The sequence below is a fragment of the Bradyrhizobium sp. Kon37 genome (genome assembly GCF_055807535.1).
Map to the genome: position 1 here is coordinate 1 of NZ_JBVVOY010000025.1, position 54,909 is coordinate 54,909.

At 63.9% G+C, this 54,909-nt stretch carries 59 protein-coding genes (1 of these 59 only partly in view); 35 read left to right on the plus strand and 24 right to left on the minus strand.

Features of this window, described 5'->3' with window-relative positions; all coding sequences use genetic code 11:
• Window positions 1-256 precede the first annotated feature (256 nt).
• Window positions 257-646, minus strand: a complete 390-nt coding sequence (locus AC0L3J_RS31105; RefSeq protein ID WP_473349571.1) for a hypothetical protein — start codon at window positions 644-646, stop codon at window positions 257-259.
• Window positions 647-934: 288 nt separating this feature from the next.
• Here AC0L3J_RS31105 and AC0L3J_RS31110 point away from each other — a divergent pair, with 288 nt between their 5' ends.
• The gene (locus tag AC0L3J_RS31110; RefSeq protein ID WP_456768835.1) at window positions 935-1,192 is read left to right on the plus strand and encodes a DUF2798 domain-containing protein; all 258 of its coding nucleotides are present in this window, start codon (window positions 935-937) and stop codon (window positions 1,190-1,192) included.
• 50 nt (window positions 1,193-1,242) lie between these two features.
• On the opposite strand, the gene AC0L3J_RS31115 is transcribed toward AC0L3J_RS31110, so the two are convergent.
• From AC0L3J_RS31115 to AC0L3J_RS31125, 3 genes are all read right to left on the minus strand, one after another.
• On the minus strand, window positions 1,243-3,030 hold the full coding sequence (locus AC0L3J_RS31115; protein ID WP_473349572.1) for a chloride channel protein: 1,788 nt from the start codon (window positions 3,028-3,030) through the stop codon (window positions 1,243-1,245).
• Between the two features lie 12 nt (window positions 3,031-3,042).
• The gene (locus tag AC0L3J_RS31120) at window positions 3,043-3,696 is read right to left on the minus strand and encodes an L-fuculose-phosphate aldolase (protein WP_473349573.1); all 654 of its coding nucleotides are present in this window, start codon (window positions 3,694-3,696) and stop codon (window positions 3,043-3,045) included.
• A gap of 158 nt (window positions 3,697-3,854) precedes the next feature.
• Entirely contained in the window at window positions 3,855-4,481 is a 627-nt protein-coding gene (locus AC0L3J_RS31125) for a MarC family protein (protein WP_473349574.1), read from the minus strand.
• A 157-nt stretch (window positions 4,482-4,638) separates the two neighbouring features.
• Between AC0L3J_RS31125 and AC0L3J_RS31130 the strand changes: the two genes are divergently transcribed.
• From AC0L3J_RS31130 to AC0L3J_RS31160, 7 genes are all read left to right on the plus strand, one after another.
• Window positions 4,639-5,586 (plus strand): gamma-glutamyl-gamma-aminobutyrate hydrolase family protein, encoded by a 948-nt coding sequence (locus AC0L3J_RS31130; protein ID WP_473349575.1) that lies wholly within the window; start codon window positions 4,639-4,641, stop codon window positions 5,584-5,586.
• 3 nt (window positions 5,587-5,589) lie between these two features.
• A complete protein-coding gene (locus tag AC0L3J_RS31135; RefSeq protein ID WP_473349576.1) occupies window positions 5,590-6,777 on the plus strand; it encodes a carboxylate-amine ligase in 1,188 nt (395 codons plus the stop codon).
• Window positions 6,778-6,869: 92 nt separating this feature from the next.
• A complete protein-coding gene (locus AC0L3J_RS31140) occupies window positions 6,870-7,076 on the plus strand; it encodes a hypothetical protein (RefSeq protein ID WP_456768828.1) in 207 nt (68 codons plus the stop codon).
• 103 nt (window positions 7,077-7,179) lie between these two features.
• A complete protein-coding gene (locus AC0L3J_RS31145; RefSeq protein WP_007601433.1) occupies window positions 7,180-7,746 on the plus strand; it encodes a YciE/YciF ferroxidase family protein in 567 nt (188 codons plus the stop codon).
• A gap of 154 nt (window positions 7,747-7,900) precedes the next feature.
• Window positions 7,901-8,284, plus strand: coding sequence for an Hsp20/alpha crystallin family protein (locus AC0L3J_RS31150; protein WP_007601432.1), 384 nt, complete (start codon window positions 7,901-7,903; stop codon window positions 8,282-8,284).
• Between the two features lie 8 nt (window positions 8,285-8,292).
• Window positions 8,293-10,710 carry an endopeptidase La gene (gene lon / locus AC0L3J_RS31155; protein ID WP_473349577.1) on the plus strand — a complete coding sequence of 806 codons (2,418 nt, stop codon included), beginning with the start codon at window positions 8,293-8,295 and terminating at the stop codon, window positions 10,708-10,710.
• 5 nt (window positions 10,711-10,715) lie between these two features.
• Complete coding sequence (locus tag AC0L3J_RS31160; RefSeq protein ID WP_199198739.1) at window positions 10,716-10,871, plus strand: hypothetical protein; 156 nt, start codon at window positions 10,716-10,718, stop codon at window positions 10,869-10,871.
• Between the two features lie 72 nt (window positions 10,872-10,943).
• Here AC0L3J_RS31160 and AC0L3J_RS31165 read toward each other — a convergent pair whose 3' ends face one another.
• From AC0L3J_RS31165 to AC0L3J_RS31205, 9 genes are all read right to left on the minus strand, one after another.
• Window positions 10,944-11,246 (minus strand): HU family DNA-binding protein, encoded by a 303-nt coding sequence (locus AC0L3J_RS31165; protein ID WP_007601427.1) that lies wholly within the window; start codon window positions 11,244-11,246, stop codon window positions 10,944-10,946.
• A 357-nt stretch (window positions 11,247-11,603) separates the two neighbouring features.
• Window positions 11,604-12,836, minus strand: coding sequence for an acetyl-CoA C-acetyltransferase (locus AC0L3J_RS31170; protein WP_473349578.1), 1,233 nt, complete (start codon window positions 12,834-12,836; stop codon window positions 11,604-11,606).
• A gap of 236 nt (window positions 12,837-13,072) precedes the next feature.
• Window positions 13,073-14,536 carry a GH1 family beta-glucosidase gene (locus AC0L3J_RS31175; protein ID WP_473349579.1) on the minus strand — a complete coding sequence of 488 codons (1,464 nt, stop codon included), beginning with the start codon at window positions 14,534-14,536 and terminating at the stop codon, window positions 13,073-13,075.
• Window positions 14,537-15,236: 700 nt separating this feature from the next.
• Window positions 15,237-15,644 carry a hypothetical protein gene (locus AC0L3J_RS31180; protein WP_473349580.1) on the minus strand — a complete coding sequence of 136 codons (408 nt, stop codon included), beginning with the start codon at window positions 15,642-15,644 and terminating at the stop codon, window positions 15,237-15,239.
• A 59-nt stretch (window positions 15,645-15,703) separates the two neighbouring features.
• Window positions 15,704-15,871, minus strand: coding sequence for a hypothetical protein (locus AC0L3J_RS31185; RefSeq protein WP_007612915.1), 168 nt, complete (start codon window positions 15,869-15,871; stop codon window positions 15,704-15,706).
• 168 nt (window positions 15,872-16,039) lie between these two features.
• Window positions 16,040-16,273 (minus strand): hypothetical protein, encoded by a 234-nt coding sequence (locus AC0L3J_RS31190; RefSeq protein ID WP_063995436.1) that lies wholly within the window; start codon window positions 16,271-16,273, stop codon window positions 16,040-16,042.
• The gene (locus AC0L3J_RS31195) at window positions 16,270-16,569 is read right to left on the minus strand and encodes a hypothetical protein (protein ID WP_007601417.1); all 300 of its coding nucleotides are present in this window, start codon (window positions 16,567-16,569) and stop codon (window positions 16,270-16,272) included. The genes AC0L3J_RS31190 and AC0L3J_RS31195 overlap by 4 nt, the downstream gene beginning before the upstream one ends.
• Window positions 16,570-16,719: 150 nt before the next feature.
• Window positions 16,720-19,227, minus strand: a complete 2,508-nt coding sequence (locus tag AC0L3J_RS31200) for a TonB-dependent receptor (protein WP_473349581.1) — start codon at window positions 19,225-19,227, stop codon at window positions 16,720-16,722.
• Window positions 19,228-19,380: 153 nt separating this feature from the next.
• Complete coding sequence (locus AC0L3J_RS31205) at window positions 19,381-20,739, minus strand: histidine kinase (RefSeq protein ID WP_473349582.1); 1,359 nt, start codon at window positions 20,737-20,739, stop codon at window positions 19,381-19,383.
• A 144-nt stretch (window positions 20,740-20,883) separates the two neighbouring features.
• Between AC0L3J_RS31205 and AC0L3J_RS31210 the strand changes: the two genes are divergently transcribed.
• Both AC0L3J_RS31210 and fghA read left to right on the plus strand, forming a co-directional pair.
• Window positions 20,884-21,504 carry a response regulator gene (locus AC0L3J_RS31210; protein ID WP_018460280.1) on the plus strand — a complete coding sequence of 207 codons (621 nt, stop codon included), beginning with the start codon at window positions 20,884-20,886 and terminating at the stop codon, window positions 21,502-21,504.
• Window positions 21,505-21,574: 70 nt separating this feature from the next.
• Complete coding sequence (gene fghA / locus AC0L3J_RS31215) at window positions 21,575-22,420, plus strand: S-formylglutathione hydrolase (RefSeq protein WP_473349583.1); 846 nt, start codon at window positions 21,575-21,577, stop codon at window positions 22,418-22,420.
• Between the two features lie 184 nt (window positions 22,421-22,604).
• Here the strand turns inward: fghA and AC0L3J_RS31220 are convergent, their stop codons facing one another.
• Entirely contained in the window at window positions 22,605-23,108 is a 504-nt protein-coding gene (locus AC0L3J_RS31220) for a DUF3280 domain-containing protein (RefSeq protein WP_456768819.1), read from the minus strand.
• A gap of 126 nt (window positions 23,109-23,234) precedes the next feature.
• On the opposite strand from AC0L3J_RS31220, the gene AC0L3J_RS31225 reads away from it, so the two are divergent.
• The 6 genes from AC0L3J_RS31225 to AC0L3J_RS31250 all read left to right on the plus strand — a co-directional run bounded on the left by AC0L3J_RS31225 (window position 23,235) and on the right by AC0L3J_RS31250 (window position 28,083).
• On the plus strand, window positions 23,235-24,416 hold the full coding sequence (locus tag AC0L3J_RS31225) for an ABC transporter substrate-binding protein (protein WP_473349584.1): 1,182 nt from the start codon (window positions 23,235-23,237) through the stop codon (window positions 24,414-24,416).
• A complete protein-coding gene (locus tag AC0L3J_RS31230) occupies window positions 24,401-25,393 on the plus strand; it encodes a YVTN family beta-propeller repeat protein (RefSeq protein ID WP_473349585.1) in 993 nt (330 codons plus the stop codon). Before AC0L3J_RS31225 ends, AC0L3J_RS31230 begins: the two co-directional genes overlap by 16 nt.
• Window positions 25,390-26,196 (plus strand): ABC transporter ATP-binding protein, encoded by an 807-nt coding sequence (locus AC0L3J_RS31235; RefSeq protein ID WP_473349586.1) that lies wholly within the window; start codon window positions 25,390-25,392, stop codon window positions 26,194-26,196. Before AC0L3J_RS31230 ends, AC0L3J_RS31235 begins: the two co-directional genes overlap by 4 nt.
• Complete coding sequence (locus tag AC0L3J_RS31240) at window positions 26,193-27,041, plus strand: ABC transporter permease (protein WP_456768815.1); 849 nt, start codon at window positions 26,193-26,195, stop codon at window positions 27,039-27,041. Before AC0L3J_RS31235 ends, AC0L3J_RS31240 begins: the two co-directional genes overlap by 4 nt.
• On the plus strand, window positions 27,038-27,652 hold the full coding sequence (locus tag AC0L3J_RS31245; RefSeq protein ID WP_473349587.1) for a hypothetical protein: 615 nt from the start codon (window positions 27,038-27,040) through the stop codon (window positions 27,650-27,652). Before AC0L3J_RS31240 ends, AC0L3J_RS31245 begins: the two co-directional genes overlap by 4 nt.
• 131 nt (window positions 27,653-27,783) lie before the next feature.
• Window positions 27,784-28,083: a copper-binding protein gene (locus AC0L3J_RS31250; RefSeq protein WP_473349588.1), complete on the plus strand. Its 300-nt coding sequence runs from the start codon at window positions 27,784-27,786 to the stop codon at window positions 28,081-28,083.
• Between the two features lie 126 nt (window positions 28,084-28,209).
• Here AC0L3J_RS31250 and AC0L3J_RS31255 read toward each other — a convergent pair whose 3' ends face one another.
• Window positions 28,210-28,767, minus strand: a complete 558-nt coding sequence (locus AC0L3J_RS31255) for a PQQ-dependent catabolism-associated CXXCW motif protein (protein WP_473349589.1) — start codon at window positions 28,765-28,767, stop codon at window positions 28,210-28,212.
• 1 nt (window position 28,768) lies between these two features.
• The gene (locus AC0L3J_RS31260) at window positions 28,769-29,650 is read right to left on the minus strand and encodes a substrate-binding domain-containing protein (RefSeq protein WP_473349590.1); all 882 of its coding nucleotides are present in this window, start codon (window positions 29,648-29,650) and stop codon (window positions 28,769-28,771) included.
• Window positions 29,651-29,777: 127 nt separating this feature from the next.
• Between AC0L3J_RS31260 and AC0L3J_RS31265 the strand changes: the two genes are divergently transcribed.
• A complete protein-coding gene (locus AC0L3J_RS31265; protein WP_473349591.1) occupies window positions 29,778-30,704 on the plus strand; it encodes a quinoprotein relay system zinc metallohydrolase 2 in 927 nt (308 codons plus the stop codon).
• Window positions 30,705-30,754: 50 nt separating this feature from the next.
• Window positions 30,755-31,573 (plus strand): quinoprotein dehydrogenase-associated SoxYZ-like carrier, encoded by an 819-nt coding sequence (locus AC0L3J_RS31270; protein WP_473349592.1) that lies wholly within the window; start codon window positions 30,755-30,757, stop codon window positions 31,571-31,573.
• A 216-nt stretch (window positions 31,574-31,789) separates the two neighbouring features.
• Here the strand turns inward: AC0L3J_RS31270 and AC0L3J_RS31275 are convergent, their stop codons facing one another.
• Window positions 31,790-32,149, minus strand: a complete 360-nt coding sequence (locus tag AC0L3J_RS31275) for a hypothetical protein (RefSeq protein WP_027566550.1) — start codon at window positions 32,147-32,149, stop codon at window positions 31,790-31,792.
• 87 nt (window positions 32,150-32,236) lie between these two features.
• Here AC0L3J_RS31275 and AC0L3J_RS31280 point away from each other — a divergent pair, with 87 nt between their 5' ends.
• The 4 genes from AC0L3J_RS31280 to AC0L3J_RS31295 are packed head-to-tail and all read left to right on the plus strand — an operon-like array spanning window position 32,237 to window position 35,057.
• Window positions 32,237-33,217 (plus strand): ABC transporter substrate-binding protein, encoded by a 981-nt coding sequence (locus AC0L3J_RS31280; RefSeq protein ID WP_473349631.1) that lies wholly within the window; start codon window positions 32,237-32,239, stop codon window positions 33,215-33,217.
• Between the two features lies 1 nt (window position 33,218).
• Entirely contained in the window at window positions 33,219-33,956 is a 738-nt protein-coding gene (locus tag AC0L3J_RS31285; protein WP_456768809.1) for an ABC transporter permease, read from the plus strand.
• A complete protein-coding gene (locus tag AC0L3J_RS31290) occupies window positions 33,946-34,656 on the plus strand; it encodes an ABC transporter ATP-binding protein (RefSeq protein ID WP_473349593.1) in 711 nt (236 codons plus the stop codon). Before AC0L3J_RS31285 ends, AC0L3J_RS31290 begins: the two co-directional genes overlap by 11 nt.
• A gap of 47 nt (window positions 34,657-34,703) precedes the next feature.
• Window positions 34,704-35,057 carry a hypothetical protein gene (locus AC0L3J_RS31295; RefSeq protein WP_085350566.1) on the plus strand — a complete coding sequence of 118 codons (354 nt, stop codon included), beginning with the start codon at window positions 34,704-34,706 and terminating at the stop codon, window positions 35,055-35,057.
• Window positions 35,058-35,067: 10 nt separating this feature from the next.
• Here AC0L3J_RS31295 and AC0L3J_RS31300 read toward each other — a convergent pair whose 3' ends face one another.
• From AC0L3J_RS31300 to AC0L3J_RS31315, 4 genes are all read right to left on the minus strand, one after another.
• Window positions 35,068-35,277 carry a hypothetical protein gene (locus AC0L3J_RS31300; protein ID WP_027566545.1) on the minus strand — a complete coding sequence of 70 codons (210 nt, stop codon included), beginning with the start codon at window positions 35,275-35,277 and terminating at the stop codon, window positions 35,068-35,070.
• A 132-nt stretch (window positions 35,278-35,409) separates the two neighbouring features.
• Window positions 35,410-36,315 (minus strand): hypothetical protein, encoded by a 906-nt coding sequence (locus AC0L3J_RS31305; RefSeq protein WP_473349594.1) that lies wholly within the window; start codon window positions 36,313-36,315, stop codon window positions 35,410-35,412.
• Between the two features lie 36 nt (window positions 36,316-36,351).
• Complete coding sequence (gene pqqA, locus AC0L3J_RS31310; protein WP_018460299.1) at window positions 36,352-36,432, minus strand: pyrroloquinoline quinone precursor peptide PqqA; 81 nt, start codon at window positions 36,430-36,432, stop codon at window positions 36,352-36,354.
• A 171-nt stretch (window positions 36,433-36,603) separates the two neighbouring features.
• Entirely contained in the window at window positions 36,604-36,996 is a 393-nt protein-coding gene (locus AC0L3J_RS31315; protein WP_473349595.1) for a penta-EF hand family protein, read from the minus strand.
• A 342-nt stretch (window positions 36,997-37,338) separates the two neighbouring features.
• Between AC0L3J_RS31315 and AC0L3J_RS31320 the strand changes: the two genes are divergently transcribed.
• The 6 genes from AC0L3J_RS31320 to AC0L3J_RS31345 all read left to right on the plus strand — a co-directional run bounded on the left by AC0L3J_RS31320 (window position 37,339) and on the right by AC0L3J_RS31345 (window position 43,090).
• Window positions 37,339-39,003: a methanol/ethanol family PQQ-dependent dehydrogenase gene (locus tag AC0L3J_RS31320; RefSeq protein ID WP_247436601.1), complete on the plus strand. Its 1,665-nt coding sequence runs from the start codon at window positions 37,339-37,341 to the stop codon at window positions 39,001-39,003.
• A 10-nt stretch (window positions 39,004-39,013) separates the two neighbouring features.
• Window positions 39,014-39,370, plus strand: coding sequence for a c-type cytochrome (locus AC0L3J_RS31325; protein WP_473349596.1), 357 nt, complete (start codon window positions 39,014-39,016; stop codon window positions 39,368-39,370).
• Entirely contained in the window at window positions 39,367-40,296 is a 930-nt protein-coding gene (locus AC0L3J_RS31330; RefSeq protein ID WP_473349597.1) for a substrate-binding periplasmic protein, read from the plus strand. The genes AC0L3J_RS31325 and AC0L3J_RS31330 overlap by 4 nt, the downstream gene beginning before the upstream one ends.
• A 127-nt stretch (window positions 40,297-40,423) precedes the next feature.
• On the plus strand, window positions 40,424-41,434 hold the full coding sequence (locus AC0L3J_RS31335; protein WP_473349598.1) for an FUSC family protein: 1,011 nt from the start codon (window positions 40,424-40,426) through the stop codon (window positions 41,432-41,434).
• Window positions 41,435-41,544: 110 nt separating this feature from the next.
• The gene (locus AC0L3J_RS31340) at window positions 41,545-42,534 is read left to right on the plus strand and encodes a Bug family tripartite tricarboxylate transporter substrate binding protein (protein ID WP_473349599.1); all 990 of its coding nucleotides are present in this window, start codon (window positions 41,545-41,547) and stop codon (window positions 42,532-42,534) included.
• Between the two features lie 130 nt (window positions 42,535-42,664).
• Entirely contained in the window at window positions 42,665-43,090 is a 426-nt protein-coding gene (locus tag AC0L3J_RS31345; RefSeq protein WP_473349600.1) for a hypothetical protein, read from the plus strand.
• 56 nt (window positions 43,091-43,146) lie between these two features.
• On the opposite strand, the gene AC0L3J_RS31350 is transcribed toward AC0L3J_RS31345, so the two are convergent.
• Window positions 43,147-44,115: a helix-turn-helix domain-containing protein gene (locus AC0L3J_RS31350; RefSeq protein WP_007601369.1), complete on the minus strand. Its 969-nt coding sequence runs from the start codon at window positions 44,113-44,115 to the stop codon at window positions 43,147-43,149.
• Between the two features lie 510 nt (window positions 44,116-44,625).
• Between AC0L3J_RS31350 and xoxF5 the strand changes: the two genes are divergently transcribed.
• The 7 genes from xoxF5 (at window position 44,626) to AC0L3J_RS31385 (ending at window position 52,533) form a co-directional block, all read left to right on the plus strand.
• Entirely contained in the window at window positions 44,626-46,431 is a 1,806-nt protein-coding gene (gene xoxF5, locus AC0L3J_RS31355; protein ID WP_456768798.1) for a lanthanide-dependent methanol dehydrogenase XoxF5, read from the plus strand.
• Between the two features lie 109 nt (window positions 46,432-46,540).
• Window positions 46,541-47,029, plus strand: coding sequence for a c-type cytochrome, methanol metabolism-related (locus tag AC0L3J_RS31360; protein WP_473294794.1), 489 nt, complete (start codon window positions 46,541-46,543; stop codon window positions 47,027-47,029).
• 61 nt (window positions 47,030-47,090) lie between these two features.
• The gene (locus AC0L3J_RS31365; RefSeq protein WP_027566533.1) at window positions 47,091-48,200 is read left to right on the plus strand and encodes an S-(hydroxymethyl)glutathione dehydrogenase/class III alcohol dehydrogenase; all 1,110 of its coding nucleotides are present in this window, start codon (window positions 47,091-47,093) and stop codon (window positions 48,198-48,200) included.
• A gap of 33 nt (window positions 48,201-48,233) precedes the next feature.
• On the plus strand, window positions 48,234-48,797 hold the full coding sequence (gene gfa, locus AC0L3J_RS31370; protein ID WP_027519384.1) for an S-(hydroxymethyl)glutathione synthase: 564 nt from the start codon (window positions 48,234-48,236) through the stop codon (window positions 48,795-48,797).
• A gap of 651 nt (window positions 48,798-49,448) precedes the next feature.
• Window positions 49,449-49,901, plus strand: coding sequence for a (2Fe-2S)-binding protein (locus tag AC0L3J_RS31375; RefSeq protein WP_007601363.1), 453 nt, complete (start codon window positions 49,449-49,451; stop codon window positions 49,899-49,901).
• A 1-nt stretch (window position 49,902) separates the two neighbouring features.
• On the plus strand, window positions 49,903-52,215 hold the full coding sequence (locus AC0L3J_RS31380; RefSeq protein ID WP_473349601.1) for a xanthine dehydrogenase family protein molybdopterin-binding subunit: 2,313 nt from the start codon (window positions 49,903-49,905) through the stop codon (window positions 52,213-52,215).
• A gap of 57 nt (window positions 52,216-52,272) precedes the next feature.
• A complete protein-coding gene (locus tag AC0L3J_RS31385; RefSeq protein WP_027566531.1) occupies window positions 52,273-52,533 on the plus strand; it encodes a hypothetical protein in 261 nt (86 codons plus the stop codon).
• 306 nt (window positions 52,534-52,839) lie between these two features.
• Here the strand turns inward: AC0L3J_RS31385 and AC0L3J_RS31390 are convergent, their stop codons facing one another.
• Window positions 52,840-54,579, minus strand: a complete 1,740-nt coding sequence (locus AC0L3J_RS31390; protein WP_473349602.1) for a methanol/ethanol family PQQ-dependent dehydrogenase — start codon at window positions 54,577-54,579, stop codon at window positions 52,840-52,842.
• A gap of 114 nt (window positions 54,580-54,693) precedes the next feature.
• Window positions 54,694-54,909: the 3' portion of a QcrA and Rieske domain-containing protein gene (locus AC0L3J_RS31395; RefSeq protein WP_473349603.1), read on the minus strand. 438 nt of this gene lie beyond the right edge of the window; only the last 216 of its 654 coding nucleotides appear in the window; its start codon lies beyond the right edge, outside the window; it ends in the stop codon at window positions 54,694-54,696.

The window sequence follows — 54,909 nt, forward strand, 5'->3', positions numbered from 1 at the left end:
CTGCCGCGTCCACCGCAAGCCCGGCTCGCGAACGTGACGACCACAAGATCGCCCCTCAAGGATGAGCCGGGATGGGCCACACATACGCCAAAACCGAATTTCGGTAAAGTGGAATATTTTTTCCGAAGGAGGTTGACGCACCGGCGACACAGGTCGCGCAACGAGACGCCTCGCGCAGAAGCAACAAGGGGCGGTGCAAAACACCGCCCCTTGTTGCTATCTTGGCGCGAAACGAGACTGCGGCGAGGACAGGCGCCTAATACGGCTGATAATAGCCACGCGGACCATAGTAGGGACCGCCGCCGTAATAGCCCTGGCCGCCGTAGTAAGGACCGGGGCCGTAATTATAGCGGTCCTCGTAGTACTCCTGGCGCCTGCTCTCTGCGATCGCACCGCCGATCAGACCTGCCGCCACGCCCATGAAGGCAAGGCCTGCAGCGTTCGGGCCTCGACGATAGTAGCGATGGCGGCGAGCCGCGCTGAAATCGGTGGCAGCCGGAGCGGCCGGGCCCGCGGCAGCGGCCTTGGCGGGCGCGGGCGAGTTGGCAGCCGAAGGGGTGATCGAAGCCGTAATCAGAACAAGACTTGCGAAAGCTGCCAACGCAACGTTGCGGCCGGCTGCAGAAATCATCGGTCCCTTATTCATCTTGACCTTCCCTGTTCTCGCTCAAAGCGACACAATCAAACAAGACTTAATGCGCAAACCACTGAAATGGTTTCAGGATCGCGGCAATCTGCCACGCTTCGAACGTTTGTAAACCGAACGTCCAGATCCAGCTTGAACCATCCAACATGAGCGGATAATGAACAGACGCACCGTTTTTCGGTCGCCGTAAGCGTTTTACGTGAACCAACGCATCAACCGACGCTGTCGGGATCGATGCCATTCTTGGGTTCACCGTGACTGACGCGTCCTATTCCAAAGAGAAACCAGATGATTGCGGTTCGCAAACTGCCGGCGCGCTATGCGCCGATCGTGATGCCATTCGTGCTGTCCATCCTCATGACGGCCGTGGTGTCGGTCATTTCCACGCTTCGAAGCCTCGGCGCAACGCCGGCATTTCTCGCGACCTGGCCGGGCGCCTGGGCGCTGTCATGGCTCGTCGCGTTTCCGACGCTGCTGATGGTGCTGCCACTGGTCCGCCGGATCGTGGCGAGCGTCGTTGCTGCTCCCTCCCAACCGGCCCGATAGCCGGCGCGGACGGCGGCGCATGACGCCCGCCGTCCCGCTTCCGCGTGACCTTACGACAACGCCCCGAGCACGCCACGCGTCGCCTTGTCGATCTCCTCGACATAGCGACGCCGGGCGAAGGTCTCGGTGAGGAAGCCGACCACCTTGCGGCTGTCGGTGGAATCGACCACCGCCAGCATCTCGGCCTCCGCCTCGTCGAACACCGCCATGGCCGACTTCACGTTCATCTCCGGGATCAGCACGATCTCGGTCAGGCGCGCGAGCTCGATCACCTGGATCTCGTCGGCGATGGTGTCGAGATCGCCGGAGAACAGGTCCGGCAGCAGGACGAGGCCGACATATTCGTCCGCATTGTTGACGATGACGATCCCGGGCCGCGATCCCAGCACGAATTCGCGACGGACCGCGGCGATCGTCGTGGTCGACGGCACCTTGCCGACATCGGAGCGCATCAGCCGCTCGACGGTGAGGTTGCGCAGCCAGCCGACGTCGTTGGCGCTGCGGATGGTCTCGCCGCGCAGATGCAGGCGCCAGGTCGAGAAGGAGTGGCCGAACATAAAGCGGACGCAGATCGAGGTGACGATGCAGCCGGCGAGCACCACGGCGGTGACATCGACGTTGCGGGTCATCTCGAGCACGAGGAACGACATCGTCAAGGGACCGCCGACGATGGCGACGCCGAGCGTCGCCATGCCCGTCAGCATCGCGACCAGCGGATCGATCACGAAGTTGGGGCTGATCAAGAGCAGCACCGCGGAAAAGAACTTTCCGATCAGGCTACCGACGAACAGCGAGGCAAAGAACAGCCCGCCGCGGAAGCCGGAGGCGAGCGAGATCAGGCAGGCCGTCACCTTCAAGGCGATGATCAGCGCGATCAGGCCGATCGTCATGTCGTGAAAGAGATCGAGCACCATCGCGCCGTGACCGGCCGCCAGCACCTGCGGCGTGACAATCGCAAAGCCGCCGACGATCAGGCCGCCGATCACCGGGCGCAGCCAGACCGGCAGCCATTTGAACAGGCGCTCGAACATCGAGGACGAGCGCATCACGGCGATGCCGACGCCGCTGGTGACGAGCGCAAGCCCGATCAGCGCCAGATATTGCTCGACGCCGACGGCGCTGACCTTGGGGATTTCGAGCGAGTATGGCGCGCCGCCGAGCCATTGCGCGGTCAGCGCACCGGCGAGCGAGGCGGCGAGGATCGGCGCGGCGCTGCCGACCGAATAGACGCCGACGATCAGCTCGCAGGCGTAGAAGGCGCCTGTGATCGGTGCACCGAAGGCCGCCGCGATCGCCGCGGCGGCGCCGCAGCCGACGATCAGACGCAGATCGTTGCGGCGCAGATTGAAAAACTTGCCGAGCAGCGAGGCAATGCCCGAGCCGATCTGGGTATAGCCGGCCTCGAGGCCGACGGAGGCGCCGCAACCGTTCGAGATCAAGGTCTGGCTGGACACCACCACGCTGTCGCGCATCGACAGATTGCCACCACGCAGCGCGTTCGCCTCGATCGGATCGACCGCGCTGGAGAGCTTCAGCCGTCGGCGCCACCACTCCATGATACCGAGCGCCAATCCGCCCAGCGCGGGCGCGATCAGCGCGGCCCAGGGACTGACGCTGGTATTGGCGGACAGGCGGACGTCGATGGGAATGCCGTAGATCACCATATGGGCAATCTGCGCAATCTCGGCCATCAGCGTCACGATGGCGCCGGCAAGCGTGCCGATCACCAGCGCCAGCGGGATCAGATAGAATTCGTTGCTGCGCAGCAGCGCCCGCAGCCGAACCATGACGCGGTTCGTCCCCTTGCGGTCGGCGAGATGTCTGATCCGCAGGAACACTTTCTGTCCGCCCTACCCTTCCGCCATGCCGTAGCCGGACATGCGCTGGCGGACCCGCTCGATCTCGGCGCTCGACAGCAGCGGCGGCTCTCCGATCTGGAGACAGCCGTGATATTGCCGCGCCAGCGTCTCGACCTCGACGGCGAGCCACATCGCCTTGTCCAGCGACTTCCCGATCGCGATCATGCCGTGATGGTCGAGCAGGCAGGCAAGCCTGCCCTCCAGCGCCCGCACTGCATGTTCGGACAGCTCCATCGTTCCGAAGGTGGCATAGGGCGCGCAGCGGATGCTGTCGCCGCCGGCGGCTGCGATCATGTAGTGCACGGGCGGGATCTCCAGGCCCATGATCGCCAGGATAGTGCAATAGGTCGGATGGGCGTGGACGACGGCGTTGACGTCTGGCCGGGCCTTCAGGATGTCGAGGTGGAAGCGCCACTCGCTGGACGGCTTCTGAGCGGGCGCGTGCGAGCCGTCCATCGTCATGAACACGATCTGGTCCGGCGTCATGGCGTCATAGGGCACACTGGTCGGGGTCACCAGAAGCCCGTCCACATGCCGGACGCTGATATTGCCCGAGGTGCCCTGGTTGATGCCGAGCGCGTTCATGCGGCGGCAGGCGTCGATGATGGCCTGTCTCTTGTCGAGCTCGTCCGCTGTCATCGACATCTCGATTTCCTGACGATGGGCGCCTGTCAGACGGGGAGTACGTCAAGCCATATGGCAGCGCAAGAGAAAGCGGACCGGATCACGCGCGATCCCGCCGGCCGCCTCATGGCATCATGAAATAAACATGAAAATCAACGCATTAACTGATTGCCGCAGCTCTACAGCAAGCTCGCCCGGACCGCCGCGATCCCGTTGATCACGAACTGCACCGAATAGGCCGCGAGCAGCATGCCGAGCACGCGCGAGAGGACGGCGTTGCCGGTGCGCCCAAGGCTCCGCGCGATCATGTTCGCGGAGACAAAGCAGAGCATGCAAAGCAGGCACACGGAGAGCACGACCGCGATGATGATCGCGAGCCTCGGCCCGTAGCCGGCATCGCCCGTCAGGAGCAGCGTGGTTGCGATCGCGCCGGGACCGGCCATCATCGGGATCGCCAGCGGGAATACCGCGACGTCGGAGGCATGCTCGGAGCTCGCCTTGTCGGCCTCGCGGGCCTCGCGATGCGGACGGTCGCCGAAGATCATCTGGTAGGACACGCCGAACAGCAGCAGTCCGCCGGCGATCTGGAAGGCGGGGATGCCGATCCCGAGCTGGCGCAGCAGCCAGTTTCCGATCAGGGCGATCACCACCAGGATCGACGCCGCAATCAGCGGCGCGCGCAGCGCGATGGTGCGTTTGGTCTTGTCTGGCATGCCTCCGGTCGCGGCGAGGAAGGCGGGAGCAAGGCCCACGGGATCGACCACGAGCAGCAGCGTCACGAACGCGGACAGGGTGAAATCGATCATGGCGCCTCTTCCGGTCTGACGGCCCAAGCACGTCGCAATAACAAAAGTTAGTTCAGTGTCGGGTCAAAAAGATCAACGAGCTCAATCGCGAAGCAACCATTCTGCAGGATTGCCGTTTCACTGATCATCAATATCCGAGCAGAAGCAGCACAGACAATTGCACGAGCCCCGTTCCAGAATTGATCCGCACGATCCCATTTCCTGCAGCCGCTGGGCGCTTCGATTAGGGACAAACGTCAGAGAACTCAAGGCCGCCATTCACCAATTCGGCAGCGCCGCGGACGCAGTCGCCTACGGCCTTCAGCAATGGCGGCTCACCACATCGCAAGGCCAGTGGCAAGCCCGCAGCGGGGCGCCGCAGGTCGGCATCCTCTCGGATTCCATCGTTGCGCGCGGCGAGCAGCTTGCCTCCGTCGCCTTGGTCTGCGTCAACGCCGTCGGCCTCGTCGCTGGCGCCGTGCCGCGGGTCTTGCCCGCGGCCCCCGAAGCAGATGTCGATGCGTATCTCGACGGCCTCGACGGCCTCTTCATCGGCGGTGGACAGACCAACGTCCATCCTTCCCGCTACGGACAAACAGCCGACGAAGCGCGTGATGGTCCGTTTGATGAATTCCGCGACGAGGTCGCGCTTCGCCTGATTCCGCGCGCGCTAGCGCGCGGCATTCCCGCCCTGTTCGTCTGCCGCGGAATCCAGGAGCTCAACGTCGCCTTTGGCGGCACGCTGGCGAAGGAGCCAGACGGTTTGCCGGAGGACAAACGCCACGGCACGCCCGAGGCGGACAATGAGGATGCCCGCTATCGGCTGCGGCAAAAAGTGACGCTGCGCAAGAGTGGCGTGTTGCAACAGATCTGCGGCTCAGATGCCATCACCGTCAATTCGCTGCACAGCTTCCTGATCGACGATCTCGCACCGGGTCTGGTGGCGGAGGCCGTCGCCGAAGACGGCTCGGTCGAGGCCGTCAGCGTCGAAGGCGCGGGCGCTTTTGCGCTCGGCACCCTCTTTCATCCCGATTATTGGGCGAGCTCCGACCATGCGTCGGCCCGCATTCTCTCTGCCTTCGGAGACGCGGTTCGTCAGCATGCGAAGGCGCAAGGGGCAGCGTAGGTCATGCACCGTTATCGCTTCGGCATCGAGGAGGAATATTTTCTGGTCAGCCGCCAATCGGCGGCACCGAAGTCCGAGCTGCCCAAATCCTATATGGCAGCGGCCCAGAAACGCCTCGGGGAGCGGCTGACCACCGAGATCCTGCAATCGCAGATCGAAGTGGCGACGCCGCCATTGGCGACTTCAGCCGATGCCATCGCCGAGCTCGCGCACTACCGCGCGGTTCTGGCCGAGGTCGGCAAGGAGCACGGGGTCGGTATCGTCGCGGCGGGGACGCATCCGTTGGCTCAACCCCAGCAGCAGCGCATGACGCGCAAGCGCCGCTACAGCAAGGTCATCAACGACCTCGGGATGGTCGGGCTCGGCAATCCGATCAGCGGGCTGCACGTCCACGTCGAGGTGCCCGAGCCGGACCACCGGGTCGAGATCATGCACCGCCTGGTCCCGTTCCTGCCGCTGCTGCTGGCGCTGTCGACCTCGTCGCCGTTCTGGTGCGGCTACCCCACCGGATTGCTCGGCTACCGCAATGCCGCAAATGACGCCCTGCCCCGGACCGGCTTTCCCGAGATGTTTCGCAACCTCGCGGAATACGAGACCTATGTGAGAACCCTGGTCGATGCAGGTATCGTCCCCAACGCCACTTATGTGTGGTGGGCGCTCCGGCCTTCGCTCCAACATCCGACCCTGGAGCTGCGCATCACCGACTGCTGCACGGCAATTGCCGATTCGGTGGCGATCGCGGCGCTGTTTCGCGCGCTGGTCAGGCACGCCGTGCACCATCCGGATCTGAACGCCACGTATTCGGCCGTGCACCGCGCGCTGATCGAGGAGAACCGCTGGCGTGCCCAGCGCTACGGAACCGACGGGACGTATATCGATCTGGTGTCGTTCGAGCCGGTCTCGTTCAGGACCTGGCTGGAAACGGTGATCGCCATGCTGGCGCCCGACATCGCGCATCTTCGCATCGAGGACGATATCCAGCATCTCAAGACCATCCCCAAGCGCGGCACGTCGGCCCATCTTCAGCTGGAATATTTCCGGGGCTTGAGGAAATTCGGCCGATCGCCCCGGGACGCGATCGGGGATGTGACGAAATGGCTGCGGACCTCAACCGAGGCCGGCGACTTCACCGCACGGGCGGGCGAGCCGAAAGGGACAGCGGTGCGGCAGCCTGTCGCCAATCCAGTGTGAGGCGTCGGATGCGAGGAGGGCTGGTTGAGGAACGACCTTCCGCCATCCGACTTAGCTGACCATGACCGCAAGGGACATGGTGGAGATCATCTATGAGCGACAGCGGAGTTAGCATGTTGCTGGGCCACGCCTCGAGCCAGATGCTTTGGCTCTGGTTCATCGGCGCGTTCGTGCTCGGCGGCGCCCTCGTCTACGGCGTCATGAAGGCCGGTCACCTCCGTCGCAGCGAGCGCGCACGCCTCGATCGCGCGACGGAAGCGCGACAGCGGCAGGACGATCCGTACAAACGGCCGGGTTAATCCACACTGCGTTGCATATTGGGAACCTTTGGCCGCGCAGAGTCTTGATCGCCCGAGGATAGAGGAAGGCGGGGCCTTCCCGTTCACCTCGACAGGAGGATGTATGGCCAAGAAAGCAAAGAAGCGCACAACCAAGAAATCGTCGACGGGCCGCGCCCGTCAGGCGCCGAAGATGTTGAGCGACCTATTCCTGGAGACGCTCAAGGACATCTATTTCGCCGAGAACAAGATCATCAAGACCTTGCCCAAGATGGCCAAGGCTGCCAACTCGAAGGAGCTCGCGGCGGCTTTCAACAAGCATCTGCGCGAGACCCAGGGCCAGGTCAAACGTCTGGACCAGATCTTCAAGATGCTGGGCAAGCCGGCTCGCGGCAAGCCTTGCGAGGCGATCAACGGCATCACCGATGAAGGCGCCGAGATCATGAAGGAGTTCAAGAACGCTCCTGCGCTCGACGCCGGCCTGCTCGCAGCCGCGCAGGCGGTCGAGCACTACGAAATCTCCCGCTACGGCACGCTGCGCACCTGGGCCGAGGAGCTCGGCATGCAGGACGCGGCAAAGCTGCTGCAGGCGACGCTGGACGAGGAAGAGGCGACCGATCACACCCTGACGGAGCTCGCGACGTCCGTGATCAACCTCGAGGCGGAAGAGGAATACCGCCAGGCGGCCTGAGCCCCACGTGGCGTGACGACGAAACGCCGCGGCCGGAAGGCCGCGGCGCTTGTGTTTTCGGATCGCACGATCCGCATGGCACCTGCGCGCCGCCGGGCTGGAATTCTCGGGAACCGGCCCCATATTCAGCGTTCCCCACCGCCGAGCCCGCATCATGCAACCCAAAAATCCCCTCGACTGGATGCTGTCCGAAGCCCTGGACTCGCTGACCCGCGCCGAACGGCTGCGCCAGCAGTTCGGCCGCCAGGAAGCCTGCTGGGAGCCGCCGATCGACGTGCTCGAAACCGAGCATGAGCTCCTGATCCTGGTCGCGCTTCCCGGCGTCAATCCCGACAATGTCGAGACTGTCATCCATGACGGCGTGCTTGTCATCTCCGGCCAGCGCACCCTTCCGCCGGAGCTTCGCAACGCCCGCATCCACCGGCTCGAACTGCCGCAGGGGCGTTTTGAGCGCCGCATTGCATTGCCCGTTGGCCGCTACGCCATCAGCCGCTTCGTGATGGACGGCTGCGTCGCGCTGCGCCTCGCCAAATCCTGAGGTCGATCATGGCCACCGAACGTATGAATACCGCACCGACCAATCCCCAGAGCAATTCCGACGTGAAGATTCCCGAAGACGCGCTGATCATCATTCCCGTGCGCGAAATGGTGCTGTTCCCCGGCGCCATCGCGCCGATCGCGATCGCGCGACCAAAGTCCGTCGCCGCCGCGCAACAGGCGCTGCGCGAGCAGCGGCCGGTCGGCATCGTCCTGCAACGCAGCCCCGAGACCGAGGAGCCCGGTCCGGACGACCTCTATCGGGTCGCGACCATCGCCAACATTGTGCGCTACATCACCGCGCCCGACGGCACCCATCACATCGTCTGCCAGGGCGTGCAGCGCGCGCGCATCCTCGACTTCCTGCCGGGGACGCCGTTCCCGGCTGCGCGGATCCAGCAGATTCCGGAGCCGACCACGAGCACGCCCGAGATCGAGGCCCGCGGGCTGAACCTGCAGCGTCAGGCCATCGAGGCGATCGAGCTGCTGCCGCAGGCGCCGCCGGAGCTGATCGCGATGTTCCAGGGCACCACTGCGCCCGGGGCGCTGGCGGACCTGGCGACCTCGTTCATGGACATCAAGCCGCAGGACAAGCAGGAGGTGCTGGAGACCATCGACCTCGCCTTGCGCGTCGAGAAGGTGTCGAAGCATCTGGCCGAACGGCTGGAGGTGCTGCGCATCAGCAACGAGATCGGCCAGCAGACCCGCGCCAGCTTCGACGAGCGGCAGCGCGAGGCGATCCTGCGCGAGCAGATGGCGACCATCCAGCGCCAGCTCGGCGAAGGCGACGGCAAGGCGGCCGAGGTCGCCGAGCTGACCGCTGCCATCGCCAAGGCCAACATGCCGCCCGAGGCCGACGCGCATGCGAAGAAGGAGCTGCGCCGCTACGAGCGCATGCCGGAGGCCGCCGGCGAGGCCGGCATGGTCCGCACTTACCTGGACTGGCTGATCGAGCTGCCATGGGCGCTGCCCGCGGAGAAGCCGATCGACATCAAGGAAGCGCGCCGCATCCTCGATGCCGACCACTTTGGCCTGGAGAAGATCAAGAGCCGGATCATCGAATATCTGGCGGTGCGCAAGCTGGCGCCGCAGGGCAAGGCGCCGATCCTGTGCTTCGTCGGACCGCCCGGCGTCGGCAAGACCTCGCTCGGCCAATCCATCGCACGCGCGATGGACCGTCCCTTCGTGCGCGTCAGTCTCGGCGGCGTGCATGACGAGGCTGAGATCCGCGGCCACCGGCGCACCTATATCGGCGCGCTGCCCGGCAACATCATCCAGGGCATCAAGAAGGCCGGCACCCGGAATTGCGTCATGATGCTGGACGAGATCGACAAGATGGGCCGCGGCGTGCAGGGCGATCCTTCCGCAGCAATGCTGGAGGTGCTTGACCCCGAGCAGAACGGGACGTTCCGGGATAATTACCTGGGCGTGCCCTTCGACCTGTCGCGCGTGGTGTTCATCGCGACCGCCAACATGCTGGACCAGATCCCGGGTCCGCTGCTGGATCGCATGGAGCTGATCAGCCTCGCCGGCTACACCCAGGAAGAGAAGCTGGAGATCGCGAAGCGCTACCTGGTGCGGCGGCAGCTCGAGGCCAATGGCTTGACGGCCGAGCAGGCCGAGATCGAGCCGGAGGCGCTGCAGCTGGTCGTCAAGGGCTACACCCGCGAAGCCGGCGTACGTAACCTCGAGCGCGAGATCGGCAAACTGTTCCGGCATGCCGCGGTGCAGGTCGCCGAGGGCACGGCTGTCAAGGTCGTCGTGACGCCGAAGGATATCGGCACCGTGCTCGGCCAGCCGCGCTTCGAAGGTGAGATCGCACAGCGCACCAGCATTCCAGGCGTGGCCACCGGCCTTGCCTGGACGCCGGTCGGCGGCGACATCCTGTTCATCGAGGCCTCGCGGGTATCCGGTCGCGGCGGGATGATCCTGACCGGCCAGCTCGGCGAGGTCATGCGCGAGAGCGTGCAGGCTGCGATGACGCTGGTGAAGAGCAAGGCCACGCAGCTCGGCATAGATCCGCAGCTGTTCGAAAAGAGCGACATCCACGTTCACGTGCCCGCAGGCGCGACCCCGAAGGACGGGCCGAGTGCGGGGGTCGCGATGTTCACGGCGCTGACGTCCCTGCTCACCAATCGCACGGTGCGCAGCGACACCGCCATGACCGGCGAGATCTCGCTGCGCGGCCTGGTGCTGCCGGTCGGTGGCATCAAGGAGAAGGTGGTGGCGGCTGCGGCCGCGGGCCTGAAGCGGGTGATGCTGCCGGCGCGCAACAAGCGGGACTACGACGACATCCCGAAGAGCGCGCGGGACAGCCTCGAATTCATCTGGCTGGAGCGCGTCGACGAAGCCATCGCCGCGGCGCTCGAGCCGGCCGAGGCCAAAGTCGAAGCCAAGATCGAGGCCAAGGTCGAAGCGGCGGAGTGAATGCGATGAAGAAACTGCTGGAAAGAGCGAAGCGATCGCGGACAACGCAACGGCTGCGCCAGTTGCTGGATCGCGCCATCGACGGGGTTCGCGATGCGCTGGCGGCATCAGGACCGCGGCTTCAGCCGGTCCCGGTTCGCGCGAAGCGCCGCAAGGGTTGAGCCCTCCGTCTCAAGTCCTCGCGACAGCCCCGAACAAAAGGCCCCCTCCTATGCGAGGGGGCCTTTGCGTTGTTAGCCCACGGCGTCCTTGGCGGCCTTGACCGGGCGGGCGCGGACGATCTTCCGGGCCGGCTTGGCCTTGAACATCATCTCTTCGCCCGTGAACGGGTTGGTGCCCTTGCGCGCCTTGGTCGCGGGCTTCTTGATGACCACGAACTTGGCGAAGCCCGGCACCAGGAACAGGCCGTTCTTCTTGAGCTCCTTGTGACCGACGTCGGTCAGCGTCTCCATGACGCTCTTGACGTCACGCTTGGAAAGCTCGGTGGTGGTCGCGATCTTTTCGATCAGCTGCGATTTCGACATTTGGGTGGCCATCGTGTCTCCTCTGATTCGTTGACGGCTGCATATTAGACCAACCGGTGAAGGCCTATAGCCTTCTGCACAGTTTTGTCGGGGTTTTACGAGCTTTTTTGGCCCTCTGTGGCAAAAAACCCTGCATTTTAGCCACTTCCGGAACGGAAGAAGCCTCAGGCAGCGGATTTTACCTTGTTTCAAAGGCCCGCACGCAGCCTTGCTAAAGCTGATTCGATGCTTTCGACAAGCGACGACCGGCCTCTTTGTGAAAGGCCGGTCGCGATTCACCCTGGAAAATAGGGCTAGATCGTCGTGATGCGGCGGTCGCGGGTACTTTCTCTCCCTTATTTTTATAGAGCGCGACGAGCTTCGCTCGCGCTAGATACGTTCGATGATGATGGCCGGGGCCATGCCACCAGCCGCGCACATGGTGACGAGACCGCGCTTCAAGTCGCGCCGTTCGAGCTCGTCGAGCAGGGTGCCGATCAGGATCGAGCCGGTGGCGCCGATGGGGTGGCCGAGTGCGATCGAGCCGCCGTTCACGTTGACCTTGGCGCGATCGAGCTTGAGGTCGCGGATGTATTTTTCCGCCACCACGGCAAAGGCCTCGTTGATCTCGAACAGGTCGATGTCGTCGATGGTCAGCCCCGCTTTCGCCAGCACCTTGCGCGTCGCCGGCACCGGCGCGTTCAGCATCAAGGTCGGCGAGTCCCCCATGTTGGCCATCGCAACGACGCGGGCGCGCGGCTTCAGGCCGTGCGCCCTGGCGTAAGCGGGCGAAGCCAGAAGGATCGCGGCGGCGCCGTCGACGACGCCGGACGAATTGCCGGCGTGGTGCATGAAGTCGATCTCGAGTTCGGGGTACTTCTGCAGGATCAGGCCGCGATAGGTCGTGCCCTTGTCGTCGAGCGCATGGTCGGCGACCGCGGGGAATGCGGGCTTCAAAGCGCTCAACCCTTCCATCGTGGTCTGCGGCCGCGGATATTCTTCATGGTCGAGCGCGAGGCTGCCGTCCTCGCGATGCACCGGCACGAGGCTGTTCTTGAAGTGGCCATTCGCGATCGCAAAGGCTGCGCGCTTCTGGCTTTCGAGGCCGAGCGCGTCGACGTCCCTTCGCGTGATGCCTTCCAGCGTTGCGATCGCGTCGGCGCAGACGCCCTGATGCGACTGCGGATGCCGCGCACGCAGGCGCAGATTGCCGTTGTCCATCATCATCGGACCGGCGCCGCGACGCCCTTCCATCGACATCATCTCGCAGCCGCCGGCGACGACGAGATCTTCCGCGCCCGCCATGATCGAGCTTGCGGCCATGTTGACGCTGGTGATGCCGGAGCCGCAGAAGCGGTCGAGCGTCACGGCACTGGCGCGTACGTCGTAGCCGGCATCCAGCGCCGACATGCGGCCGAGATCGCCGCCTTGCGTTGCGACCTGCGCGCTGCAGCCCCAGACGATGTCGTCGACATCGGCGGTGTCGATGCCGGTGCGCGTCGCGAGCGCGTGCAGCACGGTTGCTCCCAGCTGCTGCGGATGAATGCCCGAGAGTGCGCCCTTGCCGGCCTTGCCGACGCCCCGTGGGGTCCGGCAGGCATCGATGATGAGTGCATCGGTCATTGGCGTGTCCTCTTGTTATGAGTGGTTGAGGACGGTTTTGAATAAGGCAGAGAGTGGAGTCAATGCGCGGCGCTGCACTCCCTCTCCCCGTTCTTACGGGGAGAGGGTTGGGGTGAGGGGCTGCCTCAACAAAGACGGTGACAGACGGACTCGCGGAGACTCCCCCTCACCCGGATTTTCCGCTGCGCGTAAAATCCGGCCTCTCCCCGCAAGCGGGGAGAGGCGAAGAGACGCCGCTACGCCCCCGCCGCGTTCTTCGCGATCACGTTGCGATAGAAGCTGGCGCTGAGCTTCGGCGTACGCACCTGGGTGTCGAAATTGACGTGGTAGAGCCCAAAGCGCTTGTTGAGCCCGAACACCCATTCGAAATTGTCCATCAGGCTCCAGAGGAAGTAGCCGCGCACCGGCACGCCTTCGGCGGTGGCGCGCTGGAGCTGAGCGAGGTAGTTGCGCAGATACATGATGCGGTCGGTGTCGTAGATCTTGCCGTCGGGCGTCACGACGTCTTCGCCGGAGGTGCCGTTCTCGCTGATATAGATCGCATCCGTCTTCCAGATCTTCGCCGCCAGCTTCGGCACCCAGTAGATCGTCTCGGGGCCGACGCGCAGCCAGTCCGAATTCATGTGCGGGAACGATTTCGGGATCGGCAGCGGCATGAAGCCCGCGCCCTGGTCGGACGCCACCACGTAGTTCTGCGGCGCGTAGATGTTGAGGCCGAGGAAATCGACCGGCGAAGATATGATCTTCAGCTCGGCATCGGTGTATTTCGGCGCGTCGCGCCCCGCGAACTTCAGGAAGGCGTCGGTATACTGGCCCGTCATGATGACGTTGAGATAGCCGGCGTTCATCTCGCGCAGCGCGATCTCGGCGGCACGGACGTTCTCCGGCGTGTCGATCGCGGGCGCGCAGGCATCGATGTTCTCGGCCGGCCCCACCCTGGTGCCGCGGCGGCCATGGGCGCGTACCGCCTGCACCGCGAGCCCGTGCGCGAGTGCGCTATTGTGCCTGATCTGGTTGACCTCGGCTTGTGGCAGTGTCACGCCGGGCGCGTCGATGCCGATGCCGTAGCCGAAATGGACGAACCGACCGCTCTCGTTCAGTGTGAAGACGTTCTTGACGCGATCGGTCAGGTGCCCGGCGACATAGGCCGCGTAATCACCGAAGATCTTGCAGGTCTCCGTCGAGCGCCAGCCGCCAAACCGGTCCTGGAGCGATTGCGGCAGGTCCCAATGATAGAGCGTCAGCCACGGCTCGATGCCGTTCTTGAGGAGCTCGTCGACCAGGCGATTGTAGAAGTCGAGCCCCTTCGGGTTGGGTTTGCCGTCGCCGTCCGGAAACAGCCGCGGCCAGGCTACCGAGAAGCGATAGGCCTTGCAGCCGAGTTCCCTGATGAGCGCGATGTCTTCCTTGTAGCGGTGATAGTGCTCGTTGGCGCGATCGCCGGTCGAGCCGTCCTCGATCTTGCCGGGGATGCGGACGAACTTGTCCCAGATCGAGGCCCCTCGCCCGTCCTCGTTGACTGCGCCCTCGACCTGATAGGACGAGGTCGCCGTGCCCCAGACAAAGCCCGCCGGAAAGCCGTCCACGCTCCGCGGCGGCGATGCGGGCTTGGCGTCCGCGACCTCGAGAGGATTGGCGATTCCGGCTGCGGACAATCCTGCCAGCGTGGCGAACTGGCGACGCGAGACCTTGTCCGACATTGATAGTGCTCCGGTGATGCTCTTGCGGCGGCACCATGGCGAATCGCGGGTCGTTTGAGAAGCGGGCGAGCCGAGGGCCGAGGATGCAGGATTGCAGAATGCGACAAAGTTGTCCGAAAGGGGCCACGGCAATTGTCGGCAGAGCTACCCCAAAGCCGAAATACCAGCCCAATCCGGCGAGGAAGTTGTCAGTTCCTCTCGAAACGAGGGCCCGTAGGCTCACAGAATGCCATAAACGGCTCGGAAATTACGACCAAAGTCCGAAAATATGGCGTATGGTGCAACCATCGCCGCTCCGCTCTGGGCGATTGTCTGTCTGCACCGGTCAAGCAAGAGAACGACTGACTATGACGCGGTTTGACCGCGTGAGACTGTGGTCACCTCTTCCGCTTGACCAAGTGCCTGTCCTGCCAGGGATACAACGACTGACCCAGCGTCAGAGCCACTGTGAATTCGAGGTAGATATATGTCGTATGCCTACAAGCTGAATGAAGACGTTCGCCACCAGCCCCAAGGCCCACAAGGACGTGCCGCAACCGAGCCACCGATGATTTACACCATCGTCCAGCATATGCCTATCGAGGCCGATGGACGTCTCCGATACCGCATCAAGTGCAAGTCTGAGAAAATCGAGCGAGTCGTCACGGAAGATCAGCTTTCGTATTCGCAGTGAACTGCTCGATGACGGCGGCTCCCTCGCTCAGCGTGAGCGCTTCGGCAACTTTGGCAGCTTGTCGGGATTGAACGGCGGTATCTGCCGGGCTTGTTCGGGTGCGGGGGTCTGCTGTTCCGTCAGGATCAGCGTACCCTGGAGGATCATTCCCGGCACTTGCGCTGCTATCGCCGTGTAGGTCGCGACCTTGCCCGGGCAGTTTCCCTCGATATCCAGCGTGAGCTCATCGTCGACGCCGAACACCGTTGCGCGTCCGTCGGTATGGCGCTTCGTCGACACGGTGGCGGTGAAGCGATCGCCGTCGACCTTGCAAGAGCCGTGATAGGTCATCAGGCTGTCGCAGCCCCAGATCTGTCCGTCCGCGATATGGACGATCCCGGTCCCCTGATCGAGCGGCGTCTTGTACCAAGCGGCGTAGGTGCCGTCCTTCAACATGGGAGCAGTCTCCCGGTATTCCCTCGCGCATCATCGACACGATCAGCGCTAACAAAGCGTTAATCGCGCGGCCCATGCCAATCCGGGCTATCCCTGCGCAGCTCGGCTTCCAGGTCTTCAATGATGCTGTGAAGCAGACACGCGGCAAGTGGATCGGTCACTTCGCGCTCCAAACGCCTGTAACGCGCGATCTGGAATTCCTGCTCTCTCAACTGGTGCTCTGTCATCGGACGGGCCCTCCGACAGATCGACGCCGATACAGCCAAGTCGTTTCGTTACAATTTTAGGATCATTCGCTATGGTTTCCGATCGGTAAAAACACCGCGACCCCGAGCTTCGCCGGCGCGCGGGATCATCGGACCTTTCGAAGGTCGATACGCCGACATGCGCCGCTGTTACGGCACATCACCGCTTCTCCGGCTCTCGCCGATGCTGTGCGGCTTGTTGAGGAAGAACTCCCGGTTACCGAGAGCCGCTTCCGCGTACTGATCAATCGCAACCTGGATGGCCTCGATGTGCATGCGGCACCAACCCTCCAGACAGGACAGGCGCCGCGCATGATGAAGCGCCTTCAGAAATTCCGGCGGCTCCTGCATGTCGGAGAAGTAGGTCGGCCTCTCCCCCTTCATGCCCGTGCCATCTCTCGCGGCGGAACAAGACGGCGCTTCTCGACACCGACGCGCGATGGCATCGGCCGACGGCGGGGAACGAAGAGGCTGGCGACGACGATTGGGTCCGTGTCTCCCAGCGCGGCCCGCTCCTGAACGAGCCCGCTCATCACCGTGCGCATCTTCATGACTTCGCCTGCGACGAAGCTGCAGTCCTCGTCCCTGTTGATCTGCTCATGCATGATCGCCTCGGCCTCACGCATGCTGACGCGTAACGCCCTGATGATCCTGCGAATTTCGTTGATGCGGTTGTCCATGGCTCGCTCCCTTGGCTGGACGAGCAGCATAAGAACAAAACATGAACAATGAGTCAATCGGCTTGAGGTAGAACACACCCGTGGCGGCACGCCGCGCCGGCGCAAACCGGCCTCCTCGCCATCCCATATGGACCGGGCTTCAGAGCCAGATCAGAACGTCACCCGCATTCCCGCATAGAAGGCGCGCGGCCTTGCAGGGCTGAGCGAGCGCGGGTCGGTGAACTCGGCACCGCCATTGGTGAAGTTGGGCACGGCTTCGCGATCGAAGAACTGTCCATAGGTCGCGTAGCGCTTGTCGAAGATATTGTCGATCTTGCCGTAGAGCTGGAAGTTCTTGGTCACCTGGTAGGACGTGTGCAGGTTGAACACGGTGTAGGACGGCAGCTTCGCATATTGGTTGGACTCGTCGCCGACCAGATATTGGCTGGAGACGAACAGCGCGTTGCCGCCGACCTTCCAGACGTCGGTGACCGCATAGTCGACACCGACCTTGACGCGATGGCGCGGGATCGCGGGGAGCTGGTTGCCGGGCGAGACCTGGATGTTGCCGTCGCCATCGGCGAACGGGCTGTTGGAGCCGATGGACAACGCGTCGAGGAAGCGCGCGTCGACGAAAGCGTAGCTCGCCTGGAATTGAACCGTCGGCGATTTGATGTTGATTTCGGCCTCGAGGCCTTGCCGCCGGGTGCGGCCGACATTGGAGAAATAGCCAAAGCCGGTGCGGCCGGGCACGGGGATCGCGACGATGTCGTCGTAATTGGTGGCGCGGAAGCCGCCGATTTTCCAGCCGAGCGTGCCGATGTTCAGCTCCCTGCTGCCGCGCAGGCCCGCTTCCACGGTCTTGGACACGACCTGCTTCAATGGCGGATCGGAGACGAGAAACGCGGCGATGAGACAGGGACGGGCAGGATCGGAGCAGCCGAGCTCGAGCGGCGTCGGAACGCGGTTGGCCTCGGAATAGCCGGCATAGGCCGTCAACCCCGGCGTGAGCTTGTAGGTGCCGCCGATCACCGGATTGAAACGGGTGAAGGTGTGATCCCCGTTGAGATCGGCCCCGAGCTGATCCTCCAGTGAGATGCGCGCCACGTTGAACCGGCCGCCGCCGGTGACGGCAAAGGCGTCGGTGACATTGAACGTGTCCATCGCATAGAGACCGTTATATTGGTTGACGGTCCGCAGCGAGACAGGGCCGGCAACGGTATCAGGTACGCCGGTCGGCCCCAGGAAGAGGCCGCTGCCGCTGACGACGTAGTTTTCTCCGATCGTGCCGATTTCGGCGGTGGCGTTATAGCGCGTGACGCTGGCGTCATAGGTGGCGCCCATCACGAAGCGGTTGTCGTGGCCGAACAGTTGATCGGTATTGGTGGCCTGCCCCGACACGCCGAAGGTGGTCGAACGTATCGAGCTGCGGTCGATCTCGCCGAGGATGGTCCCGGATGCGAAAGGATTGGCAAGCGGCAGGCCGTTCACGCCGTTCGCCGGTGTGGCGCCGTCGCCGAAGCAAAGAAGGCCGGCGAGCCCCGCATCGGTGCATTCCTGCGCGTCGGTCGGATTGCCGTCGACGAGCTTCTGCTCGTACCTGCGCACATGCGCAGTGCCTTCGAGCGTCCAGGTCGGCGTCGCATCGACCTTGCCGGTCAGATTGAGATAGCCGACGCGATTGGAGGTGGTCTGCGGTGTCGTGTAGGTCGCGCCCCAATATTTGTCGAGCAGCTCGGCGGGAACGGTGGCGCTGGCGCCGAAATCGTTCTTGGCGACGCCCATGTTGGCGTGGAATTCGCTGTCGCCGGCCTTGTAGCCGACATCGCCGTAGAAGCGCCGCACGTCCGATTGGGAGAAATTGCGGAAGCCGCTGTCGTGCAGGCCTTCGAGCGCGGCATAGACGCCGTAGTTCTTGTCGACCGTCTTGCCCCATTGCGCCGAGCCCTGGATGCGGCCGAACGAGCCGCCCATGAGATCGAGCTCCGCACCCTGATAGGTGAAACCATCCTTCATTTGCAAATTGATCGCGCCACCCAGCGCGTTGAGGCCGAAGGCTGGGTTGTTGGTCACGAGCGTCACCGACCGGATCGCCGCGGTCGGGATCAGGTCCCAGTTGACGGCGTCGGAGAAGGCTTCGTTGATGCGGACGCCGTTCTGATACACGGCGAGGCCTTGCGGCGTGCCCGTCACCGGCGAGGCAACGAAGCCGCGGAATTCGACATCCGGCTGAAATGGATTGCCGGTGACCTCGCTGATGTTGACGCCGGCGATGTTGTCGCGAAGCGCGTCGGTGATGTTCATCGAGCCGGTGCGCTTGATCTGGCTGGCGTCGACGGCGTTGATCGCCGACGGGACCTTGTCGACGTCGAGACCTCTGCCGGTACCCGGCGCGGTCGGATAGACGTAGAGGCGCGTCCTGGGGCTGGCGGATGATGGTGCCCCGATGTGCGCGACCGGACGCGACGACGCGGTGCGCCGCGCCGTCGACGGCGGCGGCGCCGTCACCTCGACCGGCGGCAGGTTCTGGACGTTGGTTTCCTCGTCCTGCGCGGCCCCCGCCGGGATCGCGAAGATCAACCCCGACACCAGCCCGGTCGAAACCGAGGCCATCACCAAACGACGCTTGAACCCAAGAGGCTTGAACCCAAAACGCTTGAACCGAACACGATCGCCCATCCCAGCCTTCCCATCCGTGGCCACCGGCTGTTTTGATTTTCGCCGGTTGGTCGAGACGAGTGTAATCGGCAGGGACGCGTGCGCCAGCCACAAAAGGTCGGGCCGTATCCGCACCAATTTTCCCGAGAAAATCGGGAATTCTTCCCGACGCGATCAGGCCGCCGCCGTCGGAACCAGCGCTTCGACCGTCAGACCGCCGTCGCCGGAGACGACGTTGAGCGTGCCGCCCAGCGCTAGGATCCGCTCGCGCATGCCGACGAGGCCGAAGCCGAGCTTCTGGCCCGGCTCCATGCCCCGGCCATTGTCGCTCACCCGTACCCGGGCACAGCCGCGGCCATCGCTTGCCGCCTGCGCCACCGGCTCGATGACGACATTGACCGAGGTCGCGCCGGCGTGGCGGAACACGTTGGTGAGCGCCTCCTGCACGATGCGGTAGATGGTGAGGTCGGCGGTCTCCCCGGTGACGCCAAGCGCCGACGAGATCGCGGTCTCGATGGTGACATCGGGATGCGACTCCCGCCACAGCCGCGACAGCGATTCCAGCGCCTGCCGCAGGCCGAGCTCGGCAAGGCCGACGGGCCGGAGACGCTCCAGCACGCGGCGATTGAACTGCTGAAGCGCGTTGATCTGCTCCAGCATGGCACTGCCGTGTTTTCGCACGGCCTCCGCACTCGGGGCGCGTCCGTCCGCCTGCTTCGCCAGCGCGCTGGCATGCGCGCGCAGCGAGAACAGATATGGCCCGAACTCGTCATGGAGCTCGCGCGCGATCTCCTTGCGCTCGACGTCCTGGAGCGACACCGTTCGCTCGGCGAGGCGCCGCTTGTCCTCGATCGCCTCGCTGAGCGTTGCCGCAAGATGGTTGAGCTTGGTGCAGATCGCGGCGAGCTCCGGCGCCCCGCCCGGCGCGACGCGCGCCTGATAGCGCCCGTCTTCGAGCTCGGCCATGACATCCGCAAGGGATTGGAGCGGCGCCAGTGCCCGGCCGATCACATTCATCATCACCAGGAACAGCGCCAGCGCGATCACAGAGCCGACCTCGAGCTGGGTCACGATGGCGTCCCAGATCTCGGCGATCTCGTCATCGGGATGGGAAGTGATCAGCAGCGAACCCGGCTTGCCATGGATCGAGACGGGTACGCTCACCGCGGTCTGCTCGGGATGCACCAGGCTGACGAACCAGGCCGGCGGCGCGCGGGTGTCGTCGTCGGCGTCGGTCCGGGGCTGCGTCAGCGGATGGCCGGCTTCGTCCCGAAGCGCGATGCTGACATGGCGCAGGCGGCTGAGGTCGCGTGCGATCTGGTTCAGCCTGGCATCCGGATCGGGCGCCTCGTTGAGATCCGCCACGATCATCTCGATGAATTCGCGCGCGAGCCGGATCACGCTCTGGTCCTCGGCTTGCACGCGCGGCCCGGCTTCCGCGACCTGGCGGCCGATATTGACGGCGAGCCCCAGCGCCAGCAGCAGCGCCAGCAGCAGGTTGATGCGCCCACGCAAGGATAGATTTTGCCACATTGGTATCGCCCGTGCCCCGCGAAGGATTGGCCTGCGCCTGTCCGATAACGTTGACAGAGGCGAAGCGCCCGATATCTAATCGAAAGCGTACAGCAATCCCGGCCGGGCGCGAAACAGGCCAAGACGCTGTCGCGAGGAACGCCTATGCGCATTTTGATCGTCGACGATCATCCTATCGTCGCCTCCGGCTGCCGTGCCGTGCTGGCCGACGAGGGCGAGATCGAGATTTTGGAGGCCGCCGACGCCGAAGACGGCGAGTGCGTCTTCATCGTCGAGCGCCCCGACCTCTCGATCATCGACATCAACCTGCCGACCGTGTCCGGCTTCGAGCTCGCGCGCCGCATCCTCGAGCGCGCGCCCGAGGCCCGAATCATCATGTTCAGCATGAACGACGATCCAGCTTTCGCGGCGCGTGCGATCGAGTGCGGCGCCAAGGGCTATGTCTCCAAGACCGGCGACCCCGACGATCTCGTCGAGGCGATCCGCACCGTTGGCGGCGGCGGCACCTATCTGCCGAGCGCGATCGCGCGCAGCATCGCCTTTGCGGGACCCGCGCTGGCGCAAAGCCCACTGTCGAAGCTGAACGCGCGCGAGATGGAGATCTTGCGGCTGCTCAGCGCCGGAAAGAGCCTTTCCGAGATCGCCTGGCTGGTGCAATCGTCGTACAAGACTGTCGCCAACACTTCGTCCATCATGCGCCAGAAGCTCGGGGTGAAAACCTCTGTCGAGCTGGTGCGGCTGGCGATCGACAGCGGCGTGGCCTGACGGCCGCCACCAATTCGGTCACACAAGCGTTGCAATCCTGATGTGGTTTGATGCCACGGAGCATAACGGCATGACGATCCAGACTGTCTCGACCAATACATCCTATGGCGGCGTGCAGGGCGTGTATCGCCATGCCAGCCAGGCAACCGGAACCGACATGACGTTCTCGGTCTATGTTCCCCCGCACGCGCAGGGCGCCAAGCTGCCCGTGGTCTGGTATCTCTCCGGCCTCACCTGCACGCACGCCAACGTCACCGAGAAGGGCGAATTCCGCAAAGCCTGCGCCGAGCTCGGCCTGATCTTCGTCGCGCCCGACACCAGCCCGCGCGGGCCCGACGTGCCGGGCGATGCCAATAATGCCTATGATTTCGGCCTCGGCGCCGGCTTCTATGTCGACGCGACGGAGGCGCCGTTTTCACGCAACTATCGCATGTGGAGCTACGTCACCGACGAACTGCCAAAACTCGTGGCGGAGAATTTTCCGGTCGATGCCAAACGGCAATCGGTGATGGGCCATTCGATGGGTGGCCACGGCGCGCTGACGGTCGCGCTGCGCAACCCGCACCGTTTTCGCGCGGCCAGCGCCTTCGCACCGATCGTGGCGCCGTCGCTTGTGCCCTGGGGCATCAAGGCGCTGACCGGCTATCTCGGCCCCAACAAGGACGTTTGGCGCAGCCACGACACGGTGGCGCTGATCGAGGACGGCGCGAAGTTCTCAGGCTTCCTCGTCGACGTCGGCGAGGCTGATAATTTCCTGAAGGAGCAGCTTCGTCCTGAATTGCTGCAGGCGGCCTGTGCCAAGGCCAACATCCCGCTAACGCTGCGACGGCAGGCGGGCTACGACCACAGCTATTATTTCATCTCGACCTTCATGGGCGATCACCTGCACTGGCATGCGGAGCGATTGAAGGGGTGAGCTTTCTTCCTTCTCCCCTTGCGGGAGAAGGTGGCGCGAAGCGCCGGATGAGGGGTATCTCACCGCGAATTCGAATGAGAGTTAGACTCGGGGAGAGAGACCCCTCACCCGTCTCGCCGCTACGCGGCGAGCCACCCTCTCCCACAAGGGTAGAGGGTGCAGCGGCGCACGCGGAGAGAAGAACCTACTCCGGCTTGCCGTAATTCGGTGCCAGCAACCGGTTGCGGATCAGATAGCTCATCGTGCGCGTCCAGGATTCATCCGTGTTGCCGCGCATGTCGGCGCTCGCGGCCGTGATCATGTTGCCGGTCTTCACGTCGCGCAGATAGATGTTCAGATTGATGATCAGGTTCGAGACCTTCTGCACCATGCCGGTGATTTCCAAATCGGCACCCAGCTGCCCGGCAAGCTTCAGGTCGCAGCCGCCGCAGGCCTGCAGATTGGCGTGACGGGCCGCATCCCGGATCGGCGCGATATCGAGCAGCTGGAACCTGCCTGACTCGACCAGCGCCTTGCGCAACTGCTCGCTGATGAGGTCGAGCCGCGCCTCCTCGGGCTTGGAGCCATAGAACTCGCCGGGCAGGCTGGTGTCGATCAATTCAAAGTCGAACACGGCGAGTTTCGGCGGATCGGCGAATGCGGCCGAGCCCGTCAACAGCAAAGCGACGAAACATATCAGCGCTCGCATGATCGTGATTCCCGGCGTGGCAGCGCGAGGACGAAATGCGGGGTTGCATGGCCTGACAAATCGGTCATGCTTTAGCAGAGACAATTCTCCATCGGCGGTCAAGCCGGGGAGTTGCGCGGAGGAAACATGATCCGATGGTTTGTCGGCCTGATCGGCCTGGGTCTTGCTGCGACGAGCGCGCTCGCGGCCGACCCTGTCATGATCGGCGTCGGCTATCTCGGTGTCGCCGGCACCAGATCGACGCTGTCGCTGGTCGAGCAGCCCGCGGAGAATGACGGCGTCGCCGGCGCACGCCTCGCCATCGACGACAACAACACCACCGGCAAATTCCTGGGCCAGCGATTTGCGCTGGAGGAGCGGCGTATCAAGGAGGGCGAGGATGCCGTGCAGGCCGCGACCGAGCTCGCCTCGCGCAACGGCTTCATCATCGCCGACCTGCCGGCCGACGCGCTGCTGAAAGTCGCCGACGCCCTGCGCGAGCGCGGCACGCTGCTGTTCAACGCCGGCGCGATCGACGAGCGGCTGCGCGAGGCCGATTGCCGTGCCAACGTCATCCACACCGCGCCGACGCGCGCGATGCTGGCGGACGCGCTCGGCCAATATCTGGTGTGGAAGCAGTGGAAGCGCTGGCTGCTCGTGGTCGGCTCGCATGACGAGGACAGGCTGTTCGCCGATGCGCTCCGGCGCACCGCGACGCGGTTCGGCGCCAAGATCGTGCAGGAGCGCAGCTTCGAGGACAAAGGCGGCGCGCGCCGCACAGACTCGGGCGTGACGCTGATCCAACGCCAGATGCCGGTGTTCACGCAACAGGCTCCGGCCTACGATGTGCTGGTCGCCGCTGACGAGAGCGAGGTGTTCGGCGCCTACCTGCCCTATCGCACCTGGGATCCGCGGCCTGTCGCGGGCTCCGCCGGTCTCGTGCCGCGGAGCTGGGACGCCGCGCAAGACCAGTGGGGCGCGATCCAGATGCAGAACCGCTTCGTCAAGCTGAATGCGCGGCGGATGACCGCGCTCGACATGCAGGCCTGGACCGCCGTACGCATGATCGGAGAGGCCACCTCGCGCACCAATTCCGGCGACGTCAAGAAGGTCACCGATTTCATCAAGGGGCCGGATTTCTCGGTCGCCGCCTTCAAGGGCACCAAGCTGACCTTGCGCGACTGGAACCTGCAGCTGCGCCAACCGATCCTGCTTGTCGACGGCCGCATGGTGGTGTCGGTGTCACCGCAAGAAGGTTTCCTGCATCAAGTCTCCGAGCTCGACACGCTCGGCTATGACCGCCCGGAGAGCAAATGCAAGCTGAAGTGAGGAAGCAGATGTTCCGCGCGTGGCGTGTTGGGTTGCTGTCCGGACTGGCGCTGGCGGCAGCGCCGGCGCATGCGTTCATCGCCTATGTCTCGAACGAGAAGAGCAACACGGTGTCGGTGATCGACACCGAGAGCTGGACGGTGACCAAGACCATCAAGGTCGGCCAGCGCCCGCGCGGCATCGACTTCACGCGCGACAGCAAGTTCGTGATGGTCGCGGTCGGCGACGACGACACCATCCAGATGATCGACGCCAAGACGCAGGCCGTGGTGGACAGCCTGCCCTCCGGGCCCGACCCGGAATTGTTCGCCCAGGATGCCGCCGGCAAGGTCCTCTATGTCGCCAACGAGAACGACAACACAGTGACCGTGATCGACCTCGAGAAGCGCGCCCGCCTTGGCGACATCCAGGTCGGCGTCGAGCCCGAGGGCATGACCATCAGCCCGGACGGCAAGACGTTGATCAACACGTCCGAGACCACCAACATGGCGCATTTCATCGACACGTCGTCGCGCCAGATCGTCGCCAACGTGCTGGTCGACGCGCGGCCGCGCTTTGCCGAATTCAAGCACGACGCTTCCGAATTGTGGGTGTCCTCGGAGATCGGCGGCACCGTCTCGATCATCGACCCCGCAAAGCACGAGGTGACCGGCAAGATCAATTTCGAGATTCCGGGGTTGAGGAAAGAGGCCATCCAGCCCGTCGGCATCGGCATGACCCGGGACGACAAGACCGCCTTCATCGCGCTCGGTCCCGCCAATCGCATCGCCGTGGTCGATACCGCCTCGCGCAAGGTGACGAAATATCTGCTGGTCGGACAACGGGTCTGGCACATGGCATTCACGCCGGACGAGAAATTTCTGCTGACCACCAATGGCGTGTCGAACGACGTCTCCGTCATCGACGTCGCCGCGCAAAAGGTGATCAAGACCATTCAGGTGGGCGAACTGCCCTGGGGTATCACGATCGCGCCATGACCAGCCCTGCTCCCATCTCCGAACAGCGCGAGACGCCACGGCCCGATCCGGCAGCGGTGCCGGCGTTGTCGATCGACAGCGTCAGCCACGCCTATGGCCAGCGCCGCGCACTGATGGACGTGTCCTTCAACGTGCAGCCCGCGAGCTTTACGGCCCTGCTCGGCCTCAACGGTGCGGGCAAGAGCACGCTGTTCTCGCTGATCACACGGCTGTTTGGCATCCAGTCCGGGCGCGTCGGCATTTTCGGCCATGACGTCGGCAAAAGCCCTGGCGAAGCGCTGCGGTTGCTCGGCGTCGTGTTCCAGCCGCGCACGCTCGATCTCGATCTGTCGCTGACGCAGAACCTGCTCTATCACGCCGCACTCCACGGCATCAGCCGCCGCGAGGCTCGAGCGCGAGCCGCCGAGCTGCTCGGTCGCATCGGGCTTACCGAGCGCGCCGGCAGCAAGGTGCGCGATCTCTCGGGCGGGCAGATGCGGCGGCTGGAGATCGCACGCGCCCTGCTGCACCGGCCCCGCCTGCTCTTGCTGGACGAGCCGACCGTCGGCCTCGACGTCAAGGCGCGCGCCGACATCATCAGCCATGTGCGCCAGCTCGTGAACGAGCAAGGCATCGGCGTACTCTGGGCCACGCATCTGTTCGACGAGATCATGGCCGGTGACGATCTCGTGGTGCTGCATCAGGGCAAGGTGCTGGCGCAGGGACCGATGAGTCGCGTCGTCGCGGAAGCCGGCGCGCAGGATGTCAACACCGCCTTCATGCGCCTAACCGGCGCGCAGACCCTGCCGGGTGGCGGCGCATGAGCAGCATCACCACGCGCGAGGCGCCGCGCGGCTTCTCGGCCGCCGAATACATGACCTGTCTCACGGGCATCGTCTGGCGCGAAGGCCTGCGCTTTCTGCACCAGCGCGAGCGTTTCGTCTCGGCGCTGGTGCGGCCGCTGGTGTGGCTGTTCATCTTCGCCGCTGGCTTCCGTCAGGTGCTCGGCATCTCCATCATCCCGCCCTACGAGACCTACATCCTCTACGAGGTCTTCATTGCGCCCGGACTGATGGCCATGATCCAGCTCTTCAACGGCATGCAGTCCTCGCTGTCGATGGTCTATGACCGCGAGATGGGCAACATGCGCACGCTGCTGGTCAGCCCACTGCCGCGCGGCTACCTGTTGTTCTGCAAGCTGCTCGCGGGCACCGCGGTGTCGCTGCTCCAGGTCTATGCCTTCCTGCTGATCGCCTGGTTCTGGGACATCACGCCTCCTCCGATCGGCTATCTCACCGTACTGCCGGCACTGATCCTGTCCGGACTGATGCTGGGCTCGCTCGGCATGCTGATCTCCTCCGGCATCAAGCAGCTGGAGAACTTTGCCGGCGTGATGAATTTTGTCATTTTCCCGATGTTCTTCGCCTCCTCGGCGCTTTACCCGCTCTGGCGGGTGCAGGAGGGCAGCCCCTATCTCTATTATCTCTGCGAGGTCAATCCGTTCACCCACGCGGTCGAGCTGATCCGCTTCGCGCTGTACGGGCAAATCAACTGGATTTCGCTGGCGGTGGTCGCGACCTGCACAATCGTCTTCATGATCGGCGCGATTCTGGCCTATGATCCCTCGCGCGGGCTGGCGCGACGGGGCCCTGCGGGAGGCGAAGGATGACGGTTCGGGTTCTGGCCATGGCCGCTCTGATGCTCGCAGTCGCGGGCACGGCGGCACGCGCGGCCGATCCGCGCTATCCGGATTGGCCCTGCACGCAGGCCAAAGTGCCGGAAATTTCGCTCGCGGCCGTTTGGGCCGGCCCTTCGCTCGACGACGTGCAGAACAAGTGGAAGGACGACGCCAAAGTCAGCGCGCTGGTCGCCAAATTGTCGGCACGCAAGACGCCGCTGGACGAAGCCGAGAAGTTGGTGAGGGAGTTTTTGGCGGGCTCCGCGGCCGACAAGACCGCGAATGCGAAACTGCTGTTCGCAGGCCTGTTCGACACGCTCAACGCTCAGCGCTCGCAGGTCATGAGCGGACTGGAACGCGTCAGCCGCAAGCAGCGCGAAGCCGCCGACAAGATCCGCGAGGAGAGTGTTCAGCTCCAGGCGCTCCAGGGCGCCACGCCGCGCGACGAGGCCAAGGTCGATGCGCTCAGCAACGAGCTGATCTGGAAGACCCGCATTTTCGAGGACCGCTATAAGGTGGTACGGTTCGTCTGCGAGGTTCCCACCACAATTGACCAGCGGCTGTTTGCGCTCGGACGCGTGATCCAACAGGAAATGGAATAGCGTCAGCCTCATTGACCGCTTGCGGCAGGTTCCCGCGCCTCCATTGCGATCATTAACCTGTGCTATATGCCGGAACCAAATCGGTCTAGGATGTCTTGTCGTCGGGTAATCCAAGGCATCGGGAGGCCTCGATGGGAACCACGAAATTCATCCTCGCAGGCGCTGCGGCCATCAGCATGCTCGCAAGCAGCGCATTCGCTGACGATTTGACCGGAATGGTCACCCGGATAGATCGGCTCAACAGCACGATTTCGATCCAGCAGACACAGAAGGGCACAGTCGGCGGCAGCGCAGGCGGCGCCGGCGCACTCCAGGAGTACAAGGCCAAGGATGCCGCGATGCTCGATGCCGTCCACGCCGGCGACAAGGTGAGCTACTCTGCGACCGACACTAACGGCACGGGCACGCTGACGAAGTTGCAGAAGCAGTAAGCTTTCTTCGCCTCTTCCCACGTGCGACAGGCCGTCATGGCCGGGCATGTCCCGGCCATGACGCCTAGCCACGCGGCACGAAGAACGTGGATGCCCGGGACAAGCCCGAGCATGACGATCGCTTGCCTACTGCTCCGGCCGCGGCTCCGGCTGCGCCTCCTCGGTCGGAAGTTTGGCGCGTTCCCAGCCATCGGTGCCGTCGGGATACCAGGCGAGGTTGGAGTAGCCGTACGCGAGCGCTCGCTTGGCGGCGTTCCAGGACATCCAGCAATCGGCCAGGCAATAGATCACGAGCAGCGCGGTCTTGTCGCCGTGTGATGCACGCGCAAGGCCGCGCTGAAGGTAGTCGTCCATGGCGGGCGGCAGCGTGCCGTAGCCGGTGTCCGGCAGCCAGATGCTGCCCGGAATGTTTTTGCGCGGCGCCTCGCGCCAGACGGTACCCGCCGGCAGGTTCTTCGGCTTCGGCGCGCGCGGCAGCACGTCGATGAAGGCGCCGCTCTTCGCGTGCCAGATCGCCTCGGCTTCTGACGTCGACAGCACGCGCGCGCCGCCCAGCGTCGCCGGCACAGGCGCGCGGTAATTGTCGGTGCGATAACCCTCGGGCTCGAACGGCTCCTGCTGCTGCGCAACGACCGGCGCCATCAGCATGGCGGCGACCAGCGCAGCGACAACGCGCCGCCTCATGTCATGGTGCCTTTTTGGCCGTCTCCGCGCCGAGCGGCCGATCGCTCTCGTCCAGCAGCGGCACGCCGAAATCGAGCAGGACCTTGTTGATCTCGCCCTGGTTCTCCTGGATCAGCTTGTTGAGCTGCCGCTTCCAGTTCTGGTCGGCGCCACGCACGCCCATGCCGATGCGATAGACCAGTTTGGGCCCGGTGGTTTCCTTCACCAGAGGCGTGACATGAAGCGAGCCCGCCTTCTTCGCGTAGAACCCTGCCATCGGTCCCCACAGCACGCCGGCGTCGATCTTGCCCGCCGTGAGATCATCGATCATTGCCTGCGCCGAATTGTCGTAGCGCGTGTCGATCATCAGCGGATAGGGCTTTGCATCACCCATCAGTCCCGCAATGGCCATGTTGGTCGCAGGCGGCGTGCCGGCGACGATGCCGACATGCTTGCCCTTCAGCCTGGGATCCTCGAGCGTGTCGACCTCCTCCAGCCCGCTGCCTGCTTTCGCGACCAGCGCATAGCTCGTGCGGTAATAGGGATTGGTGCCTTGCACGAGGTCATCGCCTTGGGGGAAGCCCATGATGACGTCGCAGCGATGCGAGCCGAGCGTCATGCGCACGAAGCCGGTGGCTTGCGGAAAAAAGACATAGTCGAGCTTCTTCTGGAGCTTGTCCGCAAACAGCTCGGCAAGCTTGTTCTCGAACCCCTCGCCCTTCTCGTTCGAGAACGGCAGATTGCGCGGGTCGGAACAGACGCGCAGCACCTTGGGGTCGACCAGCTCGAACGAGAGGTCACCCGTCTCGTTGGTCTGCGCGATGGCGACGTCGCCGAACGCGCAAGACGCAACCAGGATACTCAGTGAAAACAACCAGCGACGATGTCGTCCGGCCTCCGTCATCGCGCTTCCTCCTGGGCTTGTTTGAATGCTAGCCATGCAACGCATGACGCGCCATGTTTTGCCAGAGTTTGTGCTGGCTTTCTTTGTTGCAGCGCAATGCGCGCAACCTTTGAACTGAGGCTGAAAAGTGTCTCGCATCGCTCTCGTGATCGCAGCCTTGTCCCTGCTGGTGACAGCGACGCTAGCATGCGCCGCAGCGGCCGAATTGCCTGTAAGCGAACTCGCGCCGGGAATCTTCGTACACTCCGGGGCCATCGCCCTGATGACCCGCGAGAACGAGGGCGACATCGCCAATGTCGGCTTCATCGTGGGCGAGGATGCTGTGGCCGTGATTGATACCGGCGGTAGCGTTCGCGAGGGCGAGGCGCTGCTGGCGGCGGTGCGGGCCCGCACCAGCAAGCCGATCCGCTACGTCATCAACACCCACGGCCATCCCGACCACGTTTTCGGGAATGCGGCCTTCGCCGTCGGGGACACCATTTTCGTCGGTCACAGCAGGCTGCCGCGGGCGCTCGCTGCCCGCGGGCCGTATTATCTCGACAATTTTAGGCGCATCATGGGCGACGAATTGATATCTCCCGTGAAGATCGTGCCACCCACAATGCTCGTCACGGACACAATGACGCTCGATCTCGGCGCGCGCCGCCTGACCTTGCGAGCCTGGCCGGCCGGGCACAGCGACAATGATTTGACCGTGTTCGATGAGATGACGAAGACGCTGTTCACTGGCGACCTCGTCTTCCTCCGCCATATTCCGGTGATGGACGGCAGCATTCGCGGCTGGCTCGGCACTCTCGCGGAACTCGAGCGCATTCCGGCGCAGCGCGTCGTTCCCGGTCACGGGCCCGTGAGCGAATGGCCTACGGCTCTGACCGATGAACGGCGCTATCTGATGGCGCTGCTGGCGGACGTCCGGGCATCGAACAAGAAGGGCGAGCCGATCCGGACCGCCGCAGACAAGGCCGCCGCCTCGGAACGGCCGCACTGGGAGCTGTTCGACGACTACAATGCCCGCAACGCAACCGCAGCATTTTCGGAAATTGAATGGGAGTAGCGGACGCGCTACGATGCGCGAAACGTTGCTTCGTCCGCGGGACCATGACCATGACGGGACGCACGCGCCGACTACCTCTGATCGCCCTGCTCCTCGGCATTGCATTCGCCGTGCCGGCGCAGGCGGAAGAGGCTTACGATCCCTGGCCGGGCCTGGTGCAGGACATCTTCAGCAACCGTCCGATGAATGACGGCGGCAATGTCATTGGCATCGAAATGCCGTATCGCGCCGAGGACGCGGCCATCGTGCCGGTGACCCTGCGCAGCAAGCTCTCGCCTGGCGATGCCCGCCGCATCCGTTCGATCACCCTGGTGATCGATCGTAATCCCGCGCCAATGGCGGCGAAGTTCGAGCTCGGGCCGGATGCCAACGTCACCGAAATCTCGACGCGGGTGCGCGTCAACAATTACACCGACGTCCATGCGGTGGCGGAGCTCAGCGATGGACAGCTCTACGTCTCGAAAGTCTATGTGAAAGCTTCCGGCGGCTGCTCGGCACCGGCGGGGAAGAATGCCGAGGAAGCCCAGAATCGACTCGGGCAGATGCGCTACCGGCAATTCGCGCGCGAGGAGGCCCCGGCGAGCCGCATGCGGGAGGCTCAGATCATGATCGGCCATCCCAACAATTCCGGGCTGCAGATGGACCAGGTCACGCAGCTCTACATTCCCGCCTTTTTCGTCAACCAGCTCAAGCTGACGCAGGACGACAGCCCCGTGCTCTCGATGGAAGGCGGCATCTCGATCTCGGAAGATCCCAATCTGCGCTTCACCTATGTGTCCAACGGCGCCAAGCGTTTTCGCGCGGAAGCCAAGGATACGGATGGACACGTGTTCCGCAACGAGTGGGATGTGGAGAAGCCGGGGACGTAGCGCGCTACCTTCCCGCCCCCTTCAAAGTCGAATGCGCTGCGGATGGCTGTGCCCTCGCCCCTTGTGGGAGAGGGCAGCACCGCTGGTAGACAAAAATTCGCTTGGGTGAGGGGTTTGCCTCCGCGAGCTACTCTCTTGCGATAGTATTCGCGGCGACATACCCCTCATCCGGCGCTTCGCGCCACCTTCTCCCGCAAGGGGAGAAGGAAGAAAGTGTCAGAAACACCTCACCTCGGCTTCCGCCTGCGCTCGCCGCAAATCATTCACGGCCGAATTCGCCTGCTCCGAGGTGCGGAACTGGACGCCGAGATTGCCGCGGACCTGGGACATGCTGAGCGCGGTTTCTGCGGTGACGTAGCGCTCATAGGACACGATCGAGGCCACCACGTCGATCGAGCAGGAACATTGCTCGATCGCCTGCCGGCTCTCGCCATTGGCCTTCATGCAGCCATAGACATACTCGGCACGCGCCGACGTCGGATAATCATTGGCCTCTTCAGCCTGCGCGGCGAGCGCGGTCGCAGCCCACACCGCCAATGCGGCGACAATCGGTCGTAGCTGTCCGGCCAGATTCATGCGCGTCCTCCCGCTGGTTGCGACGGAAGCTATGCTATGCGTATTGTCCTGAAAAGCACTCTATCAGAGGAAACGGCTCACAAGGTGATGAGAGCATTTGGTCGATCATTGGCGCTCGCGGTGACGCTGGCGCTGACACTAGCCGGGCCCGTCCGCGCCGCAGATACCATCCGCCTTGCGGTGCAGAAGACCGGCACATTCTCCTGGGAGCTGGCCGCGATCCGCGCTGGCGGCCTCGACAAGGAGGCCGACCTGTCGCTCGACGTCACCGAGCTTGCGAGCCCCGAGGCCGGCAAGATCGCGCTGCGCGCCGGCAACGCCGACATCATCCTGTCCGATTGGCTGTGGGTGTCGCGCGAGCGCACGCTCGGCGCCAAGCTCACCTTCTATCCCTATTCCAGCGCGCTCGGCGCGGTGATGGTGCCGGCCGCCTCGCCGATCAAGTCGCTCGCCGATTTGAAGGGCCGCAAGCTCGCGGTCGGCGGTGGTCCCATCGACAAGAGCTGGCTGCTGCTCCAGGCGCGCATGAAGCAGGACGGCATCGACCTGAAATCGGAGGCGACCATCGTCTATGGTGCTCCGCCTCTGATCGCCGCCAAGGCGCTCGACGGCGAGATGGATGCGAGCCTCAACTTCTGGAATTTCTGTGCACAGCTGGAGGCCAAGGGCTTTAGACGCCTCACCGGCATTGAGGACATATTGCCAAAACTCGGCGCCAAGGGCGCCGTCTCCGCGGTCGGCTATGTTTTCGACGAGAGCTGGGCGGCAAGTCATCGCGAGGCCGTGGCGCGTTTCATCGCGATGACGCGCAAGGCCAAGCAGCTGCTGGTGACCTCGGATGCCGCCTGGGACAAGATCGCGCCGCTCACCGGCACGAGCGATGCCACCCTGCTCAAGACCTATCGCGAGCGCTATCGCGACGGCATTCCGCGCCGGAGCATCGATGACGAAGAAAAGGACGCGCGCGTGCTCTACCGCGTGCTGGCCGAGACCGGCGGACGCGACCTCGTGGGCCCGGCCGCCGAGCTCGATCCCGGCACGTTCTATCACGCAGTTCCCGGAGACTGAGGTGCTGCGTCTTCTGTCGTTTGCCCTGTTGCTCGCGATCTGGTGGATTGCCGCGCTGTTCGTCGGCGCCGCAAAGCTGCCCTCCCCGCCCGCCGTGCTCGACGTCGTCATCGCGGAAGCATCGAGCGGCGCGCTGTTCCTGCATCTCGGCGCCACGCTTGCCCGCGTAAGCCTCGCCTTCGTGCTGGCGATGTCACTCGGCAGCGCCATCGGCTATCTGATGGGACGGGTGAAGCTCGCCGACCGACTCGGCGATCCCTGGCTGATCCTGCTGCTGAACCTGCCCGCGCTGGTCGTGATCGTGCTGGCCTATATCTGGGCCGGCCTCACCGAGGCCGCAGCGATCGCGGCGATCGCGATCAACAAGCTGCCGACCGCCATCGTCACCCTGCGCGAGGGCGCACGCGCGCTCGACCGCTCGCTCGACGAGATGGCGAGCGTGTTCGCGATGCCACGCTGGCGCGCCTTCCGCCACGTCGTGCTGCCGCAACTGGCACCCTATATCGCAGCCTCAGCCCGGTCCGGATTATCGCTGGTGTGGAAGATCGTACTGGTCGCCGAACTCCTGGGGCGACCCAACGGCGTCGGCTTCGAGATCGGCGTCGCCTTCCAGCTGTTCGACACGCCGCGGCTGCTGGCCTATTCGCTGACCTTCGCCGCCGTCGTGCTCGTGATCGAGACCGCGCTGGTGCAACCGTTCGAAGCCCGCGCAACACGATGGCGACCCCGTGCGGCTTGAGGTCGATATCACAGGCAAGAGGTTCAAGAGTGCCGCGGGCGGGACGCAGGAGGTGCTCGCGCCGGTCAGATTCGCGCTTCAATCCGGCGAGGTCGGCGTGCTGATCGGTCCGTCCGGCTGCGGCAAGAGCACGATGCTGCGCATCATCCTCGGGCTCGACCGCGATTTCGAGGGACGCGTCTCGCGCCCGCCGGAAGCGCGGATCGGCATGGTTTTCCAGGAGCCGCGGCTGCTGCCATGGCGCTCGGTCGAGCAGAATGTGCGGCTTGCGGCCCCCGATGTCACCGATGCCAAGCTCGCCGAGCTGTTCAGGATCCTGGAGCTGGAGGCGCATCGCAGCCATTTTCCCGGCGAATTATCACTGGGCCTCGCCCGGCGCGTCGCGCTCGCCCGCGCCTTTGCGGTGGAGCCCGACCTGCTCGTGCTCGACGAGCCCCTCGCCTCGCTCGACGACGCACTCGCCGGCCGTTTGCGCGACGAGATCGCGACGCTGGTGGCGCGCCGTCCGGTGATGACGTTGCTCGTCACCCACAGCCTGGATGACGCGATCCGGCTCGGCGACCGCCTGTTCTTGCTGTCGCCGCGACCGGCGCGCATCGTGCGCGAGGTGCCGATTGCCATCCCGCGCGCGGAGCGCAGCGAGGCCGAGCTCGGCAGGATCAAGGCCGAGTTCGCAGCGTTGCAGCTTGAATCAAAATGAGAACTCATGGTCAACTGGACCAACGACATCTTCGCGGGAGATTCACCATGCGGCGTACGCTGATTGCGATCGGCATCCTGTTGGTTGCGATGCCGGGCGCGGCGCTCGCGCAGGCCAAGGGCAAGGGTATCCGGCTCTGGAATCTGACGACGGAGACGATCTCCGGCTTCCAGCTCTCGCCGGCCGGGAAGACCGAGTGGGGTCCGAACCAGTGCCTGAACGACAAGGACAAGGAGGTCGACCACGACGAGCGGCTGCGCATCACCGGCGTCGAGCCCGGCCGCTACGACGCCAGGGTCAGCTATCCCAATGCGCGGCAGTGCATCGTGCGCGACATCGAGATCAAGGCGGATGCGGTGTTCTCGATCGCCGACAAGGATCTGAAGGACTGCACGAAATAACGCCGGCGGCTTACGCCTTGTCATTCGGATGCGGATACTCGCAGCGCCACCGCACCGCCTGCCACTTCGGATGGTCGCCGACCCATTGCGCGATATAGGGCGGCGCAGCCATCGCGCATTGCGTCGGCGACCCCGCGTAGTTGAACACCAGATGCTGCTCCTCGCAGGTCGCAGGCGAGAGCACCGCACACACAGTCACCACCAGGTCGATCGGGTTCATGCCGGGATCCTCGCAGAGGCGATGAAGATTAGCACAAAAGATTACGCTCCGAGGAGCCGGAAGTTTCAATCCGGCCGCGCGAAATCGAGCGGGAATTGCCGGTCGCATGTCCCCGTAACCGCTGAGCGAGCGCTAGAAATTGACCCCAAACACCAGCCTCGCCTGGTGGCGCTCGAAATTGACGAGGTCAAGATTGCCGCCCGATCCGGCCGGACGGCCCCAGGCCTGCATGCTCCAGCTCATGGTCAGGCGCGAGCGCTCCGAAAGCTGGAAATAAGCGGTCGGACCGACGAACAGCGCCTGGCCTGCGAACTCGCCGAGGCCGATCCCTTCGTATTGCCGGAAGTAGCGCACCTCGCCGCCGAGCAGCACATCGGGCCGCACGCGCACCAGGCCGGCGAAGGCCGCGCCGACGGTTGAGCTCTTTTCGGACAGTCCCGCCACCTCGAAGCGCGCCCATTCGGGTTGATAGATCAGGTTGAGCGCGCCGATGGCGAAGTTCGGGATCAGCTCGCGATCGAAGGCGAGCGTGAAATCGGTACCGTACATCCGCCCTTTTGCGCCAGAAGTCTCGTCGATGCGATCGCCATGGAGTTCGGCGGCGACGGTCAACCCGAATGGCGCGCGCTCGCGATCGAGCAGGCGATAGCGCAGGTCGAGCGAAGCGCCCTGGAAATTGAACTGGCGGCGGTCGCCGATATCGGGGACGCCGGTGATGTCGTGCAGCGTGGCCGTGCCGCCGACCTCGATACGGAAGTTCGGCAGCGGAACGACCTCGATCTCGACCTCGTGCGACAGCGCGCGATAGGTCCCGCCCCCTTTGCCGAATCGACCTGTCGTCTGAGTCTGGAATTCGCGCTCGCCGGGATTGCCGACATCGGTGCCGATCATGAAGCCGAAGATGTGCTCGGTATCAAAGCCCTCTTCGGCGCTGACGCATACCGGTGCGAGCGCGACGGTGCAGGCGGCTATGGTCCGGAATGTAAGAGCTCTCGCGCGCATCCCCGACACTACCACGGCTTCGACGTTGGTTGCCATCGAAGCCGCGGCAGGTCGTCAGTCTTACTTGTGGTCTTACTTGCGCAAAGCGCAGGCGTACATGTTGATTTCCATGCCGACCGGCACTTCCACGATCTTCGGAGCTTTCCAGGCCATTCGGGGACTCCCAAGGGATTGAGCGCGACATCGCGCCGGCCAAAACCTAGGGCTGCGTCAGGCACAGCGCAAGTCGGGAATCGCGCCGTTGACACAGCGAACTGTCGCATCGCGCTTGCAAATTTCTCTCTGGGGCAACTCGCCTTCGCTCCCAGTCAAGCGGCCCGGTTCTCACCGCAACAAGCGCAGCAGCGCACGGCCGGCGCGCGAGTTCAGCTCCTTCGCATCCAGCGTTCCGTCCTTGTCGGGATTCGCCGCGTTGAAGCGCTGCTCCACCACCGAGAGGTATTCGTCCAGCGTGAGAGTCCCGTCGCGATCGGGATCGGCGGCGGCGAGTTCTTTCGCCGTTAACCGTCCGCGCAATTCGCGGGCGTCGAGCGTGCCGTCGCGATCGGGATCGAGCTTGGCGAACAACGCGGCCGCCGCCTTCTTCACCTCGGCAAGATCGAGCGTGCCGTCATTGTCGGTATCGAACGTCTTGACCGCGTTGCCGGAGGCCGACCATGCCGGACCGGCCAGCAGTGCAATCGTGAGCGCAAGTGCAACAGAGCGACGCGATATCATGAAAACCTCCCAGACCAAGAGCTCCGATTCGAGCCGGATCGAAACGACATAAGTGCACAAGCGAGCCTCGGTTCAAGCCCCGAATTGCAGCCTGCGCCCGTACAACTTGCGGAACCCGTCGGCCCGACCATTACCGTGGCGCACGCGCCCTGCTCCATGCCGCGGAATTTCTTCAGCGCCTGCGCACAAGTGAGAGTTGCTTGTCAGCTCTCCGTCAGGTGACCGGCATCCCGCCGCCCACCATATCGGCATCGCAATTACGACTTTCGTATTGACGCGTTTTGCATTCGGGCGGAGTGTTGCTGTCGCAGCGTCAATAGGCGCGCATATTGGGAGGAACGGATGAAACGCTTTGCGATGGCCGCGAGCCTCGTCATGCTTGCATCGACTTGTGCAAATGCACAAACCAGCGAGCAGCTGGTCAAGGGTGCGACCGATACATCGAACGTTCTCAATTACGGGATGGGCTACAATCTCCAGCGTTTCTCGACGCTGAACCAGATCAACAAGGACAGCGTCAAGAACCTTGTCCCGGTCTGGAACTACTCTTTCAACGACGATCGCAGCGAGGAATCGCAGCCGCTGGTGTACCAGGGCGTGATCTACGTGACGTCGCACAACGCGACCATGGCGGTCGACGCCAAGACCGGCAAGCAGATCTGGAAATCCAAGGTCGAGTATCCTGCCGAAACGCCGCGCATCGTCTGCTGCGGCATCATCAATCGCGGCGCCGCGCTCTATGACGGCAAGGTGTTCCGCACCACGCTCGACGCCAACGTGATCGCGCTCGACGCGAAGGACGGCAAGGAGCTGTGGCGGCAGAAGGCGGCCGACATCAAGGAGGGATATTCGATGACGGTGGCGCCGCTGGTCGCCGACGGCATCGTGATCACCGGCATCTCCGGCGCCGAGTTCGGCACCCGCGGCTTCATCGACGGCTGGGATCCCGCAACGGGCAAGCACCTGTGGCGCACCCATTCGATCCCCTCCCCGGACGAGCCCGGCGGCGACACCTGGAAGGGCGATACCTGGAAGCTCGGCGGTGGCTCCACCTGGATTACGGGCTCCTATGACCCCGAGCTGAACACGGTCTATTGGGGTATCGGCAATCCCGGACCATTCAACTCGGCGGTGCGCCCGGGCGACAACCTCTACACCTGCTCCGTGCTGGCGATGGATCCCAAGACCGGTAAAATCAAGTGGCACTACCAGTTCTCGCCGAACAATCCGTTCGACTATGACAGCGTCGCCGAGATGGTCCTCGCCGACATGAACGTCGAGGGCAAGCCGACGAAGGTGTTGATGGACGCCAACCGCAACGGCTTCTTCTACGTGCTCGACCGCACCAACGGAAAGCTGCTCGCGGCCAATCCTTACGTGAAGGTCAACTGGGCGACCGGAATCGACATGAAGACCGGACGTCCCATCGAGACCGACGTCTCGAAGGACGCGCGTGAGGGCAAGAAGGTGACAGTCTATCCGTCGATCCTCGGCGGCAAGAACTGGGAGCCGATGTCGTTCAATCCGCAGACCGGCCTCGCTTACGCCAACACGCTCGCCTTCGGCGGCAGGTACAAGACCGAACCCGCCACCTTCAAGCAGGGTGAATGGTATCTCGGCATGGACCTCACCGATCTCTGGGAATGGGGTGACGGCCCGCGCGGTCATCTGAAGGCGATCGATCCCATGACCGGCAAGGCGAAGTGGGAAGCACCAAGCGACATCCCGCGCTTCTCCGGCGTGCTGTCGACCGCGGGCGGCGTCGTATTCTCGGGCGCGCTGACCGGCGAGTTCGAGGCCTTCGATGCCGACACCGGCAAGAAGCTCTGGCAGTTCCAGACCGGCTCGGGCATCGAGGGACAACCCGTGACCTGGCAGCAGGACGGCGTGCAGTATGTCGCGGTGACGAGCGGCTATGGCGGCGTCTACTCGCTGTTTTCCGGCGACGAACGGCTGGCCAAAGTCCCGCCCGGCGGCTCGCTTTGGGTTTTTGCGGTCAAGCAATAACCACGGCACGATGCTGAGAAAGCTATCTCACAAGACGGTGGCGATCCTCGCCACCGTCGCGGTGCTGACGGTCGCGCTTGCGGCGACTGTTCGTGCCGCGGATGATTCAACCGGCAATCCCGTGCAGGCGCAGATCGACCACGGCAAGTCGACTTATGCCGAGAAATGCTCGCACTGCCACGGTCCCAACATGATGAACCCCGGCACCATCACGCCGGATCTGCGCACCTTCCCCGACGACAAGACGCGCTTCGTCACCACCGTGAGGAACGGCAAGAACAACAAGATGCCGCCCTGGGCCGATATTCTTAGCGACGAGGAGATCGGGAATCTCTGGGCCTTCATCTCAAGCCGGAGAAAACCATGAGGCGCTGGCTGGCCGCTTGGAGCATTGCCGCGATCCTCGCGGCGGCGGCCGCGGCTGCACGCGCGGCCGACGATCCGCTCAAGATTTGTCTCGACGAGGACAGGCCGCCGCTCTCGGTGCATCATAAGGGCAAGCCGGACTCGGGTTTCGACGTGCTGCTGGCGCAAGCGATCGCCGACCGGCTCGGACGGCCGCTGACGATCCAGTGGTTCGAGAGCAAACTGGACGAGGATTCGAGCCCGCAGCTCGAGGCCAATGCGCTGCTGTCCGACGGCCGCTGCTCGCTCGTCGGCGGCTACGCGCTGACGACGGACTCCCTCGTCAAGCCCGGCATGAAAACGGCGCGCCTGCCGGATTTTGCCGGCGCCACGCGCGACGACCGGCGCCGCCGCGTCGCGCTCGGCGTGCTCGCGCCGAGCCAGCCCTATGTCTACTCGCCGATGACGGTCGTGCTCGGACCGAAGGCGCGGGGTCGCAAGATCGGCGATATCGGCGATCTCGCCGGCCTGCGCCTCGTCATCGAGAGCGGCTCGCTCGGCGATGCGATCCTCATGACGTTCGACAAGGGGCGCCTGATCGACGACATCACCCATCTCGTTCCCGGCCGCGATGATCTCCTCGGTGCACTTGCCCGCGGCGACTATGACGCGACGCTGATCGACCTCGGCCGCCTCGACGCCCATCGCGCCGCGCACCCCGATACGGCGATCACCGCGTCCGGCTACTACTATCCGATCGGGGCCAATCGCGGCTATGTCGGGCTCGCCAGCGATCCCGCGCTGATCGACACCGTTAACAAGGCGCTGACCGGGCTTGCTGTCGAGGGCAAGATCGCCGAATTCGGCACGCAGGCGGGGCTGACCTATCTGCCGCCACGTGAGCCCGCGATCCTCGGCGACGTCTGGATGAAGATCATTCAGCGTTGACGGGAGCATCCGGCTCCCGGAATGACGGATAAAGAGGTCGGCGATGGGCCCGTTACAACCATCGCTAGCTCGGCGACATTCTGCCCCCTATGATGCCGCCGTTTTCATTCGGCCATCCGGTGGCATCGTGAATCCTTCCGCCGCAAGCCTGCGCGACCTCCTCTCGCGCGAAATCAAGACCGGCGAATTGGTGCGGGCGCTGATCGTCGTCGGCCCCATAGTCGCCGCCTATTTCTTTGCGCGCGAGACGGCGCTGCTGAATCTCGGGTTGGTCGCGGTCTCGTTGCTCATTCCCGCGCTCAGGCTGCGCCTGCCGCCGAAAGTCGTCGCGTGGCATTATCTCGCCATCCTCCTCACCTTTGCCGCGCTGTTCCTCGCGAGCCCGATCAAGCCGCTCTTCGCAGTGCTGACGGCGCTCGCCGGATTCCTTGCGGTCGCAGTGACGCGCCACGGCGAACATTTCCGCACGCTCGGGAATTGGGTGTTCATCCCCGCCGTGTATCTTGCCTGCGAGGTGCGGGAGGGCGTGAGCGCCTCGGAAGCTCTGCGCCATGCCGGCATGATCATCGTGTCCTCTCCGATCGCGCTGGCTCTGGTCTGCGCCATCCGGATTTACGACCAGCGACGGTGCGGCGATGCCGCGACCTCGTTCGGAGCGCCCGCGGCCGAATGGTTTGTGCCCGCGGCGGCAACCGCCCTTGCGGTGTTCGCTGCGGCGGCGCTGGTCGAGATCCTCGATCTCGCGCAGGGCCAATGGGTGATGTGGTCGGCCGCAAGCGTCGTGGTCGGCGATCTCGCCACTTCGACCGGCAAGCTGAAGCAGCGGGCGATCGGCGCCGTCACCGGCGTGCCGCTCGGTTTCCTCGCCGGCATGGTGCTGCCGCAAAGCCGGGTCGGCTATGCGCTCGCGGTTCTCGCGGCCACCCTCACGCTGATCTCGTTCTCCCGCTACATCATCGGCTTCGGCCTGCGCTGCTTCTTCATCGCGCTGGCCGCCTCTTTCGCCGGCAGCGCCAGCGGCATCGCGGAGGAGCGCATCGTCAACGTGCTGATCGGCGGCACCTTTGGCTTGGTTGCGGTAGCCCTGACCGAAATCGTCTGGCTGCGTGTCATGCGAAAGGTGCGATTGTCCGGATGACGCCCGAATAGGCACAGCGCGGCCCTTCGAATGCGCCAATCTGTCTCGCCTGTCTCCCATGGCAGAGGCGATCCGATGCAGTACCGTCGACGGCAATCCGGGAGAGAATCATGTCCGCAACGCTCGATCGCCGCCACTTCATCGCCGCCGGCACCACCGCACTCGCGATCCCCTTCGTCTCGCACGGCGCCTCGGCGCAAGCTGCATGGCCATCGCGGCAGATCCGCATGATTTGCAGCTATCCCGCCGGCGGACAGACCGACCTGCTCGCGCGCGCCTATGGCGAATTCATTGCCAAGCAGGTCGGAAAGACCGTCGTCGTCGAGAACAAGCCCGGTGCCGCGGGCGCGATCGGGACCGCGGAGGTCGCCCGCGCGGAGCCCGACGGCCACACCATCCTGTGCTCGATCTCGACGACCTACATCATGAACCGGGTCGTGATGAAGACTCCCGGCTACGACATGGACAAGGATTTGACGCTCGTCAGCGTCATTCCGGGCGCCGGCCTATTGCTGGTGGCGAACCCGAAGACCGGCGTCAAGACGCTGGAGGATTTCGTCGCCTTTGCGCGCAAGAGCGGCAAGGTCAACTTCGGCACCTATAGCGCAGGCTCGGCCCCGCATATGACGGTCCACGAACTCAACAAGCAGTATGGCCTTGCCATCGAGCCGATCCACTATCGCGGCGAAGCCCCGATGTGGACGGGCATGCTGGAAGGTACGCTCGACGTGGCCATGGGCAGCTACACGGCAGCGCAATCGGTTTTGCAGAGCGACCGTGGCACCGTGTTCGCGGTGCATTCGAAGAAGGTCGACGCCATCCCCGATATCAAGACCCTCCCCGAGCAGGGCGCGACGTCGAAATTCTTCACTGTTAGCGGCTTCTCCGGCTGGGCCGTGCCGAAGGCGACACCGCAACCGGTCGTCGACCGCCTGGCGGAGCTTTGCGTCGCTGCCAACAACGATCCGAAGGTGAAGGAGGTTCTCAATACGTTCGTGCTCGAACCCGCGATCGGCTTCAAGGAAACCAACGCCCTATATCAGCGCGAGCTGCCGATCTGGATCGAGAGCGCGCGGTCGCTCGGCCTCGAGCCCTCCTGAACCGCGAGACAAGACGCTCTTCGCGGCGCAGCATCCGACCAAAGCCTAGTGCCGGAAACGTATTTTCCCGCTATGATTGTGCGACGCTGCCGGGAAGGTCTCACCGGCGCGGACGAGAAAGGCCGATCCCATGACACCGGATGGCGTTGCCGTAGCCGTCATGATCATCCTGCTCTTTCCGATGGGCTATTTCACGCTGGCGTCTCCGGCCTTCCTGCTGGTGAAGCTGGATATCCAGCCCGTCGCCCAGCTTTTGCGCGGAATGTTCAATGCGCATTTTCTGGTGATGCGCGTTGCCGGAATTATCGGAGCGGTCGCTTTCCTGCTCGACGGTCGTCTGGTCGCAGCGATGGGCGTCGGCCTCCTTGCAGCCTTGGCGATCTACGGACGCCGCTGGTTCATGCAACGGATGGACGAACAGCTCAGCGCCAGGGACGCCGGCGATGCCGAGGCACCGCGCCGGCTACGCCGACTACATTGGAGTGGAATGCTCGGCAATGCGGTGCTGCTCGCCGCTCTCCTGACCAGCATTCCCTATATCGCCATATCGGCGTGAGAGACATCGCGGGCGCGTGACGGTCAACCGTCGTCGTCGCCGAACCTGGCGTTTGCCTAGTGCTCGTCCGCGGCAACCGCGCCCTGTTGCGCCTTGTGGATCGAGGACGGCACCACGCCGAAATACTTCCGGAACACCCGGCTGAAATGCGATGAGCTGGAGAAGCCCCAGGAGAACGCGACGTCGGTGATGGTCTTGCCGGCGTGGGCCTCGAGCTCCTGGCGGCAATTCTGAAGACGCGCCTGCCAGATGTAGTCGCTCACCGTGGTGCCGCGCTCCGAGAACAGCATGTGCAGATAACGCTTGGAGCAGCCGAGCTCGCCGGAGATCTGGTCGATGCACAGATCCGGATCGCGCAAATGCTCGCGGATGAAGAACTGCGCGCGCACATAGGTCGCTTCGGGACCGACGCGATCGAGCATCGTGTCGGCCTCGCGCAGCGGCAGCAGCAAGAGGTCGATCAGCGAATCGGCGACGCCGACCGCACTGTTCGCCGACAGCTTGGCCGCCTCGTCGAAGGTCGCGTGGACGAAATCGTGGGCGATCCGCCCCGTCCCCGTGCGTGAGGTCAATTTGCAGGCGGGCATTCGCTGCGACGGGAACCCGCGGTCGCGCAGCAGCGCCTTGGGTACGATCACCACGTCGTGGCGCGTGAAAGCAGGGCTGATGATCGAATGCGGACAAGAGACGTCATAGGCGATGATGTCGCCCGGGTTCAGCTCGATGTGGCGGCCTTCCTGCTCGAAATAGGACACGCCGTAAGTCTGGAAGTGGATCTTGATATACGGGTGTTCGTTGGCCTTGGCGCGCGCCAGGGTGTGCGCGATGCGATGCTGGCTGACCTCGATCTGGCAGAGCTTCAGGCGCGAGACGCTGGTGTAGTCGATGCGGCCTTCGAGCGAAGACGCTTCCAGCGGATCGACGTCGAAATGCCCACACAGGCTGGTCAACCCGTCGATCCAGCTCTGGATCTGCCGCTTCGGCGTCATTCCCGTCGTCGAGAGCGTGTGAATTGTGTCGGACATTAATCCAGCCACTGGTTTGATCCGGAGATTTTGACGCGAATCGCGAGCCGCGCTGCCGGAGCCCTGAACCGTGATTGCGTGACGTTTACCTCGATTTTGAGCGATCTTCTGGAACGAGCGCCATCGTTCCATTGCCACCCTTGGAAGTTAATCCTCCGCCTTAGTTGCAGCGCCGTCAAGGGGAACCTAAGCGTGGAAGACGGTCCCACGCGCTGCGGAAGCCGCTGAATTCGCTACTGCAAAATCAAAATCTTCGCGGCCGTGCGCTGTCAAGCAAACCAGCTTCTCTCTTGGGCAAGTTTCCCGATGGCGAAGTCGCTACGGATGCATCAGGAACAACAAAAACGGGCCGCTCCTGCACGTGGACCCGTAGCTCTCATCAGGAGGAGAAAGCACCCAGCATCGTTTCTGGTCCCAAACGTGACCGCCCTGCACGAGCAGACACCGGACGAGAAGCCCGGTGATTGAGCAATGCTTCGGAAAAATAAACGAGACAACGGAGGAATGACTATGCGCAAGGTACTACTGGCGACCTTTCTTGGGTCCGCTGCGGCTCTCGCCGTAGGCAGCGCGTCAGCCAATGACGAGCTGAACAAGATGGCGCAGAACCCGAAAGACTGGGTGATGCCGGCGGGCGACTATGCCAATACCCGCTATTCCAAGCTCAACCAGATCAATGCTCAAAACGTCGGCAAGCTCCAGGTCGCCTGGACCTTCTCGACCGGCGTGCTGCGCGGCCATGAAGGCGGCCCGCTGATCATCGGCAACATGATGTACGTCCACACGCCGTTCCCGAACAAGGTCTACGCTATTGACCTTTCGAACGAGAACAAGATCGTCTGGAAGTATGAGCCGAAGCAGGATCCGAACGTCATCCCCGTGATGTGCTGCGACACAGTCAACCGCGGCGTATCTTACGGCGACGGCAAGATCTTCCTGCATCAGGCCGACACCACCCTGGTCGCGCTCGATGCCAAGACCGGTCAGGTTGCATGGACTGCCAAGAACGGCGATCCCGGCAAGGGCGAGACCGGCACCTCGGCGCCGCTCGTCGTCAAGGACAAGGTGCTGATCGGCATTTCCGGCGGTGAGTTCGGTGTTCAGGCCCATATGACCGCCTACGACATCAAGACCGGCAAGCTGGCTTGGCGCGGCTACTCTGAAGGACCGGATGATCAGATCCTGGTCGATGCAGAGAAGACCACCGCACTCGGCAAGCCCGTCGGCAAGGACTCGAGCCTGAAGACCTGGCAAGGCGATCAGTGGAAGATCGGCGGCGGGGCCACCTGGGGCTGGATCTCCTACGACCCCGAGCTGAACCTCGTCTACTACGGATCGGGCAATCCCTCGACCTGGAATCCGAAGCAGCGTCCCGGCGACAACAAATGGTCGATGACGATCTGGGCTCGCAACCCTGACACCGGCCAGGCCAAGTGGGTTTATCAGATGACGCCCCACGACGAGTGGGACTATGACGGCGTCAACGAAATGATCCTCTCGGACCAGCAGATCAACGGCCAGCCGCGCAAGCTGCTGACGCATTTCGATCGTAACGGCCTCGGCTACACGCTCGATCGCGCCACCGGCGAGCTTTTGGTCGCCGAAAAGTACGATCCGAAGGTGAACTGGACCTCCGGCGTCGACATGGACAAGAACTCGCCGACCTACGGCCGCCCGAAGGTGCTCGATGCAGCTTCGACCGACAAGGCGGGTGAGGACCACAACGTGAAGGGCATCTGCCCGGCCGCGCTCGGCACCAAGGACGAGCAGCCGGCAGCCTACTCGCCGGACACGCAGCTGTTCTACGTTCCGACCAACCACGTCTGCATGGACTACGAACCGTTCAAGGTGAGCTACACCGCGGGCCAGCCCTATGTGGGTGCGACGCTCTCGATGTATCCGCCGCAGGGTGAAACCCACATGGGTAACTTCATCGCCTGGGACGGCAAGACCGGCAAGATCGTCTGGTCGAACAAGGAGCAGTTCTCGGTCTGGTCGGGTGCGCTCGCAACCGCAGGCAACGTGGTGTTCTACGGAACGCTCGAAGGCTACCTGAAGGCAGTCGACGCCAAGACCGGCAAGGAGCTCTACAAGTTCAAGACTCCCTCCGGCATCATCGGCAACGTCACTACCTATGAGAACGGCGGCAAGCAGTATGTCGCAGTGCTCTCCGGCGTGGGCGGCTGGGCCGGCATCGGTCTGGCGGCAGGCCTGACCGATCCGACCGCCGGTCTCGGCGCAGTCGGTGGCTACGCGGCGCTCAGCAACTACACCGCACTCGGCGGTACGCTGACCGTGTTCTCGCTGCCCAACTAGGCCTCTCAGCATCGCTCCGGCGCGTGGATCAACTCCACGCGCCGGCTCGTCTCACCGAATGTCTTCCGAGGAAAATCTCTTGCGTAAAATCTGCTCTGCCATTGCTGCGATGTTCTTGGTCGCGTCCGGGGGAATTGCCGTCGCGGACGGCTCAGGTGACCCGACCGCCGTCAAGCAGAACGAAACCGGCGAATGGTCCGACAAGGAAGGCAACCCAACCTATAAGGTCACTGACGGATCCGTCGACTGGTACACCTATTCCGGATACCGCCGCTATCACTCGGACTGCCATGTGTGTCACGGCCCGGATGGCATGGGCTCGACCTACGCCCCGGCGCTGAAGGATTCGCTGAAGACGATGAGCTATGCCGACTTTCTCGGCGTCGTCGCCTCCGGCCGCAAGAACATCTCGACTGCCGCAGAGAACGTGATGCCGGCCTTCGGCGATAACCCGAACGTCGCCTGCTACATGGACGATCTCTACGTCTATCTGCGCGCCCGCTCCAACGAGGCCTGGGGCCGCACCAGACCTGGCAAGCACGAGGACAAGAACGACGCCTATACCAAGAACGAAGATTCGTGCATGGGCAAGAAGTGAACGTGCGGAGCCCGACCAAGACCTGGTTCTTGGCGCCCTGCCGGAATTTGAGGAGTTTAAGATGAAGACACGTGCCGCCGTCGCTTTCGAAGCCAAGAAGCCGCTCGAGATCGTCGAAGTCGATCTGGAAGGACCGAAGGTCGGCGAAGTCCTGGTCGAGATCAAGGCGACGGGCATCTGCCATACCGACGCCTACACGCTCGACGGCTTCGACAGCGAAGGAATCTTCCCGTCGATCCTGGGCCACGAGGGCGCGGGCATCATCCGCGAGATCGGCCCTGGCGTGACCTCGGTGAAGCCAGGCGACCATGTCATCCCGCTCTACACGCCGGAATGCCGGCAATGCAAAAGCTGCCTTAGCCAGAAGACCAATCTCTGCACCGCAATCCGCGCGACGCAGGGTAAAGGCGTGATGCCCGACGGCACCAGCCGCTTCTCCTACAAGGGCAAGCCGATCTACCACTACATGGGCTGCTCGACCTTCTCGAACTTCACCGTGCTGCCGGAGATCGCGGTCGCCAAGATCCGCGAGGACGCGCCGTTCGACAAGAGCTGCTACATCGGCTGCGGCGTCACCACCGGCGTCGGGGCCGTCGTCAACACCGCCAAGGTCGAGCCGGGCTCCAACGTGGTCGTGTTCGGCCTCGGCGGCATCGGCCTGAACGTGATCCAGGGCGCCAAGATGGCTGGCGCGGACAAGATCATCGGCGTCGACATCAACGACTCCAAGGAGGAATGGGGACGCCGGTTCGGCATGACCGATTTCGTCAATCCCAAGAAGATCACCGGCGACATCGTCCCGCATCTCGTGACCCTGACGGACGGAGGCGCCGACTACACCTTCGACTGCACCGGCAATACCACAGTGATGCGCCAGGCGCTGGAAGCCTGCCATCGTGGCTGGGGCACCTCGATCATCATCGGCGTTGCCGAATCCGGCAAGGAGATCGCGACCCGCCCGTTCCAGCTCGTCACCGGGCGAAACTGGCGCGGCACCGCCTTCGGCGGCGCGCGGGGCCGCACCGACGTGCCGAAGATTGTCGACTGGTACATGAACGGAAAGATCCAGATCGACCCGATGATTACCCACACGCTCAAGCTCGAAGACATCAACAAAGGCTTCGACCTTATGCATGAGGGCAAATCGATCCGTTCAGTCGTCGTGTTCTAACTCGAAAAGCGTCACCCCAAGGAGGATCGACCCATGACTGTTGCACTCCATCCCTCGATCGATAACGGCATCAAACAGGGCAGCGGCAGCTTCGCCGGCGGCACGCTCGCATGTAAATGCAGCGACCATCAGGTCAAGGTCGCCGTCAAGGGCGACGTCGCGCATAACCACGCCTGTGGCTGCACCAAGTGCTGGAAACCGCAGGGCGCGAATTTCTCCGTCGTCGCCGTGGTACCCCGCCAGAACGTCACCGTGCTCGAGAACGGCGACAAGCTCCAGATCGTCGACCCGTCGGCGGTGATCCAGCGCTACGCCTGCAAGGCCTGTGGCACGCACATGTATGGCCGCATCGAGAACAAGGGTCACCCGTTCTACGGCCTCGACTTCATCCACCCCGAACTGTTCCAGGAACAGGGTTCGCAGGCGCCGCAATTCGCTGCCTTCGTCTCGTCGGTGATCGAATCGGGCGTGAAGCCGGAGCAGATGGGTGGAATACGGGCTCGGTTCAAGGAGCTTGGCCTCGAGCCCTATGACTGCCTGTCGCCGGCGCTGATGGACGCCATCGCGACCCACGTGGCGAAGGCCAAGGCTGCCTGAGCCAAGGCCGCTTAAGCAAAGGCCGCCCGAGCAAGGCTGCCTGACGTTTACCGCGCCCCACCCGCTCGCTGGTTCCACCACACCCAGCGAGCGGACGGAGCCGGCCCGGGACAATCGCGGCAATGCCGCCGCTGCTCGACTGCACTTGTGTGGGACCGTCAGCTCCCTCAGTCCTGGTCTCTGAATGACTGCGCAGGGCCGCCGGCTTCCTGCTTGAAGTCCGCGGCGCCTGCGTTTCTCCCTCCCTCGACTGAGGCATCCTGCTTCGTCCGCACAGGTCTTCTGGCGGACGAAGCTTTTTTCATTGTGCCCATCTCAAGAGGCGCGCGGCGTGATGCGGCGCCCTGCTTTTGACAAACCTTCGTTGCAATCTTTCCCATCGAGAACAGCTGACGAGAGAACACTTGGCTGTGAATGCTACCGAAGCGATCCTTGCTAGATCGCGACGTGACGATGCCGCGCGAATTCAATAATCAAGAACACGACGGGAGGTATCGAACACATCCGGACATGACATTGGCATTCCTGAGTCCTGCCGGGATCTGCCCGCGCGGGATGACCGCTGGAATGCGACGCCGCGCAGCGGACATTGCACCGACCGGCATCTGGAAAATCTGAAATCAACAAGCTTATGAAGAGCGAGGGACGATCATGATCAAGGTGAAGATCAATGGCCAGGAACAGAGCTGGGACGGCGACCCGGATCTCCCGCTACTCTGGTTTCTGCGCGACGAGGCCGGGCTCACCGGCACCAAGTTCGGCTGTGGCCAGGCCCTGTGCGGCGCCTGCACTGTCATCGTCGACAAGGAAGCCGTGCGCGCCTGCATCACGTCGATCAACGACGTCGCCGGCCGCGAGATCACGACGATCGAGGGACTGCATCCGAACGGCGATCACCCGGTGCAGAAGGCCTGGCGGCAGGTCAACGTTCCCCAATGCGGCTTCTGCCAAGCAGGCCAGATCATGCAGGCGGCCGCGCTGCTAATGGACAATCCAAAGCCGTCGCACGACCAGATCCGCGAAGCGATGTCCGGCAACATCTGCCGCTGCGGCTGCTACCAGCGCATCGAGAATGCGGTCCATCTCGCATCGACGGGAGTGTGACATGAATTTCATCGACAATCCCAGGAAGCTTCGTGGCTTCGAGAAGAACATCAGGGTCGAGAAGGTTTCGCGCCGCAGCATCCTGAAGGGGCTCGGCATCACCGGCGGCTTCGTGCTCGCGGCGCCCGTGATGTCGCGCCAGGCGTTCGCCTACGAGACCGGCGCCGGCAAGATGCCACACGGCGTCGTGGTCGATCCGCGCGTGTTCGTCGCGGTCGCACCTGACGGCACCGTTACCATCCTCGCCCACCGCGCCGAGATGGGCACGGGCGTGCGCACCAGCCTGCCGCTGATCGTGGCCGAGGAGATGGAAGCCGACTGGTCGCGGGTCAAGGTGGAACAGGCCCATGGCGACGAGGTCAAATTCGGCAACCAGGACACCGACGGCTCGCGCAGCACGCGGCATTATTTGATGCCGATGCGCCAGATCGGTGCCTCCGCCCGCACCATGCTCGAGCAGGCCGCAGCGAAACGCTGGGGCGTGCCGGCAACCGAGGTCAAGGCCGTCAATCATGAGGTCGTCCACAGCGCGACGAGCCGCAAGCTCGGCTTCGGCGAGCTCGCGGCCGACGCCGCCAAGGAATCGGTGCCGAGCATCGAAGGGCTCAAGCTGAAGGACCCCAAGGACTTCCGCTATCTTGGCAAGGGCCAGATCGGCATCGTCGATCTTCACGACATCACCACCGGCAAGGCGCGTTACGGCGCCGACGTACGCCTGCCTGGCATGAAGTATGCCGTGATCGCGCGCCCGCCGGTGACCGGCGGCAAGCTGGTCAAGTTCGATCCGGACGCGGCGTTGAAGGTCCCCGGCGTCGAGAAGGTGATGCAGGTGCGCGGATGGCCGTGGCCGTCGAAATTCCAGCCGCTCGGCGGTGTTGCCGTGATCGCGCGCAACACCGGCGCGGCGATCAAGGGCCGCGACGCGCTGAAGCTGACGTGGGACGACGGCGCCAACGGCAAATACGATTCCGTCGCCTACCGCAAGGAGCTCGAGGAGGCCTCGCGCAAGCCGGGCCTGGTCGTGCGCCAGGAAGGCGACGCCGAGGCTGCTCTGAAGGGCGCCGACAAGATCGTTATCGGCGAATATTATCTGCCGCACCTCGCCCATGTCAGCATGGAGCCGCCGGTGGCGGTCGCCGACGTCAAGGGTGACAAAGCGGAGATCTGGGCGCCGGTGCAAAGCCCGGGTGGCACGCGCGAGGACGTCGCGAAGACGCTCGGCATTCCCGAGGGCAATGTCACGGTCAACGTCACGCTGCTCGGCGGCGGTTTCGGCCGCAAGTCGAAATGCGACTTCGCGCTCGAGGCCGCGCTGCTGTCGAAGGAGCTCGGCGTGCCTGTGAAGGTGCAGTGGACGCGCGAGGACGACGTCCGCCACGACTTCCTGCACACGGTCTCCGTGGAACGGATCGAGGCGGGGCTCGACAAGAGCGGCAAGGTGATCGCCTGGCGCCATCGCAGCGTGGCCCCGACCATCGCCTCGACATTCGCCGCGGGTGCCAAGAACCAGGCGCCCTTCGAGCTCGGCATGGGCCTCGTCGACATGCCGTTCGAGATCGCCAATATCTCCTGCGAGAACCCGGAGGCCGCGGCGTTCACCCGCATCGGCTGGTTCCGCTCGGTCTCGAACATCCCGCGCGCCTTCGCGGTGCAGTCGATGGTGGGCGAGATCGCCCATGCGACCGGCCGCGACCAGAAGGAGACGCTGCTCGCGCTGATCGGCAGCCCGCGTATCGTCAAGCCTGCTGTGAAGGACATGTGGAACTACGGCGAGCCCTTGGACAGCTATCCGATCGACACCGCGCGCCTGCGCAAGGTGGTCGAGCTGGTGGCCGAGAAGGGCGAATGGGGACGTCAGGTACCGAAGGGCCATGGCCTCGGCATCGCCGTGCACCGCAGCTTCGTCAGCTATATCGCGACCATCGTCGAGGTGGCCGTCGACGACAAGGGCAAGCTCACGGTGCCGCGGGTGGACACCGCTATCGACTGCGGCACCTATGTCAACCCCGAGCGCATCGCCTCGCAGATCGAGGGCGCGGCGATCATGGGGCTCAGTCTCGCCAAATACGGCGAGATCACCTTCAAGGATGGCAAGGTGCAGCAGAAGAACTTCGACGACTTCCAGGTCCTCAGGATCGACGAATCCCCTGCGGTGACCAACGTCTACATCGTGCCGCCAGGATCCGACACGCCGCCGAGCGGCGTCGGCGAGCCCGGCGTCCCGCCATTCGCGCCGGCGCTGATGAACGCCATCTTCGCCGCGACCGGAAAGCGCATCCGCAGCCTGCCGCTCGGCAAGCAATTGGAAGCGTAAAGGCGGGAACACAAGGCGGCCTCGCGCCGTTTGCATCGATCTGACAGGAGCAGATCGATGACCCATATCTCAAAGGCGCTCGCAGTCTCGTTGCTGTCGAGCGCCTTTCTTTTGACGGCCACTGGCGCATACGCCCAGAGCAACACCACGCCGCCGACAACGGCGACGCGCCCCAGCACGCCGGACCAGAACTCTGTGCCCAACGCCAACGCCACGCCGCCCTCGACCACCCAGACCACCGGACAGCACAATCCAGATCCCAAGGTTCGCGAGATGAACCAGAAGGAGAAGGACAAGGTCGAGCGCGAGGGGAAGTAGCGATCTGCACATCGGCGTTTTGACGTCGTGATTATCGGCTTTACTTCGTCGCCGAAGCGCATCGATGTGCCCTCCCCCCTTGCGGGAGAGGGCCGCGACGCCGGTTGCCACGATCACGCTGGGTGAGGGGTATGCCTGCGCGAATCTCGCATATTGAGATGCGCGGATGGAACCCCTCATCCGGCGCTTCGCGCCACCTTCTTCCGCAAGGGGAGAAGGGAAGACGCCGACGCAAAATGCGGCGGACGCTGCCGTCCGCCGCATTTGCCCCCTGACACTCCGCTTCTTTCGATCCGCCAGCGGAGCTTACTTCTTCAGCGCGAACACCCAGATCACGCCGCCTTGCGGCACGTTGGCTTCGATGCCGATATTGTTGGTCACGAGTGCATCCTGGATGCGCTGTGCATCCACGCCCCATCCCGACTGGATCGCGATGTATTGCGTGCCGTCGATCTCATAGGACACCGGCATGCCCATGATGCCGGAGTTGGTCTTCTGCTCCCACAGCAGCTCGCCGGATTTCGCGTTGAAGGCGCGGAAGTTACGGTCGTTGGTGCCGCCCACGAAGACGAGATCGCCCGCGGTCGCCGTCACCGAGCCGAACAGCTGCGACTTGGGGAAGTTGTGTTGCCACATCTTCTTGCCCGTGACGGGATCCCAGGCCTGGAGCTCGCCGAAATGATCCGCCCCGGGCTTCGTCTTCAGCCCGATGTCCTCCGGCTTGGTGCCGAGCCAGAGCTCGCCGGGCTTGAGCGGAACCTTCTCGCCGGTGAACCCGCCGCAGAAATTCTCGTTGGCGGGCACGTAGACGAGGCCGGTCTTCTGGCTGTAGGCCGCCGACGGCCAATCCTTGCCGCCCCACAGCGACGGACAGAACTCCACGCGCTTGCCGACCATCGGCTTGTGCGCGGGATCGACGATCGGCCTGCCGCTCTCGGCGTCGATGCCTTTCCAGACGTCGGTGGAGACGAACGGCCAGCCGGCAACGTAGTTGATCTTGGTCGGCGTGCGCTCGAGTATCCAGAAGATCGCATCGCGTCCCGGATGGACCAGGCTCTTGATGTTGCGGCCGTCGCGTTGCAGGTCGATCAACATCGGCGCTTCGACCTCGTCCCAGTCCCAGGAATCGTTCTGGTGATACTGGTGATAGGTCTTGATCTTGCCGGTGTTCGGATCGAGCGCGAGCACTGAGGAAGTATAGAGATTGTCGCCCGGATGCATCTCGCCGGGCCACGGCGCGGCGTTGCCGACGCCCCAATAGATCGTCTTGGTGTCCTTGTCGTAATTGCCGGTCATCCAGGCCGAGCCACCGCCGTTCTTCCAGTCCTCGCCCTGCCAGGTGTCGTGGCCGGGTTCGCCTTCGCCCGGAATAGTATAAGTCCGCCACAGCTCCTTGCCGTCCTTGGCATCATAGGCGGCGACATAGCCGCGCACGCCGAACTCGCCGCCGGAGCCGCCGACGATGACCTTGCCGTCGACGATCAACGGCATAAGGGTCATGTACTGGCCCTTCTTGTAGTCCTGCACCTTGGTGTCCCAGACAACCTTGCCGGTCTTGGCGTCGAGCGCGACGACATGGTCGTCGGTGGTGGCGAGATAGAGCTTGTCCTCCCAGAGTCCGACGCCGCGGCTGGTCGGATGCAACTGAAACAGATCGTCGGGGAGCTGCCGCTTGTAGCGCCAATATTCGTCGCCGGTCTTGGCGTTCAGCGCAATCACCTGCCCCATCGGGGTCGCCACGAACATCACGCCGTTGTTGACGATCGGCGGCGCCTCGTGACCTTCGACCACGCCAGTCGCGAAGGTCCAGACCGGCGTCAAGTTCTTCACATTCGAGGTGTTGATCTGGTCGAGCGGGCTGTAGCCCTGCCCGTCATAGGTCCGCCGGTAGAGCATCCAGTTGGCGGGCTCCGGGTTTTCCAACCGCTGCGCGGTGACCGGCGCGTAGTTCTCGACCGGGCCTGATACGGCGGCGGTCGAGGCAAGAGTCGATGCAAGACACGTGAAGGCGACGAAGCCGGACAGTAACCACTGCTTCCTGGTCATGGCGTTCCCCTTTTTCAACCGTTTGAATTCTTGTTTTGAATTCTTGTCGTTCGTCCCGTCGTCCGCTCCTGGCGGATGCGGTCTCTCATCACGCGGGCACAACCCGCACGCCCATCATCCCGGCTGCGCGCCACCTACCTTTCCGATGAAGTTTCCGGCGACGCTGAGCGAGCCGTCAGCCAGCGCCAGCGGCAGCGCAGCGAGCCGTCGCGGCGCCGGCCCGAACACGACCTGCGCGGCCGCGCGAGGATCGTATTCGGAGTTGTGGCACATGCATTTGAGCACTTCCTTGTCGCCGACATCGCTCTTCACCCAGGCCGTGACAGGACA

Bases quoted from the DNA above. Each gene is read 5' to 3' on its own strand.
- AC0L3J_RS31105 (WP_473349571.1), bottom strand. From the start codon at position 646: ATGAATAAGGGACCGATGATTTCTGCAGCCGGCCGCAACGTTGCGTTG.
- AC0L3J_RS31110 (WP_456768835.1), top strand. From the start codon at position 935: ATGATTGCGGTTCGCAAACTGCCGGCGCGCTATGCGCCGATCGTGATG.
- AC0L3J_RS31120 (WP_473349573.1), bottom strand. From the start codon at position 3,696: ATGTCGATGACAGCGGACGAGCTCGACAAGAGACAGGCCATCATCGAC.
- AC0L3J_RS31125 (WP_473349574.1), bottom strand. From the start codon at position 4,481: ATGATCGATTTCACCCTGTCCGCGTTCGTGACGCTGCTGCTCGTGGTC.
- AC0L3J_RS31135 (WP_473349576.1), top strand. From the start codon at position 5,590: ATGCACCGTTATCGCTTCGGCATCGAGGAGGAATATTTTCTGGTCAGC.
- AC0L3J_RS31140 (WP_456768828.1), top strand. From the start codon at position 6,870: ATGAGCGACAGCGGAGTTAGCATGTTGCTGGGCCACGCCTCGAGCCAG.
- AC0L3J_RS31145 (WP_007601433.1), top strand. From the start codon at position 7,180: ATGGCCAAGAAAGCAAAGAAGCGCACAACCAAGAAATCGTCGACGGGC.
- AC0L3J_RS31150 (WP_007601432.1), top strand. From the start codon at position 7,901: ATGCAACCCAAAAATCCCCTCGACTGGATGCTGTCCGAAGCCCTGGAC.
- lon (WP_473349577.1), top strand. From the start codon at position 8,293: ATGGCCACCGAACGTATGAATACCGCACCGACCAATCCCCAGAGCAAT.
- AC0L3J_RS31160 (WP_199198739.1), top strand. From the start codon at position 10,716: ATGAAGAAACTGCTGGAAAGAGCGAAGCGATCGCGGACAACGCAACGG.
- AC0L3J_RS31165 (WP_007601427.1), bottom strand. From the start codon at position 11,246: ATGGCCACCCAAATGTCGAAATCGCAGCTGATCGAAAAGATCGCGACC.
- AC0L3J_RS31170 (WP_473349578.1), bottom strand. From the start codon at position 12,836: ATGACCGATGCACTCATCATCGATGCCTGCCGGACCCCACGGGGCGTC.
- AC0L3J_RS31175 (WP_473349579.1), bottom strand. From the start codon at position 14,536: ATGTCGGACAAGGTCTCGCGTCGCCAGTTCGCCACGCTGGCAGGATTG.
- AC0L3J_RS31180 (WP_473349580.1), bottom strand. From the start codon at position 15,644: ATGTTGAAGGACGGCACCTACGCCGCTTGGTACAAGACGCCGCTCGAT.
- AC0L3J_RS31185 (WP_007612915.1), bottom strand. From the start codon at position 15,871: ATGACAGAGCACCAGTTGAGAGAGCAGGAATTCCAGATCGCGCGTTAC.
- AC0L3J_RS31190 (WP_063995436.1), bottom strand. From the start codon at position 16,273: ATGAAGGGGGAGAGGCCGACCTACTTCTCCGACATGCAGGAGCCGCCG.
- AC0L3J_RS31195 (WP_007601417.1), bottom strand. From the start codon at position 16,569: ATGGACAACCGCATCAACGAAATTCGCAGGATCATCAGGGCGTTACGC.
- AC0L3J_RS31200 (WP_473349581.1), bottom strand. From the start codon at position 19,227: ATGGGCGATCGTGTTCGGTTCAAGCGTTTTGGGTTCAAGCCTCTTGGG.
- AC0L3J_RS31205 (WP_473349582.1), bottom strand. From the start codon at position 20,739: ATGTGGCAAAATCTATCCTTGCGTGGGCGCATCAACCTGCTGCTGGCG.
- AC0L3J_RS31210 (WP_018460280.1), top strand. From the start codon at position 20,884: ATGCGCATTTTGATCGTCGACGATCATCCTATCGTCGCCTCCGGCTGC.
- fghA (WP_473349583.1), top strand. From the start codon at position 21,575: ATGACGATCCAGACTGTCTCGACCAATACATCCTATGGCGGCGTGCAG.
- AC0L3J_RS31220 (WP_456768819.1), bottom strand. From the start codon at position 23,108: ATGCGAGCGCTGATATGTTTCGTCGCTTTGCTGTTGACGGGCTCGGCC.
- AC0L3J_RS31225 (WP_473349584.1), top strand. From the start codon at position 23,235: ATGATCCGATGGTTTGTCGGCCTGATCGGCCTGGGTCTTGCTGCGACG.
- AC0L3J_RS31230 (WP_473349585.1), top strand. From the start codon at position 24,401: ATGCAAGCTGAAGTGAGGAAGCAGATGTTCCGCGCGTGGCGTGTTGGG.
- AC0L3J_RS31235 (WP_473349586.1), top strand. From the start codon at position 25,390: ATGACCAGCCCTGCTCCCATCTCCGAACAGCGCGAGACGCCACGGCCC.
- AC0L3J_RS31240 (WP_456768815.1), top strand. From the start codon at position 26,193: ATGAGCAGCATCACCACGCGCGAGGCGCCGCGCGGCTTCTCGGCCGCC.
- AC0L3J_RS31245 (WP_473349587.1), top strand. From the start codon at position 27,038: ATGACGGTTCGGGTTCTGGCCATGGCCGCTCTGATGCTCGCAGTCGCG.
- AC0L3J_RS31250 (WP_473349588.1), top strand. From the start codon at position 27,784: ATGGGAACCACGAAATTCATCCTCGCAGGCGCTGCGGCCATCAGCATG.
- AC0L3J_RS31255 (WP_473349589.1), bottom strand. From the start codon at position 28,767: ATGAGGCGGCGCGTTGTCGCTGCGCTGGTCGCCGCCATGCTGATGGCG.
- AC0L3J_RS31260 (WP_473349590.1), bottom strand. From the start codon at position 29,650: ATGACGGAGGCCGGACGACATCGTCGCTGGTTGTTTTCACTGAGTATC.
- AC0L3J_RS31270 (WP_473349592.1), top strand. From the start codon at position 30,755: ATGACGGGACGCACGCGCCGACTACCTCTGATCGCCCTGCTCCTCGGC.
- AC0L3J_RS31275 (WP_027566550.1), bottom strand. From the start codon at position 32,149: ATGAATCTGGCCGGACAGCTACGACCGATTGTCGCCGCATTGGCGGTG.
- AC0L3J_RS31280 (WP_473349631.1), top strand. From the start codon at position 32,237: ATGAGAGCATTTGGTCGATCATTGGCGCTCGCGGTGACGCTGGCGCTG.
- AC0L3J_RS31295 (WP_085350566.1), top strand. From the start codon at position 34,704: ATGCGGCGTACGCTGATTGCGATCGGCATCCTGTTGGTTGCGATGCCG.
- AC0L3J_RS31300 (WP_027566545.1), bottom strand. From the start codon at position 35,277: ATGAACCCGATCGACCTGGTGGTGACTGTGTGTGCGGTGCTCTCGCCT.
- AC0L3J_RS31305 (WP_473349594.1), bottom strand. From the start codon at position 36,315: ATGGCAACCAACGTCGAAGCCGTGGTAGTGTCGGGGATGCGCGCGAGA.
- pqqA (WP_018460299.1), bottom strand. From the start codon at position 36,432: ATGGCCTGGAAAGCTCCGAAGATCGTGGAAGTGCCGGTCGGCATGGAA.
- AC0L3J_RS31315 (WP_473349595.1), bottom strand. From the start codon at position 36,996: ATGATATCGCGTCGCTCTGTTGCACTTGCGCTCACGATTGCACTGCTG.
- AC0L3J_RS31320 (WP_247436601.1), top strand. From the start codon at position 37,339: ATGAAACGCTTTGCGATGGCCGCGAGCCTCGTCATGCTTGCATCGACT.
- AC0L3J_RS31325 (WP_473349596.1), top strand. From the start codon at position 39,014: ATGCTGAGAAAGCTATCTCACAAGACGGTGGCGATCCTCGCCACCGTC.
- AC0L3J_RS31330 (WP_473349597.1), top strand. From the start codon at position 39,367: ATGAGGCGCTGGCTGGCCGCTTGGAGCATTGCCGCGATCCTCGCGGCG.
- AC0L3J_RS31340 (WP_473349599.1), top strand. From the start codon at position 41,545: ATGTCCGCAACGCTCGATCGCCGCCACTTCATCGCCGCCGGCACCACC.
- AC0L3J_RS31345 (WP_473349600.1), top strand. From the start codon at position 42,665: ATGACACCGGATGGCGTTGCCGTAGCCGTCATGATCATCCTGCTCTTT.
- AC0L3J_RS31350 (WP_007601369.1), bottom strand. From the start codon at position 44,115: ATGTCCGACACAATTCACACGCTCTCGACGACGGGAATGACGCCGAAG.
- xoxF5 (WP_456768798.1), top strand. From the start codon at position 44,626: ATGCGCAAGGTACTACTGGCGACCTTTCTTGGGTCCGCTGCGGCTCTC.
- AC0L3J_RS31360 (WP_473294794.1), top strand. From the start codon at position 46,541: ATGTTCTTGGTCGCGTCCGGGGGAATTGCCGTCGCGGACGGCTCAGGT.
- AC0L3J_RS31365 (WP_027566533.1), top strand. From the start codon at position 47,091: ATGAAGACACGTGCCGCCGTCGCTTTCGAAGCCAAGAAGCCGCTCGAG.
- gfa (WP_027519384.1), top strand. From the start codon at position 48,234: ATGACTGTTGCACTCCATCCCTCGATCGATAACGGCATCAAACAGGGC.
- AC0L3J_RS31375 (WP_007601363.1), top strand. From the start codon at position 49,449: ATGATCAAGGTGAAGATCAATGGCCAGGAACAGAGCTGGGACGGCGAC.
- AC0L3J_RS31380 (WP_473349601.1), top strand. From the start codon at position 49,903: ATGAATTTCATCGACAATCCCAGGAAGCTTCGTGGCTTCGAGAAGAAC.
- AC0L3J_RS31385 (WP_027566531.1), top strand. From the start codon at position 52,273: ATGACCCATATCTCAAAGGCGCTCGCAGTCTCGTTGCTGTCGAGCGCC.
- AC0L3J_RS31390 (WP_473349602.1), bottom strand. From the start codon at position 54,579: ATGACCAGGAAGCAGTGGTTACTGTCCGGCTTCGTCGCCTTCACGTGT.